55 protein-coding genes and 3 pseudogenes (2 of these 58 running past the window's edge) are annotated in these 56342 nt (G+C 59.1%); 38 read left to right on the plus strand and 20 right to left on the minus strand.

What is annotated here, in order from left to right:
- A protein-coding gene (locus tag DKB71_RS13660) for a TetR/AcrR family transcriptional regulator (protein WP_408600724.1) crosses the window boundary here: on the minus strand, positions 1-650 show its 5' portion. Its footprint begins 16 nt before the window's first position; only the first 650 of its 666 coding nucleotides appear in the window; the start codon lies at positions 648-650; its stop codon lies off the left edge, out of view.
- Positions 651-823: 173 nt separating this feature from the next.
- On the opposite strand from DKB71_RS13660, the gene DKB71_RS13665 reads away from it, so the two are divergent.
- From DKB71_RS13665 to DKB71_RS13685, 5 genes are all read left to right on the plus strand, one after another.
- Positions 824-2101 carry a cytochrome P450 gene (locus tag DKB71_RS13665; protein ID WP_408600725.1) on the plus strand — a complete coding sequence of 426 codons (1278 nt, stop codon included), beginning with the start codon at positions 824-826 and terminating at the stop codon, positions 2099-2101.
- A gap of 51 nt (positions 2102-2152) precedes the next feature.
- Positions 2153-3184 (plus strand): hypothetical protein, encoded by a 1032-nt coding sequence (locus DKB71_RS13670; RefSeq protein WP_406590950.1) that lies wholly within the window; start codon positions 2153-2155, stop codon positions 3182-3184.
- 135 nt (positions 3185-3319) lie between these two features.
- Positions 3320-4108 carry an SDR family NAD(P)-dependent oxidoreductase gene (locus DKB71_RS13675; RefSeq protein ID WP_406590951.1) on the plus strand — a complete coding sequence of 263 codons (789 nt, stop codon included), beginning with the start codon at positions 3320-3322 and terminating at the stop codon, positions 4106-4108.
- A 45-nt stretch (positions 4109-4153) separates the two neighbouring features.
- On the plus strand, positions 4154-5449 hold the full coding sequence (locus DKB71_RS13680) for an MFS transporter (RefSeq protein ID WP_408600726.1): 1296 nt from the start codon (positions 4154-4156) through the stop codon (positions 5447-5449).
- 24 nt (positions 5450-5473) lie between these two features.
- Complete coding sequence (locus DKB71_RS13685; RefSeq protein ID WP_406590953.1) at positions 5474-5824, plus strand: nuclear transport factor 2 family protein; 351 nt, start codon at positions 5474-5476, stop codon at positions 5822-5824.
- Between the two features lie 45 nt (positions 5825-5869).
- Here the strand turns inward: DKB71_RS13685 and DKB71_RS13690 are convergent, their stop codons facing one another.
- The 4 genes from DKB71_RS13690 to DKB71_RS13705 all read right to left on the minus strand — a co-directional run bounded on the left by DKB71_RS13690 (position 5870) and on the right by DKB71_RS13705 (position 9654).
- A complete protein-coding gene (locus DKB71_RS13690; RefSeq protein ID WP_408600728.1) occupies positions 5870-6703 on the minus strand; it encodes an oxidoreductase in 834 nt (277 codons plus the stop codon).
- Positions 6704-6786: 83 nt separating this feature from the next.
- Positions 6787-8022 carry an NAD(P)/FAD-dependent oxidoreductase gene (locus tag DKB71_RS13695; protein WP_408600729.1) on the minus strand — a complete coding sequence of 412 codons (1236 nt, stop codon included), beginning with the start codon at positions 8020-8022 and terminating at the stop codon, positions 6787-6789.
- A 20-nt stretch (positions 8023-8042) separates the two neighbouring features.
- Entirely contained in the window at positions 8043-8363 is a 321-nt protein-coding gene (locus DKB71_RS13700) for a 2Fe-2S iron-sulfur cluster-binding protein (protein WP_406590956.1), read from the minus strand.
- Between the two features lie 28 nt (positions 8364-8391).
- Positions 8392-9654 (minus strand): MFS transporter, encoded by a 1263-nt coding sequence (locus tag DKB71_RS13705; RefSeq protein ID WP_406590957.1) that lies wholly within the window; start codon positions 9652-9654, stop codon positions 8392-8394.
- A 362-nt stretch (positions 9655-10016) separates the two neighbouring features.
- Here DKB71_RS13705 and DKB71_RS13710 point away from each other — a divergent pair, with 362 nt between their 5' ends.
- The 6 genes from DKB71_RS13710 to DKB71_RS13735 all read left to right on the plus strand — a co-directional run bounded on the left by DKB71_RS13710 (position 10017) and on the right by DKB71_RS13735 (position 15465).
- Positions 10017-10253 (plus strand): ferredoxin, encoded by a 237-nt coding sequence (locus DKB71_RS13710; protein ID WP_057715100.1) that lies wholly within the window; start codon positions 10017-10019, stop codon positions 10251-10253.
- A 51-nt stretch (positions 10254-10304) separates the two neighbouring features.
- On the plus strand, positions 10305-11063 hold the full coding sequence (locus DKB71_RS13715) for an SDR family NAD(P)-dependent oxidoreductase (protein ID WP_406590958.1): 759 nt from the start codon (positions 10305-10307) through the stop codon (positions 11061-11063).
- Positions 11064-11129: 66 nt separating this feature from the next.
- Positions 11130-12080: a VOC family protein gene (locus tag DKB71_RS13720; RefSeq protein ID WP_408600730.1), complete on the plus strand. Its 951-nt coding sequence runs from the start codon at positions 11130-11132 to the stop codon at positions 12078-12080.
- 1 nt (position 12081) lies between these two features.
- Positions 12082-12966 (plus strand): fumarylacetoacetate hydrolase family protein, encoded by an 885-nt coding sequence (locus tag DKB71_RS13725; RefSeq protein ID WP_406590960.1) that lies wholly within the window; start codon positions 12082-12084, stop codon positions 12964-12966.
- 39 nt (positions 12967-13005) lie between these two features.
- Positions 13006-14592, plus strand: coding sequence for an MFS transporter (locus DKB71_RS13730; RefSeq protein ID WP_408600731.1), 1587 nt, complete (start codon positions 13006-13008; stop codon positions 14590-14592).
- 87 nt (positions 14593-14679) lie between these two features.
- On the plus strand, positions 14680-15465 hold the full coding sequence (locus tag DKB71_RS13735; RefSeq protein WP_406590962.1) for an IclR family transcriptional regulator: 786 nt from the start codon (positions 14680-14682) through the stop codon (positions 15463-15465).
- Between the two features lie 9 nt (positions 15466-15474).
- Here the strand turns inward: DKB71_RS13735 and DKB71_RS13740 are convergent, their stop codons facing one another.
- A complete protein-coding gene (locus DKB71_RS13740) occupies positions 15475-16665 on the minus strand; it encodes a thiolase family protein (protein WP_408600732.1) in 1191 nt (396 codons plus the stop codon).
- Positions 16665-17063, minus strand: coding sequence for a Zn-ribbon domain-containing OB-fold protein (locus DKB71_RS13745; RefSeq protein ID WP_406591012.1), 399 nt, complete (start codon positions 17061-17063; stop codon positions 16665-16667). The genes DKB71_RS13740 and DKB71_RS13745 overlap by 1 nt, the downstream gene beginning before the upstream one ends.
- 139 nt (positions 17064-17202) lie before the next feature.
- Between DKB71_RS13745 and DKB71_RS13750 the strand changes: the two genes are divergently transcribed.
- The 4 genes from DKB71_RS13750 (at position 17203) to DKB71_RS13765 (ending at position 21092) form a co-directional block, all read left to right on the plus strand.
- Positions 17203-17904 (plus strand): SDR family NAD(P)-dependent oxidoreductase, encoded by a 702-nt coding sequence (locus DKB71_RS13750; RefSeq protein WP_408600733.1) that lies wholly within the window; start codon positions 17203-17205, stop codon positions 17902-17904.
- The gene (locus DKB71_RS13755) at positions 17901-18899 is read left to right on the plus strand and encodes a fumarylacetoacetate hydrolase family protein (RefSeq protein ID WP_408600734.1); all 999 of its coding nucleotides are present in this window, start codon (positions 17901-17903) and stop codon (positions 18897-18899) included. Before DKB71_RS13750 ends, DKB71_RS13755 begins: the two co-directional genes overlap by 4 nt.
- Positions 18900-19021: 122 nt before the next feature.
- Positions 19022-20422: an aromatic ring-hydroxylating dioxygenase subunit alpha gene (locus DKB71_RS13760; protein ID WP_406590966.1), complete on the plus strand. Its 1401-nt coding sequence runs from the start codon at positions 19022-19024 to the stop codon at positions 20420-20422.
- A 94-nt stretch (positions 20423-20516) separates the two neighbouring features.
- On the plus strand, positions 20517-21092 hold the full coding sequence (locus DKB71_RS13765) for an aromatic-ring-hydroxylating dioxygenase subunit beta (protein ID WP_057715090.1): 576 nt from the start codon (positions 20517-20519) through the stop codon (positions 21090-21092).
- Positions 21093-21177: 85 nt separating this feature from the next.
- Here the strand turns inward: DKB71_RS13765 and DKB71_RS13770 are convergent, their stop codons facing one another.
- Positions 21178-21918, minus strand: coding sequence for a DUF2889 domain-containing protein (locus DKB71_RS13770; RefSeq protein WP_406590967.1), 741 nt, complete (start codon positions 21916-21918; stop codon positions 21178-21180).
- Positions 21919-22019: 101 nt separating this feature from the next.
- Between DKB71_RS13770 and DKB71_RS13775 the strand changes: the two genes are divergently transcribed.
- Entirely contained in the window at positions 22020-22820 is an 801-nt protein-coding gene (locus tag DKB71_RS13775) for an SDR family NAD(P)-dependent oxidoreductase (RefSeq protein ID WP_406590968.1), read from the plus strand.
- An 831-nt stretch (positions 22821-23651) separates the two neighbouring features.
- Here the strand turns inward: DKB71_RS13775 and DKB71_RS13780 are convergent.
- On the minus strand, positions 23652-25283 hold the full coding sequence (locus tag DKB71_RS13780) for an ATP-dependent acyl-CoA ligase (protein ID WP_406590969.1): 1632 nt from the start codon (positions 25281-25283) through the stop codon (positions 23652-23654).
- 183 nt (positions 25284-25466) lie between these two features.
- Here DKB71_RS13780 and DKB71_RS13785 point away from each other — a divergent pair, with 183 nt between their 5' ends.
- From DKB71_RS13785 to DKB71_RS13865, 17 genes are all read left to right on the plus strand, one after another.
- Positions 25467-26198, plus strand: coding sequence for a TetR/AcrR family transcriptional regulator (locus DKB71_RS13785; RefSeq protein ID WP_408600736.1), 732 nt, complete (start codon positions 25467-25469; stop codon positions 26196-26198).
- A 346-nt stretch (positions 26199-26544) separates the two neighbouring features.
- Complete coding sequence (locus DKB71_RS13790; protein ID WP_406590971.1) at positions 26545-27609, plus strand: amidohydrolase family protein; 1065 nt, start codon at positions 26545-26547, stop codon at positions 27607-27609.
- The gene (locus tag DKB71_RS13795; protein ID WP_282485402.1) at positions 27609-28460 is read left to right on the plus strand and encodes a fumarylacetoacetate hydrolase family protein; all 852 of its coding nucleotides are present in this window, start codon (positions 27609-27611) and stop codon (positions 28458-28460) included. Before DKB71_RS13790 ends, DKB71_RS13795 begins: the two co-directional genes overlap by 1 nt.
- 13 nt (positions 28461-28473) lie before the next feature.
- On the plus strand, positions 28474-29376 hold the full coding sequence (locus DKB71_RS13800; RefSeq protein ID WP_408600738.1) for a 3-hydroxyacyl-CoA dehydrogenase: 903 nt from the start codon (positions 28474-28476) through the stop codon (positions 29374-29376).
- Positions 29373-30548, plus strand: a complete 1176-nt coding sequence (locus tag DKB71_RS13805) for a thiolase family protein (protein ID WP_408600739.1) — start codon at positions 29373-29375, stop codon at positions 30546-30548. The genes DKB71_RS13800 and DKB71_RS13805 overlap by 4 nt, the downstream gene beginning before the upstream one ends.
- Position 30549: 1 nt before the next feature.
- The gene (locus DKB71_RS13810; protein ID WP_406590974.1) at positions 30550-31053 is read left to right on the plus strand and encodes a carboxymuconolactone decarboxylase family protein; all 504 of its coding nucleotides are present in this window, start codon (positions 30550-30552) and stop codon (positions 31051-31053) included.
- 139 nt (positions 31054-31192) lie between these two features.
- Positions 31193-32479, plus strand: a complete 1287-nt coding sequence (locus tag DKB71_RS13815; protein WP_408600740.1) for a cytochrome P450 — start codon at positions 31193-31195, stop codon at positions 32477-32479.
- A 201-nt stretch (positions 32480-32680) separates the two neighbouring features.
- On the plus strand, positions 32681-33988 hold the full coding sequence (locus DKB71_RS13820; protein WP_406590976.1) for an amidohydrolase family protein: 1308 nt from the start codon (positions 32681-32683) through the stop codon (positions 33986-33988).
- A 111-nt stretch (positions 33989-34099) separates the two neighbouring features.
- Positions 34100-35248, plus strand: a complete 1149-nt coding sequence (locus DKB71_RS13825; RefSeq protein WP_408600742.1) for an acyl-CoA dehydrogenase family protein — start codon at positions 34100-34102, stop codon at positions 35246-35248.
- Positions 35248-36321: an acyl-CoA dehydrogenase family protein gene (locus tag DKB71_RS13830; RefSeq protein ID WP_408600743.1), complete on the plus strand. Its 1074-nt coding sequence runs from the start codon at positions 35248-35250 to the stop codon at positions 36319-36321. The genes DKB71_RS13825 and DKB71_RS13830 overlap by 1 nt, the downstream gene beginning before the upstream one ends.
- Entirely contained in the window at positions 36318-37118 is an 801-nt protein-coding gene (locus DKB71_RS13835; RefSeq protein WP_408600744.1) for a crotonase/enoyl-CoA hydratase family protein, read from the plus strand. Before DKB71_RS13830 ends, DKB71_RS13835 begins: the two co-directional genes overlap by 4 nt.
- 42 nt (positions 37119-37160) lie before the next feature.
- Positions 37161-38285, plus strand: coding sequence for an acyl-CoA dehydrogenase family protein (locus tag DKB71_RS13840; RefSeq protein WP_408600745.1), 1125 nt, complete (start codon positions 37161-37163; stop codon positions 38283-38285).
- 24 nt (positions 38286-38309) lie between these two features.
- Entirely contained in the window at positions 38310-38861 is a 552-nt protein-coding gene (locus DKB71_RS13845; RefSeq protein WP_408600746.1) for a glutathione peroxidase, read from the plus strand.
- A gap of 4 nt (positions 38862-38865) precedes the next feature.
- Positions 38866-39747, plus strand: a complete 882-nt coding sequence (gene panC, locus DKB71_RS13850) for a pantoate--beta-alanine ligase (protein ID WP_408600747.1) — start codon at positions 38866-38868, stop codon at positions 39745-39747.
- Positions 39744-40601: a cache domain-containing protein gene (locus tag DKB71_RS13855; protein ID WP_408600748.1), complete on the plus strand. Its 858-nt coding sequence runs from the start codon at positions 39744-39746 to the stop codon at positions 40599-40601. The genes panC and DKB71_RS13855 overlap by 4 nt, the downstream gene beginning before the upstream one ends.
- A gap of 42 nt (positions 40602-40643) precedes the next feature.
- A complete protein-coding gene (locus DKB71_RS13860; RefSeq protein ID WP_408600749.1) occupies positions 40644-41384 on the plus strand; it encodes an alpha/beta fold hydrolase in 741 nt (246 codons plus the stop codon).
- Positions 41384-42577 (plus strand): MFS transporter, encoded by a 1194-nt coding sequence (locus DKB71_RS13865; RefSeq protein ID WP_408600750.1) that lies wholly within the window; start codon positions 41384-41386, stop codon positions 42575-42577. The genes DKB71_RS13860 and DKB71_RS13865 overlap by 1 nt, the downstream gene beginning before the upstream one ends.
- A gap of 429 nt (positions 42578-43006) precedes the next feature.
- On the opposite strand, the gene DKB71_RS13870 is transcribed toward DKB71_RS13865, so the two are convergent.
- The gene (locus DKB71_RS13870; RefSeq protein WP_408600751.1) at positions 43007-43456 is read right to left on the minus strand and encodes an antitoxin Xre/MbcA/ParS toxin-binding domain-containing protein; all 450 of its coding nucleotides are present in this window, start codon (positions 43454-43456) and stop codon (positions 43007-43009) included.
- A 212-nt stretch (positions 43457-43668) separates the two neighbouring features.
- Positions 43669-43911, minus strand: coding sequence for a helix-turn-helix domain-containing protein (locus tag DKB71_RS13875; protein ID WP_408601097.1), 243 nt, complete (start codon positions 43909-43911; stop codon positions 43669-43671).
- A gap of 112 nt (positions 43912-44023) precedes the next feature.
- On the opposite strand from DKB71_RS13875, the gene DKB71_RS13880 reads away from it, so the two are divergent.
- The 3 genes and pseudogenes from DKB71_RS13880 (at position 44024) to DKB71_RS13890 (ending at position 47193) form a co-directional block, all read left to right on the plus strand.
- Positions 44024-44605: a hypothetical protein gene (locus DKB71_RS13880; RefSeq protein WP_408600752.1), complete on the plus strand. Its 582-nt coding sequence runs from the start codon at positions 44024-44026 to the stop codon at positions 44603-44605.
- Entirely contained in the window at positions 44602-45987 is a 1386-nt protein-coding gene (locus DKB71_RS13885; protein WP_408600753.1) for a DEAD/DEAH box helicase, read from the plus strand. Before DKB71_RS13880 ends, DKB71_RS13885 begins: the two co-directional genes overlap by 4 nt.
- Before the next feature lie 202 nt (positions 45988-46189).
- Positions 46190-47193: pseudogene (locus DKB71_RS13890) on the plus strand (inositol monophosphatase family protein).
- 290 nt (positions 47194-47483) lie between these two features.
- On the opposite strand, the gene DKB71_RS13895 reads toward DKB71_RS13890, so the two are convergent.
- Entirely contained in the window at positions 47484-47891 is a 408-nt protein-coding gene (locus tag DKB71_RS13895) for a hypothetical protein (protein WP_408600754.1), read from the minus strand.
- A 249-nt stretch (positions 47892-48140) separates the two neighbouring features.
- Here DKB71_RS13895 and DKB71_RS13900 point away from each other — a divergent pair.
- Positions 48141-48366, plus strand: a pseudogene (locus tag DKB71_RS13900) (diguanylate cyclase); the annotation flags it as partial.
- A gap of 421 nt (positions 48367-48787) precedes the next feature.
- Positions 48788-49555 (plus strand): annotated as a pseudogene (locus DKB71_RS13905) (extracellular solute-binding protein); the annotation flags it as partial.
- A 141-nt stretch (positions 49556-49696) separates the two neighbouring features.
- Here the strand turns inward: DKB71_RS13905 and DKB71_RS13910 are convergent.
- From DKB71_RS13910 to DKB71_RS13945, 8 genes are all read right to left on the minus strand, one after another.
- Positions 49697-52156 (minus strand): TonB-dependent siderophore receptor, encoded by a 2460-nt coding sequence (locus DKB71_RS13910; protein ID WP_408600755.1) that lies wholly within the window; start codon positions 52154-52156, stop codon positions 49697-49699.
- An 87-nt stretch (positions 52157-52243) separates the two neighbouring features.
- On the minus strand, positions 52244-53224 hold the full coding sequence (locus tag DKB71_RS13915) for a FecR domain-containing protein (protein WP_408600756.1): 981 nt from the start codon (positions 53222-53224) through the stop codon (positions 52244-52246).
- Complete coding sequence (locus tag DKB71_RS13920) at positions 53221-53727, minus strand: sigma-70 family RNA polymerase sigma factor (protein ID WP_274078057.1); 507 nt, start codon at positions 53725-53727, stop codon at positions 53221-53223. Before DKB71_RS13920 ends, DKB71_RS13915 begins: the two co-directional genes overlap by 4 nt.
- A 120-nt stretch (positions 53728-53847) precedes the next feature.
- Complete coding sequence (locus tag DKB71_RS13925; protein ID WP_323628456.1) at positions 53848-54306, minus strand: MarR family transcriptional regulator; 459 nt, start codon at positions 54304-54306, stop codon at positions 53848-53850.
- Between the two features lie 119 nt (positions 54307-54425).
- Positions 54426-54878: an Ohr family peroxiredoxin gene (locus DKB71_RS13930; protein WP_408600757.1), complete on the minus strand. Its 453-nt coding sequence runs from the start codon at positions 54876-54878 to the stop codon at positions 54426-54428.
- A 63-nt stretch (positions 54879-54941) separates the two neighbouring features.
- A complete protein-coding gene (locus DKB71_RS13935) occupies positions 54942-55394 on the minus strand; it encodes an Ohr family peroxiredoxin (protein WP_408600758.1) in 453 nt (150 codons plus the stop codon).
- A 217-nt stretch (positions 55395-55611) separates the two neighbouring features.
- Positions 55612-56067: a glycine zipper 2TM domain-containing protein gene (locus DKB71_RS13940; RefSeq protein ID WP_323608898.1), complete on the minus strand. Its 456-nt coding sequence runs from the start codon at positions 56065-56067 to the stop codon at positions 55612-55614.
- Between the two features lie 84 nt (positions 56068-56151).
- Positions 56152-56342, minus strand: partial view of a LysR family transcriptional regulator gene (locus DKB71_RS13945; protein ID WP_408600759.1) — the 3' end only. It continues 706 nt past the right edge of the window; only the last 191 of its 897 coding nucleotides appear in the window; its start codon lies beyond the right edge, outside the window; it ends in the stop codon at positions 56152-56154.

Here is a 56342-nt window from a genome sequence, read left to right on the forward strand (position 1 = left end):
TTTTTTTCTGCACCCAGGGAAATACTCGCCAGGACAAAGTCCGCCGAGTACTGGCGCCAGGTGGCCATGCCTTCTGCCGAGTCGGTATCCAGGCCGGCGAGGGCAGACATGGAGTAGCGGTTGGTGAACCAGCCTGTGGTCACCAGTGATGCGCTGGCCAGTAACAGGCGCGGGTTGATGTCCGCACGGAAATCACCACTGGCGGCTCCACGGACTAGGATCGCGTCGAGCTTGGCGATCAGCTTCGGTGCCATTTCAAGAAAATGGTTACGCGGTGTTTCGTGGGTGTCGTGGTAGCGAATGCCTTCCAGCGCCAGGCTGCCGAGGAAGGGGTCAAACCGGTACTGGTCGAAGAAGTGATTGAGCACAGTGCGCATCGCCTGGGGCGGTGGCAACTCTTCAACATTGAGGTTGACCAGCTCGGACATGATGTTGTCCGAAGATTCATCCAGTACCGCTACAAACAGCCCTTCCTTGGAATTGTAGTAGTGGTAGACCAGTTGCTTGGTGACCCCGGCATCCCGGGCAATTTCTTCCACACGCGCACCGGCCAGGCCTTTTTTCGCGAACTCCACACGCGCAGCAGCGAGCAGTCGATTCATCGTATTGCGTTTGCCCTGTTCGCCACCTTCACCTGCCTTTACCGCCACCTCGTTCTCCTCCTGCTGAATGGGGTCACACCTTGAAGCATATACCCGCTCGCCATCGTTTGACCCTGAGTCAAACGAAGCGCAGGACCGGTGCAGACACAACCGCATACCATGGACTGGCAGCCGGGCAATCTTGGTGTGCAAGCAGAATAAAAACAAGACAGGAGATCCTGATGAGCAACGAAAGCGCAGCACTGGACCTGGCCACTGCCTATTCCGCCGTATCGGAAATGTATCGCGGCACTGACCTGGATATTCATGCGGTGTGCCGGGAGCAACGGCTGAAGTCGCCCATCTATGAAGGTGATTTCATTACCCAGTTCGGTGTGCCGACCAATGCTGGCACCCAGCAGGGCACTCGCCCGACCTTCGCCTTGTTCAGATATCAGGACGTGATGACTGTTCTGCGCGATGGTTCGACCTACACCAGCGGCTTTATTGCCGAAGGCCTGGGCGCGTTTTTCGATGGCTTGATCATTCTTGCCATGGACGGTGACGAACACCGCAAGGTGCGCGCCTTGCTGCAGCCGGCCTTTATGCCTGAGACCGTGAACAAGTGGCGTCCACAGATCGACCAGGTGATCCGCGAGGAGTACATCCAGGCCATGTTGCCGGCAAAGAATGCCGACCTGATGAAGTTCGGCCTCGAACTGCCGATTCGCATCATGTATGCCTTGATGGGCTTCCCCTCGGATGAACCGTCCAAATACAAGCAATATGCGGCCTGGGCCTTGGCCATTGTCGGTGGCAACCAGATTGACCCGAGCAAGATGGTCGAAGCGCGGCGTCAGGCCGGCATCGCGGTCAAAGGTCTTTATGACGCACTGGCCGAGGTCGTGGTGCAACGGCGCGCCGAGGGCAGCCAGGGCGATGACGTGGTCGGTCGTTTGCTGCGCGCGGAGTACGAAGGGCGCACGCTGGACGACCATGAGGTGATCACCTTCACGCGTTCGTTGTTGCCGGCGGCCGGGGAAACCACCACGCGCATGTTCGGCTCGGTGATGACCTTGTTGCTCACCACGCCCGGATTGCTCGAACGCGTCAAGGCCGACCGCTCGCTTATCGGCAAGCTCATGGACGAAACCACCCGCTTTGAACCGGTGGCCACCTTCAAGGTGCGCGAAACCGCCAGGGAAGTGGAATTTCACGGTGTGAAGATCCCCAAGGGCTCATTCGTCCAGTGCATGGTGGTGTCCGCCAACCGCGACGAAGACGCCTTTGAAAACCCCGATGTGTTCGACATCGACCGCAAGCCAAAACCCTCCTTTGGTTTTGGCTTCGGCCCGCACATGTGCATCGGTCAGTTCGTTGCCAAGGTCGAGATCAGCTGCGCGGTCAACGCGATCCTCGATCTGTTCCCCAACTTGCGTCTCGACCCGTCCCAGCCCGTCCCGCAGATCGGCGGTGCGCAGCTGCGCGGCGTGTCGACACTCCCGGTGATCTGGGACTGAGCCACGCTTCAAATCCGTTTCCAGGCCTTTATAACAACAACAGAGGGCAGTATGAGAACGTTCAAAACCATTCCAGAACGCGGTGATTTCGGCTTCCAGCAACTGGTCGGGCCGCACAAGGTCACCGGCGCTTCGATGTCCGCCGAGCGCGGCTTCTTCGGCCTGCATTTGAGCAAGAGCTCGCCGTTCGGCTCGGTGCGCGATGAACAGGGCAACATCTATTCATTCGTGCGCTCGCTGATGGCGCCCAATGGCACGCCGAACCCGACCAAGTTCTACTACCTGAACAACCACGTCGACAACGTCCACCTGCGCATGGACCACGAAAAAATGGCCCGGCAGGCACTGACGCCACTGCCTGTGCATAGCCTGGAAGGTGATACCGCACGCTGGGCCAGCCAACCGGGTGAAGCCGGTAATGCGTGGGAAATCACCGCCAGCAGCGAACGCCTGACCTGGAAAGAAGAGGGCTTGTTTCACCTCGAAGGCCGTCTGCTCGGCCCGGGGCTGCAGTGGTACTTGCCCGGCGTGGAGTGGGGCACCTTCTACGTATCGCAGCTGTGGGACATCGCGGGTGTCTGCGAGGGACGCCCGGTAAAAGGTGCCATGGCGCTGGACCAGTTCTACATGGCCGAAGGCGGTGCCATCCACTTCAAGAAAGACCTGGTGGTGAACAACAACAAGCATGTGATCTGGTGGTCCTTTGTCACCGTTTATAAAGACGGCACCTGGGACACCGGTTCCTTCATGGTGGGGCACGATCATTTGGGCTACGCCATTTTCAACAATGAAAAAGGCGAGGTGCGGGTCACTACCGATATCGAAGGACAGACTGAGCACAAGGACGGTAGCTACTTTTTGAAGTCCGCCAAAATCGTGCTGGAAGGCAAGGAAGAGTGGGAATTCCTGCCGGACGAGAAGGGCGAAATGATCGACTTCGTTGGCGGTTTCCCGGTCACGGCGCAGCAGGAAGGGCGCTGGCGCCGGGTTGGCGACACCCGCGAGCCTTCGCACTGGCTGGGCTGGGGCGAGTCGGACCGGCGTAACGGCTCGGCCCGTAACGTGCCAGGCAAGGACCTCTAAACACTGACCCGTCCCACTGTAGGAGCTTCCGCAGGCTGCGATCTTTTGATCTTGTTCTAAAAAATCAAAGTCAAAAGATCGCAGCCTGCGGAAGCTCCTACAGGGGGGCGTAAATAACAACAATGAGGAACCGCGATGAAATTCCGTGACAAAGTAGTACTGGTCACCGGTGCCGGTCGAGGCATGGGCCGCGCCATTGCCCTGGCTTATGCCCGCGAGGGCGCCAAAGTGGTGGTGTCGGCACGCACCGCTCGATACGGCGAAGAAACAATCGAACAAATCAGGAAACTGGGCGGTGACGCCTGCCTGGTCGGGGGCGACATTGCCGACCGTGCTGCAATCAAGTCGATGGTGCAGGGCTGCGTAGAACATTTTGGCGCCCTGGATATCGTGGTGCACTGCGCCGCCGACACCAGTCACGGGTTGATCGCCGAGATGGCCGATGACACCTTCGATCACATCGTGCGCAGCAATATCCAGTCGTTGTTCTGGTTGGCCAAGGACAGCGCGCCCTACCTGTCCAAGGCAGTCGACAAAGGCCGGCTGATATTCATCTCCTCCGGCGAAGCCAACCGAAAGTACACACCGCGCCTGATTGCCTATGGCTCCAGCAAAGCTTTCATGAACTCATTCGCCCGCGGCCTGGCGGTGGAGTTCGGCGCCATGAATATTCTGGTCAACGTTGTAGAGCCGGGGCTGATCGGCACTGACCACATGCTGGAAACCCTGGGTAAAGAACTGCCGCATAAACTCGCCGCACATTTCCCGGTTGGGCGCCTTGGCGAGTCCGCTGACATCGCCAATGCCGTGATGTTTCTCACCTCTAATGAAGCCTCCTACATCACCGGCACGTCGCTGTTGGTGGACGGCGGCGCCACCATGATCGCGCTGCCCAAAGTCGAAGAAATCCTCAAGGGCCATTAATCAGGTCGCGCACCCGCAATAGCGGCCTGCGCCGGGAGTGAGTTGATGACAACCGAGACACGCAACAATACAGCCCACGGTGGCAATGATTTTTCCGAGTTCAAGCGTGGCTGGCGCGTGGTCCTGCTGGGACTGTTTGGCATTTGCACCAGCATCACCGCCGCGCTGCTGTATGCCTTCGGCACCCTGGTGATTCCGCTGGAACAGGCCTTCGGCTGGAGCCGAGGCGACTTGCAGGCTTCGATCACCTTCCTGTTCGCCGGCGTGGCGATCTCCACGCAGTTGGTCGGCCCTCTCTACCGCCGCTATGGCTTGCGCCAGGTCGCGATTGTTTCGATCGTGTTGCAGATAGTCGGTTACTTCGCCATTACCCGCATCCAGGGTTCCATTGGCTGGTTGTACCTGGCGTTCTTCAGCATGCCGATCGTCTGTGCTGGCACGATTGCGATTACCTGGACGCAGTTGGTCAACCTCTGGTTCGAACGCAACCGTGGCCTGGCGCTGGCGGTGATCCTCTGTGGTACGGGGTTGATGGCGATGATCCTGCCGCCACTGTTGTCGCGGCTGATTGCCGCCTACGGCTGGCAAGCCGGGTTCATTGCCCTGGGGGCGATGCCCTTGCTTTTTACGCTGCCGTTGTCATTGATGTGGCTGCGCATGCCGGCTCAACCCCTCGGCACTGATGCAACCGCCCGCAAAGAGCTCCCGGAGCTGAGCGGCATGTCTTTCAAGCAGGCATTGCGTTCAGGGATGTACTGGGGTTTCAACGTCGCCTTGATACTGTCGGTGTCGTTGACCGTGGGTATGGTCACCAACATGGTACCGATGCTGCAAAGCAAGGGCTTGAGCGCCCAGCAAGCGGCGCAGATTTTCAGTACGTTCGGCATTTCCATCATCGGCGGGCGGTTGTTGGTGGGGTACCTGCTGGACCGCTTTTCACCTTCTCTGGTGGCCGCGGTGAGTCTGGCGCTGCCTGCAGTGGGCTGTGCGATCTTTCTCTTTGGCGGCGCGCAGAGCACACCGCTGCTGGTGCTTGCCACCCTGTGCATCGGCGCCAGTGCCGGTGCTGAATTCGATTTGGCAGCCTTCCTGATGGCACGCTATTTCGGCCTGAAGGACTACGCGCGGATATTTGGCCTGCACCTGTGTCTGATCACCATCGTTTCCGGGTTGGTGCCCATGCTGTTCGGTCATCTTTACGACGTATACGGCAGCTATTCAGCCGTGCTGGTGTGCTGTTTCTGCTGCGCGATCATTGGCCCGGGCATTCTGCTGTGGCTGAAGATGGAGCCGGCATTTCTGGCTCGTCAGCAACACCTGCAGCAACGGCAGCACGCCTGACCCCTTCCTGAGGATGAACAAGAGATGAGCATGGACAAACACGCAATCGAGCACTTCCTGCACGGTCAGGTCGACTGCTGGAACAGAGGCGACAAAGAGGGATTTTTCGCTCATTACCGTAGCGTCTCGGCCAATGGCTTGAGTATCGAATACGTTGGCAAACCACAGCACGATGCCTGGCAGGTTCTGGAAGGCATGTGGGCGCAACAGCAACCAAAGATTCGCGTCGAGGTGCGCCAGTGCATCGTCAATGGCGCTGAAGCCGCGTGTCATCACCTCAATGCCTTTCGCGAGCAGGAAGGCGGCATCGAGACGATCGAGTTGTACCGGTTCGAAGGAGGGAAGTTATCTGTGCGTTACTTCATCAATCAGTAATGGGGGGACGCACAGCCTTGTCAAAAGGCTGTGCGCACTGGCGGCCTACAGGCCGTCGGTGGAACAGGACAGCTGTCGCCACAGTTCGAATTTCGCGAGCATGGTGTTGAGCTTGTTGCTGACTTGCTGATAGGCGTCGGAGCCAGCCAGGTAACGCAGCGGCGGATGCTCACTGTTGGCCAGGTGCACCAGGGCGTCGCCCAGTTTTGCCGGGTTGCCGGTTTGCTGGTGGTTGTAGGCGGCCGAGGCACCTTTGACCTTGGCGGTGAATGCGGCGTAGTCCTCCAGCGCGCGTGTACCGAAGACCGCGGAACTGGGGTCGAGAAAGTCGGTTCGGAAAACACCCGGTTCTACCAGCGTGACCTTGATACCGAACTGAGCCACTTCCAGGGCCAGGGATTCGGAAAAACCTTCCACGGCAAATTTCGAAGAGCAGTACAACGCCGCGCCGCCCATCCCGACCACACCGCCCATCGATGACACGTTGAAGACGTGACCGCTGCGTTGCCGGCGCATGACCGGCAGCACGGCGCGGCAGACGTTGAATACGCCAAACACGTTGGTTGCGAACTGCTTGTCGGCTTCGCTGGCGAAGTTGTCTTCAAAGGGCGCCAGTTGGCCATAGCCGGCATTGTTGACCAGCACATCGATTTGGCCAAAACGCGCGACAGCAGCCTCTGTGGCAGCCAGCGCCTGGGCTTCGTCGGTCACATCCAGGGCCACTAGCAGTACGCGCTCGGCGTACTCGGCAAAGGCCTTTTCCAGCGGTTCGACACGCCGGCCAGTGACCACCACGCGGTCGCCGTCGGCCAATGCGGCTTTGGCAATGGCGGCACCCAGGCCTCGGGCCGCACCGGTAACAAACCAGACTTTGTTCATTGCATCGCTCCAGTCGTTGTGCAAAAAAATGCCGCGTCAGCTTGCAGGCGGGCGCGGCATCGGGTTTACGGGGCCGTGCGCGCTCAGTCGCGGTTGGCCGCTTCCCAGGCTTTGAGGTCGAAACCATCGGCGGCGGCTTCGGCTGCCGTGAGTCTGGGCGCCCGGGCCAGAATCTTGCGCGCAGCCATGTGATCGCCCATGCGATTGCAGGACTCCACGGCCACCAGTCGATCATTGCGGAAGCACAGCACGGAAAGCTGCTTGTCCTCGGCACAACCCAGCACCACCGTACTGTCGTAGCCGTGGGAGAGTCCGGCAATCTGCAGCTTCAGGTCGCCCTGATCGGTCCAGAACCAGGGCAGGGCGCTGTAGGGTGCAGGCTTGCCCATCAACCTTGCGGCGACGGCGCGGGCCTGGTCGATGGCGTTCTGTACCGACTCGAGGCGGGTATGCTGTTCATCGTTTTGCAGGCAAGGGAAACTGGCGACATCACCCAGGGCGGAAATACGCGGGTCGGAGGTGAGCAGGTTGGCGTCGACCTTGATGCCGTTCTCGATGGCCAGGTCCGCTTCGGTCGCCAGTTGAGCATTGGGGATTACACCGATACCAAAAACCACCAGGTCGGCGGGCAAGACGCGTCCGTCAGCGGTTTGCACGGCGCAGACCTTGCCGTTGTCGCCATCGATGCGGCTCAACCCCTGGCGGAAGTCAAAATGCACACCCCATTGTTCATGGGCCTGGCGGAACAAATCGGACATCTCCCTCGACACCGCACGCGCCATCGGTCGCTCAGCCAGCTCCAGCACATGTACGTTGGCGCCCAGCGCGGCTGCCACGGCGGCGAACTCCAGGCCAATGAAACCCGCGCCAATTACCACCACGTTGCGCGCGGCTTTCGCCAGCGGTGCCAAGGCATCGGCATCGGCTTTGGTCTTGATGCCGAATACCTGCGGCAGGTCAGCGCCTGGCACCGGCAGCGGGCGGTTGTGCGCTCCGGTGGCCAGAACCAGATGGTCATAACTGATCGCATCACCGCTGGCGAGCACGACGCGACGGTTCACACGGTCAATGGCTGTCGCCTGGTCATGCAACAGCTCGATGCGTTGGGTCGCATAAAACTCGGCTGGCCGGAACAGCAGATTGGTCTCCTGGATCTTGCCCAGGAGGTAGGCCTTGGACAAGGGCGGGCGCTGGTACGGCAGGCCTGGCTCATCGCCAATCAGGGTAATGCGCCCGTCATAGCCTTCCTGACGCAAGGAGGCAGCGACCTGAAAACCGGCCTGGCCAGCACCGACGATAACGACTGAGGCGAGGGTCATGGGAACTCCTTCAAGCGCATTCAGAATTGCGACGACGGCAGGTGCAGAACCATGCCGTCCATCTCTTGGCTGATGATCAACTGACAGCTCAAGCGGCTGTTGTCACGACGTTCGAAGGCGTACTCGAGCATGTCGTTCTCCATGCCTTCGGGCGCTTGCACTTTGCCCAGCCAGGCCTCGTCGACATAGGCATGGCAGGTGGCGCAGCTGCAGGCACCCCCGCAATCGGCAGGAATGCCCGGCACCGAGGCGAAAGTAGCGGCTTGCATCACCGATTGCCCGATGTCGCCTTTGACCTGATGGGCGGTGCCGTTGTGTTCGATAAACGTCAATGTGGGCATGTTCTGCTCCGATTCTTGTTGGGGGAACTCAGGATTGACTGGAAAGGGTTTGTGCGTTGAAGCGCGGCACTCGCCCCAGGGTCAGTAACAACAAGGGGCCGATCAGGCAGCAGGCAGCGCTGTAGACCAGCATCGCGGTATAGGAACCGGTGCGTGCCAGCAGGTAGGCGAAGAGCAGCGGCGCCAGCGCCGAGGCTACGGTATTCAAGCCCTGATGGACGCCAAACAGACGGCCGTACTCGCGCAAACCGAAGTAGCGGGCGATCAGGAAGGCGGCAATGTCGAACTCCGCCCCGGCGCCGAAACCGACCAGTACGGCCGCCAGCAGCAGGGGGGCAAATTCGTTGGTGGGGCTCAGGTAGATGAAACACCCGACGGCGGGCAGCACCAGGCTGAGCGCGGACACCGCTGGCGGCCAAAGCCGATCGAGCAGATAGCCGATCAACATGCGGCCGAAGATCAGCGAGATACCAAAACCACTGAAGATGGTGGCGGCTTGCGCAGCGGACAAACCCCTGGCTTGCAGCATGGGCACGGTGCTGGTGACCATGCCGACAATCGAAGAAATCACCAGGCCGAGTGCCAGGTTGCAGGTCCAGAATTTAAGCGAGCCCATGCCTTCACGAAAACCCATGCCGGGCAATTGCTCCAGCGCACCGGCGCCATCACGGTTGCCCTGGGCAACGGGGAGCTTGAACCACAGCAGAATCAACGGCAGCAGCACCAACAGGTTGAGCAGCGCGAGAATAACGAAGGCCGCGCGCCAGTCCCATTGCTCGATGCCCCAGGCCATCAGGCGGGGAATGGTCGCGGCGGTGACGCCAGTACCGGACAGCCCGATGGCCAGCGCCAGGCCACGATTCCTGTCGAACCACAGGCTGATCAATTGCGTCCAGGTGACTGCCAGCGCGCCCATGCCGACGATGGGCAGCAGCGCGAAGGCGATGTACATCGACCAGATCGATTGGGTCAGTTGGGTGGTCGCCAGGTAGCCGAGCGACAACAACAGCAGGGAAACAACCGTGACGCGCTTCATCCCGTAGCGCAGGTTGAACCAGCCCACCAGCTGCAAGGACACCACGGCGCCACCAAACAGGAAGGTGATGCAGGCCTGCAGTTCGCTTTTACTCCAGCCAAAGGCATCGCCCAGCGGTACGACCAGGGTGCCAAAGCCGTAGAGCAGGGCGGCGTTGATGCTGATGGCGACACCGGCGACGGCCAAAATCAGGATTTTCCAGCTCTGGCGGAATTCGTGAAGATCAATTGCCGCTTCGTTTTTTGACGGGTGCATGGGGTTGGCTTCCTTATTGGTTTTGTTGAGCCAAGCACTGCTTTGGATGGTGATGTGGACCACCGCCAGCAGATTCTTTGAACAGAATCTGGTTTTTTATTCAGAATAAAATCAGAAAATCCGCTTTGTCCAGCACTGCTATCTGACTCATGGACAAACGAATTTCCTGCGTTGAATCCACCTTTCAATCAATCTGGAACCGGTCGTGTTCAACATCTTGCTGTTTTTTATCCATTTGGATGCCAGGCCAGTGTTTTGCGACAGCGGATGGGTGCCAGCATATCCGCGTTAAAAACTAATTGCACATAAAATAAAATAGTGTTCATAATTTGCCGAGACTGGACCTGATAAAGGAGACAAAAATGAGTTCAGAAAAAGCGCAATTCAAAGCCGTGGCAGACCGTAGCCGCTGCTGCGGTTATGGTCTGTGTGCCGCGATCTGCCCAAGCCTGTACAAACTTGATGCCGATGGCCTGGTGTACATGGACGATGCCCGTGTACCGCCGGAACTGGAGGAGGAAGCCCGTGAAGGGGCTGCCGCCTGCCCTGCGGAGGCCATCTGGCTTGAGCCCATCACCCAGGAAGACGAAGCCGTTTAATGGCGTGCGCGTCAGTCGTCACGTGATAACCATTGAGTTGAGGATGTGCGGATGGGACGGTTACACAACAAAGTTGCGTTGATTACCGGAACCGGCGGTGGCCAGGGCCGCGCTGCGGCACTGCGTTTTGCCCGCGAAGGGGCGATCGTGGTCGGCTGCGACTTCAACGCCGAAGGCCACGAAGAGACGGCAGCCTTGATGCAAGCCGAGGGGTTCACCCTGTATGGCTCGGCGCCCGTGGACCTGGGCGATCACGAGCAGGCCAGGGCCTGGATCGATGCCGCCGTGGCTGAGCACGGACGCATCGACGTCCTCTACAACAACGCTTCCGCCGCACGTTTCGGGCTGGTCAGCGAGATGTCGATCGAAGATTGGCAGTTCACCATGCGCAACGAAATCGACCTGCTGTTCTACACCACCAAGTACGCCTGGCAGCACTTGGCCGAGCAGCGTGGAGTGATCATCAACGTGTCGTCCACCGCGGCATGGGGCGGCTCGAAAGTCGCCGGTATCGCCGCGCATTCGGCCGCCAAGGGTGCCGTGGTCTCCTTCACTCGCCAGTTGGCCGTGGAAGGCGCGCCGTTCGGTATCCGTGCGGTCAGCCTGAGCCCGGGGTTTGTCGCCACGCCGGGTACCCGGCCGTTCCTGGAAGACCCGAAAATGCGCGCGATGCTGCTGGACGGTGTATTAATGGACCGTCCGGGCGAGCCGGAAGAAGTGGTGGCGATGGCGGTATTCGTCGCCTCGGATGAAGCGTCGTTCATTACAGGTTCCGACTTCGTCATCGATGGCGGGTTACTCGCGGTTTGACACACGCGGCGTCAGTGCAGGGGCCATTGGCACCCTTTCATCTCGAACAATAACAAGGTGAATAACGTGGACATCATCGGTATCGGTTACATGGGCTTCGAAACCCCCAATCTCGAGGCGTGGCGTGAGTACGGCCCGCAGGTGATGGGCTTCGGTATCGGCAAGAACCCCGAGAGTGACCCTGAGTCGCTGTACTTCAGAATCGACGATCGCCGACATCGCTTCGCGTTTCATCCAGGCAAGGTTGACCGAATTGCCTATATCGGCTGGGAAGCGGTGGGGCGCATGGCGTTCGAGGACGGCATCAGGAAGCTGGCGGCGGCCAATGTCGAATACACCCGTGGCGATGCTCAATTGTGCGAAAAGCGGGGGGTGCGCGAGCTGGTGCGCTTCCGCGATCCCGTGGGTTATCAGCACGAACTTTTTTACGGGCAAAAATGGCTGCCGCGCTCGTTCCAGCCTGGGCGTCCGCACAGTGGCTTCCTGGCCGACGAACGTGGGGCAGGCCATGTGGTGCTGATCACCCCGGACTACACCTCGGAACTGGAAGACTTCCTGCTCAACGTCATGGGCTTCAGCTGGTATGGCGCCGGCGCGGGCAAAGGGCGCACCGGCTTCTTCCGCTCCAAACTCAATCATCACACCAGTCATGACATTGCCTACGGCCACGGCCCGGGACGCATGGGCGTGCAGCATGTCGGGCTGTTTGTGCGCAACGTGCGCGATGTGGGTGAAACCTACGACATCGTGCGCCAGCGCGAACTGCCGATGATGATGACCCTCGGCCAGCATGCCCAGGACCCGCACCTGTCGTTCTACCACTTCAACCCGTCTGGATTCGCCTTCGAGACCATTGCGGAGATCGAGCCATGGCAAGGCGATCCGTATGAGTTGAACCCGGAAAAACTCAGCCTGTGGGGCCACGAAATGGTCGGTCCGATTCTCGGGGCCAGCGTCAAGACACCGGAAGAAGTGCTCGACGCCGAGTATCTGCCCATCTACCTGGCCAAACACTGAGATGCGTCTGGCGCGAGTCGAGGTAGCCGGGCAGGCGTTCTGGGCGTTGCTGGATGCGCAAACGGAGCGCCTGCAGCGGATTAACGCGCCGTTCGCCCAGTGGGCCGGGCTGGGGGCGCAACTCGCGCCGCAAGCCCTTGACCTTTCTGGCGAATGGTTACCGTTGTCGGCGGCGCGCCTGCTGGCGCCGCTGGAGCCTGGCAGTCGGGTTTTCGGTGTGGGCCTCAATTACCTGAGCCACCTCAAGCGCCTGGGCAGTGATGCGCCGGCGCACCCGCTGGCGTACATGAAGCCTGAGTCCGCGTTGATCGGCGCCTATGACGAGATCGATTATTCGCCGTTGACCACCCAGCTCGATTACGAGGTGGAACTGGTGGCCGTCGTGGGCCGGCCGTTGCTCGATGAACCCCATGCCAGCGACTGCCTGCTGGGATACACGGTGGGCAATGACATCAGTGCGCGCGATGCCGGCAAGCAGATTGGTCGCCTGGACCTGTTGACCCAGAAAGCCATGGACCGCGCAACCCCGGTGGGGCCCTGGATTGTCACGGCGGATGAACTGGGTGTAGCGGGGCAACCGGCATTGGAGATGCGCCTTTGCGTCAACGATGAATTGCGCCAGCAGGACAATACCCGGCAGATGATTTTCAGCCTGGATGAGTTGCTCAATTATCTGGATGCACGCATCAACCTGCGGCCGGGTGACCTGGTGTTTACCGGTTCCAGCCACGGCGTGGGCCTGGAAAGCGGGCGCTTTTTGCAGCCGGGTGACCGGGTCGAGGCGCAAATCGAAGGCATCGGCCAACTGCGCAATACCATTGCTGCACCACGCCAGCTCAGCCCTGCGCGCGCGGTTGGGCGACTGGGCCAGCCGCTGGATAAGTAAATCCCTGATTCTGATCGGTATAGACGCTGAGGAGTGATGATGAGCGAGGGTTCGGCGTGGGCGCCGTTTCGCAATAGAGCGTTCCGCGGCCTATGGCTGGCGGGCGCTGTGGTCAATATGGCGATCTGGATGCAGACGGTGGCTGCGGCGTGGATCATGACCACCTTGACCACGTCTGCAGCGATGGTCTCCCTGGTGCAAACCGCCGTGACCCTGCCGGTGTTCCTGTTTGCCTTCCCCGGTGGCGTGATTGCCGATCGGGTGGATCGCCGCAACTGGCTGATCATTACCCAGTGCATGATGCTGTTCGCCGCGCTGGTGCTGTGCGGGCTGGCGTACAGCGCACATCTGGAAACCTGGGGATTGCTGGCGTTCACCTTTGTCCTGGGTACCGGCAGTGCCTTGGGCATGTCGGCATGGATGGTCACCATGGTCGGTGTACTTTCCCGCGACCAGGTGCCGGCGGCCGTGTCGTTGAACGGCATTGCCATCAACGCCACCCGCGCCCTGGGGCCGGCGCTGGCGGGTGCCTTGATTGCCTACTGGAACACGACCTCGGTATTTCTGGTGATCGCGCTGTGCATGTTCGCGGTGCTGCTCTTTCTCTCTCGCCTGGTGCCAAACCCGCCCGCCGTGGGCTTGCCACCGGAAACCCTGACGGGAGGCATGCGCAGTGGCCTGCGCTATATCCGCCATTCGGCGGTCTTGTTCAGTGCCATGAAGCAGGTGTTGGTATTCACCAGTTGCGCCAGCGCCTTGTGGGCATTGATGCCCTTGGTGGCCAAACAGGAATTGGGCATGGACGCTGGCGGTTATGGTTTGCTCATGGCGTTTCTTGGCGCGGGAGCCGTGCTGGCGGCGCTCAACTTGCCACGTCTGTATCGCGTCTTGAGCATGCGTCATCTGCTGGTTTGCGGCGTCATTGCCTTTGCCCTCGCGACCTTGACCGCCGCGCTATCCCACAACCGCTATGGCGTCTGCGCAATGATGCTGCTCGCCGGGTTTGGCTGGATGGCGGTCAATGCGACCATTTCAACGGTTGTGCAGACATATGCCGCCAACTGGGTGCGGGCACGGGTTGCATCGGTCTATGTGTTGATCCTGATGGGCTCGATGGCCGCCGGCGGCGCGATCTGGGGTGCGCTGGCCGAGTATCTGGGACTGAGCCAGAGCTTGCTGCTCTCGACGCTGTTGTTGCTGGTCGGCATTGCGCTGACGCGTAACGGTCGCGTGGAACTGGGGCAGGAGGCAGATTTTGCCGAGGTACAGTTGACCGACAAACTCCAGCTGGCCAGCCCGGTGTCCCATGCCGATGGACCGGTATCGGTCGAGATCGTGTACCAGGTGACGGTGCCGGACTGCGATGACTTCCTGGCTGCGGTGTACGCTGTAGGCAAGGCGCGACGGCGCAACGGCGCGCAGAACTGGCGCCTGTACCGCGACATGGCCAACCCGGAGCTCTACAGCGAGCGATTCATTGTCGAGTCCTGGCTGGAATATTTGCGCCAGCAGACACGGGTAACCCAGGCAGACCATACCCAGGAACGGGTCATCGAGCGTTTTCGTCGCGAGGACCTGCAAACCCGTCGGCTGATCCATCAACCCCTGGTCAGACAACTCGACTGAAGTGTCCGAATTATTCCCAGACAAAACTTTACGGCGCCATTCATTCTCAGGCTAGAATGGCGACACTTTAAAGTGACTGGATTGGGCATGGACTTCACTGACGTCAACGACAACAACAAATCAGCCGGCGTAACACTGGTCAAGCCCGTTTCCAACGCGATACGCATCCTGCGTTACCTCAGCCAGGTGGGCACACCGGAACGCTCGGTGGACATCGCCCGGCAACTGAAGATCAACCCCAGCACCTGTTTCAACATCCTGCGCACGCTGGTGCAAGAGGAGGTGGTCGACTTCAGTGCCATGTCCAAGCGCTACTCCGTGGGCCTGGGCCTGGCGCGCCTGGTCGAACAATTGGTCACCCAGGGCCACCGCGTGCAGATGGCCAAGCCCCTGCTGCAGAACCTGGCCGCGCGCCAGCGAGTCACCATCACCCTCTGGCGCAAGATGAGCCCTGACCGCATCGTCATTGTCAGCTCCGCTGCCAGCCCGACTGATGTGCGCATCGATATGGCCGAAGGTCAGCGCCTGCCGATATTGATGGGTGCCAGTGGGCGCTTGTTCGCCACTCAGATCGACCTCGACGACCCCGAGGTACAGAGCAGTTTCGAAACCATTCGCTGGGCCCAGCCGCTGTCGCTGGAGGTTTTCCGTGAGGAAGTCCGGGTGGCTGCCGAGCGTGGCTGGGCCATAGACGATGGGCATTTCTCGGGCGGGATTCTTGCCGTCGCAGCGCCTGTGTATTCACCAACCAACAGCATCGACTTCACCGTTTCCGCGGTGATGTTCCGCGGGCAACGCGATGAAGAGGGCCTTGCCGAGCTGGGCAAGGCACTGATCGAGTTCTGCGGCGAAGTGGCCGGCGTACTGTACTGATCCAGGCCGTTACTCTCGGACCAGCAGCAGGCTCCCCCCCAGCGGGCCACCGCCTGCTGCCACCGCGCTGACGTTGTGCTCGCGGGTTTGCCGCCCTTGGGCACGGCCCCACAGTTGCAGGCAGGCTTCATGCACGTAACCCAGGCCATGGGTGCGCCCGCCGGACAGCTGTCCGCCGTTGGTATTGATTGGCAGGCTGCCATCGAGCGCGATGCGCGTCCCACCCTCGACGAATGCACCGCTTGCTCCGACGGGGCACAGGCCCAAGGCCTCGAGCCAGATCATGGTCAAGATCGAAAAACCGTCGTACAACTGCGCGGATCCGACGTCTTGCGGGGTGTAGTCAGTGCGCGCCCACATCATCTGGCCGACATCGAAAGCGGCCATTTTGGTCAGGGAAATCTGATCCCATGACCAGGGCTGGTTCAATGCAGCTCCCATGGCTTCAATGCGGATCGGTTGGTTCGGCTGATCCTGAGCGATATCCCGGCGCGACAAGATGATGGCGGTCGATGCATCGCAATGCACGTCGCAGTCGAACATGCGCAGCGGTGTGGAAATCATCCGCGACGCCATGTAATCGTCCATGCTCATCGGAGTGCGAAACACCGCCTTGGGGTTGCGCATGGCGTTCTGGCGACAGGTCAGGGCGATCTGCGCCAACTGCTCCGGCCGGGTGCCGTATTCATGGAAATGGCGTTGGGCATACAGCGCCATCAGATTGGTCGCCGAGAGCACATTGAACGGCGTGAACCACTGCCAGGCGTAGCTACTGTCGCGCCCCTGGGTTTTGTTGGTGAGGGCACTCGCTTGCTTGTTGACCAGGCGGGCCGACGCTTCGGTGATCGTGCGAAACACCAGTACGTGTTTGCACAAGCCCGCTGCAATCGCCATGGCACCGTTGATTACGCCAGTGAGGGGGCCGGGGCCCTCGTAACCGCCGCCGAACCAGTTGACGTTGAGTCCAAGCGCGCTTTTCAGCGCGCTGGGGCCGACCGGCGAAAACGGGTCGCCATTATTGTTGTCGCCCGGCCAGCAGGCCACGCCATCAATGTCGCTGCGTTGCAGCCCGGCATCGGCTATCGCTTCCAGGCAGGCGTCGAGGGTCAGGCGCATGGCCGACTTGTTCGAGGGTCGCCCGACATCCGATTGGCCGATGCCGGTGATGGCTACATCTTTTTCATAACGATGATCGAACATCACAGATCCTTCTCGAACAGAGGCAACCAAACGTCCTCGACATTGAGGAAGCTGACCCGTACCGGCATGTCGATATGCACATCCGTGACCGGCAGGCCCACCACGTTGCTCACGAATTGCAAGCCGGGCTGTTCCACCAGCTCGATGATAGCCACCACATAAGGCTGCGCGAGGTCGGGGGTCCAGGGCTGGTGGTTGATGGTATAGCTGAGCACCTTGCCTTTGCCGGATACCGCTTCTGGCGCCACCTCGAAGCTTGCGCAGTGCGGGCAGAGCGGTGTGGGCGGATGGAAGTACCGGCTGCAGGCCGCGCAGCGATGAATGAGCAGTTCGCCCTGTCTACCGCCTTGCCAGAAGGCGCGGTTGTCGGCGTTGAGTGCAGGAAGTTTTCTAGGCATCAGCGGTCCGCAGGTGAATGTTTGACTTGAAGTCATACGGTATCATTTGTACATATTTTCTAAAAGTGTCATATATTCGTACCGACGAAGGCGCGAATCGAACCTTCGCGCCGTAAAACAACAACAAGAGGATTTCGCGATGACCCAGTCGTTACTGGACAAGAGGGTAGTCGTCACCGGCGGGTTTGGAGCCCTCGGCAGCGCACTCGGCACATTCCTGCTGGCGCGAGGCGCCCGGGTTGCCTTGCTGGATCGCAGCGAGGCGCCTGCCGCCTTGCTGGACACGGAAAACCTGCTGTGCCTGGGCGGTGTCGACCTGACGTCGACCGAGTCGGCCAGTGCTGCGTTCGAGCAGATCGCCGCGCAGTGGGGCGGCATTGATGGTCTGGTCAACGTGGCCGGCGGTTTTGCCTGGGAGACCGTCGAGGGCGGCAACCTGCTGACCTGGGATCGCCTCTACCAGATGAATGTGCGTACCGCCGTGGTCAGTTCCCAATCGGCCCTGGCGCATCTGTTGGATTCGACGGCAGGACGCATCGTCAATATTGGCGCGCTGGCCTCGGTCAAAGCCGCGGCCGGTATGGGGGCTTATGCCGCCTCCAAGGCCGGTGTTGCCCGGTTGACCGAAGCCCTGGCCGAAGAGTTGAAAGATCGTGGTGTAACGGTCAACGCCGTGCTGCCAAGCATCATCGACACGCCCACCAATCGTGCCGACATGCCGGATGCCGACAGCAGCCGCTGGGTAACGCCGCAAGCGCTGGCAGCGGTAGTGGCATTCCTGTTGTCCGACGAAGCTGCTGCGGTAACCGGTGCGCTGCTTCCTGTGAGTGGCCGCGTATGAGACTGGTGACCTATACCTATGCCGAGGGCTTTGATCGCGCGGGTGCGTTGCTTAACCAGGACCAACAGGTACTCGACCTGCAACTCGCCTACCGTTTGCTGGAAAGCCACGAAACCCCGGCACTGAGCAGCATTCTGTCCCTGGTGGAAGCCGGTGAGCCGGCGCTGGAGTTGGCCCGTTCCCTAGTTGCCAAGGCCCCTTCGGCGGCAGTGCTGGAGCGCGCCAGTGTCAAACTTCGCGCACCGATCCAGCCGCCACCGCAGATGCGCGATTGCTCCTGCTTCGAATTACACCTGCGCCAGAGTTTCGCCGCGGCCCGTCGCGCCCGGGCGTTACGTACCGATGATCCGGAAGCGACGTTGAAGGCGATGAACACGCGCGCCGACGACCGGGTGATCGAGACCTTCAACAAGCAGCCCATCTACTACAAGGGCAACCGTTTTGCGGTGATTGGCATCGATGATGAGTTCCAGTGGCCGAGTTTCAGCCGGGCAATGGATTTCGAACTGGAGTTCGGTTGCTACATCGGCAAGCGCGGCAAGGACATCAGTCGTGAAGCCGCCCGTTCGCATATCGTCGGATACACCATCTTCAACGACATGAGCGCGCGCGACGCACAGGCCCTGGAAATGCCCGGCATGCTCGGCCCGGCCAAGAGCAAGGATTTCGACACGGCCAACATCATGGGACCATGCCTGGTGACCGCAGACGAACTGGGTGATCCCTACGACCTGAACATGGTTGCCCGGGTCAACGGGGAGGAGTGGGGTCGCGGCAATACCCGTGACATGCGCTGGAGCTTCGAGGACGTGATCGCCCACGTGTCCCGCTCGGAAACCTTGTACCCCGGCGAGTTTCTTGGCTCCGGCACCGTCGGCAACGGCTGTGGACTGGAGCAATTGCGTTATTTGAAGCCCGGTGACGTGGTTGAGCTGGAGATCGACGGTATTGGCGTGCTGCGCACCCAGGTGGGCACGGCGCCTGACAGGTACTGACGTTAAACGAAACGTTGAAGAATTCACTTACAAGTCGGAAGTGAATTCTATGTACAAAAATGAAGAAAGTGTCTTATATTTCGTTGCGACCACTGTCGTGACGCTCTGATTAGGAGGCAATCATGCTAACAAGAACAAGCCCCGTATTGTCTGATGGAACCAAGGTCTCGGACCTGATCTATCCATCCAGCCGTGAAGTGCAAATGCGCGTGTTGTCCGACCGCGAAATCTACGAGCTGGAAATGGAAAAAATCTTCGGCAAGATCTGGGTGCTCCTGGGTCATGAGTCGGAAATCCCCAATTCCGGCGACTTCATGGTCCGTGACATGGGGTCTGATTCGGTCATCGTCGCCCGTGGCAAGCAGGGCGAGGTGTTCGTCACCCTCAACGTGTGCCCGCACCGCGGCATGCGCATCAGCACCGCCGATTGCGGCAACACGCAAATTCACAAGTGCATCTATCACGGCTGGGCCTTCCGTACCAATGGCGACTTCATCGGCTCGCCGGTGGAGCGTGAATGCATGCACGGCAAGATGCTGCCCAAGGAAGAACTGGGCCTGAAAAAGGCTCGGGTCACCTTGTATGGCGGCCTGGTGTTTGCCACCTGGAACATTGAAGGACCTTCGTTTGACGAGTTCCTGGGTGATGCCAAGTGGTACTACGACATGTTGTTCTGTCGTTCCGACAAGGGTATGGAAGTGCTCGGCCCACCCCAGCGCTTTATCGTCAACGCCAACTGGAAAACCGCGGGCGAGCAATCGGCCGCCGATGGCTTCCACACGCTGACCTTGCACCGTTGGCTGGGCGAAGTGGGCAACTATGCCAAGAAGGGCGAGGGCGAAACCGCCGACCTCAGCCCGGAAATGATCGGCGTCGAAATCAGCTCGCCCCACGGCCATGCGCTGCGCTGCATCGACCTGGCGCGCAAGATCAAGCGCCTGACCGGACTCGACCCGGCCGAGCTGACCGTGCAGCAAAAACTGGAAGCATTGCCGCCTGCCGGCATGACCGCCGACATGGTCGAGCAACTGGCGCGCAATTTGTCCGAAGACCAGTTGAAAGTGCTCACCAGCATGCCGCCGCAAGTCGGCGGGATGTTCCCGAACATTCTTTTCGGCTTCGTCTACATTCCGCAGCCCGATGGCAGCGTCGTCGGCTCGATGACCCTGCACGCCTACGTGCCGCGCGGGCCGGACAAGCTGGAGTTCGTCAACTGGGTGTTTGCCGAGAAAGACGCTTCCCCTGAGTTGCGCGACAAGATGCTCAAGCAAACCATCCAGTTGTTCGGCACCTCGGGCATGGTCGAGCAGGATGACTCCGATACCTGGCCGCACATGACCCTGGCCGCCAAAGGCGCGATGGGCCGCAAGAGCACGCTGAAATACCAGGCATGCTTTGAAACCGGAGCACCTGAGGGCTGGCCTGGCCCCGGAATCGTCAATGAAGGATTTACCAAGGACGATACCCAGTGGCACTGGTGGTTGTACTGGCACGAACTGATGACTGCCTCCGAGGAGGAATAAGCGTCCACGAAGCCTGGTTCGATAGCGGTCCTTAAGGGCCGCACTCGCCGGTAACGGCATTGACAAGCACAAGAATAACAGTGAGGAGTGACTCATGGCTCAGGTTCAACAACGCGGCGTGGAGGATATCCAGCCGGGTTCCCCAGTCGGCACCAAGCGGGTGCCAGTGGGCTCGCCGATCTACAACGATGTGGTGACCTTTCTCTACGAGGAAGCCACGCTGCTCGACCAGATTCGCCTGCAGGAGTGGGCCGAACGCCTGGACACCGACCTGGTGTATACCGTACCGCTTCGCCAGACTCGCGTGGCGTCCGAGTTGAGAACCACCATTGTGCGCAGTGTCCAGCACTACCACGATGACTACCGTTCGATCATGGGTCGCATTTTGCGCCTGTCCGGTAAAAGCGCCTGGGCGGAAGATCCTCCCTCGCGTACCCGACGCCTGGTGACCAACGTGTTTGTCGAGGAAACCGACAAGAGCGATGAGTTCGTGGTGACCAGTTATCTGCTACTGACCCGCAGCCGTTTCAACGATCACCATGTCGATATCATCAGTGGTGAACGACGTGACGTGCTGCGTCTGCATGAGGCGGGGTTCAAGCTTTCCCGGCGTGAAGTCATCCTCGACCAGGCGGTGCTCGGAACGCCCAATCTGGCCGTCTTCCTCTAAGTCGTATCGGCGGCCCGGGGGCGAACCCGGATCGTCGGGCCTTGCGGGCGTTAGCCGCGCTGCTCTTGCGCCACGAGCAGCGCGGTTAAGGCCTTTGCCTCAGCCAATCCTGGTCCTCGGCGCACAACTTGAGTTGTTCATGGGTGAAATCCAGGGTCGATCCCTTCATTCGCAGTGCCTGCTCGGCGCGTTCGGGTTGTTGGCTGTAACAGAGCGCGGTGCTCGCGGCATGAATCTCCTCGTCAAGGTTGAAGGCGCGCCCCATCGAGATCAGCGTGCAGCGACGAAGTAAAAGAGCCGCTTCGGCGGCTTCTTCGTCGAGGGTATTGAGTGCCCAGCGAGCCATGCCTTCGCGAAGATTGATGCCGCAATAGGGCATTGGCCCTTCGATCATTGTGCCGTTGACGTCCCAGACCAGTTCTTCAATTCCATCGCGTATCAAGGTGGCGCTGGTGCGGTTGGCGATGCGTCGGCCGATGTCGATGTCATAACGTCGTTGGTGGTCGCCGCGTGCGGCGGCTGCAATGGCAAGACCCGCCAGGTCGAACAGGTGGGTGCATTGATGGCTGGCGTCGGCCTGCCGGGTGACTGAGTGGGCTATCCGGTCCAGTTTCATGCCCAGCAACAGCTGTAATGGACCGCAAGCCTGCGGGCACATGGAAAAGGGGTAGCGCAGCGCTTCACCGCCAATGGCAGTCACTTCGCCTGCGTGGTGGCGAACCCATACTCGGAAGTGGTGAAAGTCGTCTTCCAGAGCCGCGCGGACCTCACCAGAGCCATCGCCAGGCTGAGCAACGATGTCTACGCGCCGACGAAATACAGTCATCCTCGATATCCTTGTTCCAGTACTGTTTAGCCTGAAGAAATGCGCTATATTTAGACACTATAACCAATTATGTTCACAAAAAAACAAAAAACGGAGTGGCTATGGCACTGCTAAATGAACAGGTTGCGCTGATTACCGGTGCAGGCGGCGGAATTGGGCGTGGTATTGCGCTTAACTTTGCCAAAGAGGGGGCTGCCGTGGTGGTTGCCGAACTGGATGTCGCCAGTGGCGAGGCCGTAGTCGCCGAACTGAAAGCCTTAGGTGGCAAGGCTGTATTCATCAAGACTGACGTGTGCAGCAAAACGGACATCGAGGCCGCCGTGCAATTGGCCGTCGATCAATTCGGGGGGCTGGACATCCTGGTCAACAACGCCTTTGCGCCCACCCCCAATGTGCTCCTGGAAGAAAAAACCGATGCGATGCTGGAGCAAACCCTCGGCTCTACCGTGTGGGCTGCCTGGTGGGCGATGAAAGCCGCGCTGCCTCACATGAAGGCGCGGGGCGGTGGCAAGATCATCAACTTCTACTCGATCGATATCGAAATCGGTGCCTGGTTGCACGGCGACTACAACACGGCAAAGTCGGCGATTGTCGGGCTGACCCGCAGCGCTGCCTCCGAGTGGGGGCGTTTCAACATCCGCACCAACGCCATCGCCCCCACGGCAATGGGCGCCACCTTCCACAAGCTCGCCGCAGAGAACCCCGGCTTTGCCGAGATGTCGGCTTCCATGCGCCCACTGGGCCGTTGTGGCGAGCCTGAAGCCGACATCGGCCCGGTGGTGGTCTTCCTCGCGTCCGAGATGTCGCGTTTCATCACGGGCGAAACCATTCACGTCGACGGCGGCCTGCATCTACCGGGTTACAACTCCCGCCCCAAAGGCATTCCCGTGCGCGAATATTGATTTCAGCGGTTGAATGGTCAGCTTGCCGGTAGAGCGATGGCGAATGTGACGACGCCATCGCCAGCAAGCCGGCTCCTGCAAGGTATGGAGTTTCGGAATTTTGTGTACGACCCCAATCTGTAGGAGCCGGCTTGCTGGCGATGCGGTGGTGAGCGTGATGAGGCCATCGCTGGCAAGCCAGCTCCTACAAGGTGTCGAGGTATTCCAGGATTTTGTGGACGCCTCAAATTTGTAGGAGCCGGCTTGCTGGCGATGCGGTGGTGGGCGTGATGACGCCATCGCTGGCAAGCCAGCTCCTACAGGGTATCGAGGTATTCCAGGATTTTGTGGGCGCCTTAAATTTGTAGGAGCCGGCTTGAACTGGCGATGCGGTGGTGGGCGTGATGACGCCATCGCTGGCAAGCCAGCTCCTACAGGGTATCGAGGTATTCCAGGATTTTGTGGGCGCCTCAAATTTGTAGGAGCCGGCTTGCTCGCGATGCGGTGGTGAGCGTGATGACGCCATCGCTGGCAAGCCAGCTCCTACAGAGTGTCGAGGTATTCCAGGATTTTGTGGGCGCCTCAAATTTGTAGGAGCCGGCTTGCTGGCGATGCGATGGTGAATGTGATGACGCCATAGCTGGCAAGCCAGCTCCTACAGGGTGTCGAGGTATTCCAGGATTTTGTGGGTGCCTCAAATCCGTAGGAGCCGGCTTGCTGGCGATGCGGTAGTGGCCGTGATGACGCCATCGCTGGCAAATCAAATCAAATCTACGCAGCCCAGGTCCGGAAACGAGAAAGCCCGCTTTGAAGCGGGCTTTCTGCGCTAAATGGCCGAGGCCATTGAAACGATTATTTTTTGGACACCACGATCGACGTGGTTTCCAGGTCCCAAGTGGTCGCGGTTTTTCCTTCATCGCGCAGCAAATACTTCAACACCCGACCCTGCGGGTTTTTCGGCAAGCTGCTGCGAAACTCGATATAGCGGGGCAGGGCATAGTAAGGCACCGATTCGGTGGCCCAATGGAACAGCTGCTCGGGGTCCAGGGTCACGCCTTCATGCAGTACCGCTGTGACCTTCACATCGTCCTCGCCCTTATCCGAGGGCACCGCATGGACGGCAACCTCGGCCAACGCCGGGTGAACGGCAAAGGCGGCTTCCATTTCGAAGCTGGAAATGTTTTCGCCCCGGCGGCGCAGGTAATCCTTCTTGCGATCGACGAAGTAGAAAAAGCCATCGTCATCGAACTTGCCAATGTCGCCGGTGTGGAACCACATGTTGCGCATCAGCTTCTGGGTGTCTTCCGGACGGCGCCAGTAGCCCTGGAACATGATGTCCGGGCGCAGCGGACGGACCACGATTTCGCCGGCGCTGTTCGGCGCCACTTCCTTATCGAGGTCATCGACGATGCGTACATCGAAATCCGCAATGCGTTTTCCCGAGGAGCCCGGTGCGGCGTACTCGCCGGCGGCCAGAGAGGTGATGACGCAGGCTTCGGTGAGGCCGTAGCCATTGCCGCCCACCAGCCTGGTACCGAAACGCTCGCGCCAGATTTTTTTGGTTTCTTCGGTGTAAGGGTTGCCTCGCGCGGTATGGATCTGCCCGACGCAACGCAGCATCGCTTCGTTATCTGGCGCCTGGGCGAGGAGACCCCCCATGCCACCCAAGATCGAGGCGATGGTAGCGCCGGAGCGTTCCACTTCCTGCCAGAAATTCGAAACGGAGAAGCGCGGGAGAATGGCGGCGCGTGCGCCCACCAGAATACTGGCGATGATCGATACGCACAGCGCATTCATGTGGAACAGCGGCAATGGTGTGATGGTCACATCATCGGCACTGGCGGGACCGGCACGCAATTGCAGGCGTGCCAGGTTGCACATGAAGTTGTAGCTGATCATGCAACCCTTGGAAGGGCCTGTGGTGCCTGACGTGTAGATCAGGCAGGCAAGATCCGAAGGTTGCGGTTTATTGGCCAGTGGCGTGGCGTCATGGCCACGCCATTCATCCAGTGGCGCAATGCGAATTCGGCAATCGGGGATCGCGTCGACCGTGCCTCGGTGAAGGATGTGCTGGACGTCCTGCAGTTGTTCGGCGAGCGGCGTGATGCGTGGCAGGTAGGCCGCTTCGCAGATCACCACCGACGTTCCGGTATCGGCGATCTGGTGCCGGAGGAATTCGCCCTTGAGCGCGGTGTTGATCGGCACACTCACGGCGCAGAGTTTATTGATGGCCAGCCAGGTGGTGACGGCGTCGATGTTGTTATCGAGCATCGTCAACACGGTTTCACCGGCTTTCACACCCAAGGTAGCGAGGGCGTTGGCCATCTTGGTCGAGAGTGAGTCAACCTGAGAATAAGTGTATAACTCACCGCTGAAATCCAAGAGTATTTTGTCTGGATGCCTCGCTACCGCACGACTTAGCGCTTCGATGACAGTGTCTCGTTCTCCCACTGCCCAGGTTTCTGGATTACCACTGCTGCCCATGAACATTCTCCTTTTAGGCGCCTATAGCTGCCGGTCTGCCTGTTTTTATTTTGATGAGAGAATTCTATTCTAAATACAAAACCTGAAAATGTCTTTAGCAATAAGTTGAACATGAAATCTTATTTATGCACAGATCCTGTGCTAGTGTTGACAAATCTTTACTCTTCATGAGCCCTTCAATCCATGCCAAAAGCCGCATCCCAGAAAGCAGAAGCGCCGACGCAGGCCTCCACAACGAAAAAAAAATCGCTGCCTGATGCTGGGGCGGCTCCGGTAAAGCCGGTGGAGCGACGTACCGCCGCCAATGCCGTGGCAGGCACCAAGGTCAAGCCGAACCGCCGTTCGGAAGAGACCATTGCCAACATTCTCAAGGCCACGGAAGAAGTCGTGCTGATGTCGGGTGCCGATCGCATTTCGATCCTGGACGTGTGCCAGGTGGCGGGTGTTTCGCGCGGTACCTTTTATCGCTACTTCGCCTCCCAGGAAGACTTGCTCGACACCTTTTCCAGACATAAACGTGAAAGTTTCCACAGCTCGCTGTCCCAGGAGCTGGGCCATATCAGCGACCCGGAAGTACGCCTCAACGCGTTGTTTGCCTATCTCGACAATTACCTTGAGCAAAGCCGTGCCCGTCGCTTGTTGGTGGTGGCGCCAGACTACGCGCTGGGGTTCTTTCGGCGGATTTTCCACGATTCGATCGTGCGCTTTCAGGATGGCCTGGGCATCGTGTTTGACGACTGGGACGAACGCCTCGGGGTTCGCCTTGACCGTGAGCTGATCTGCGAAATGATCATTCGTTACGTGTTGAGTGAAATCCTGGTTCCGGAAGCGGCGGGGCGGCGATTGTTTCCGGTGCGGGTGAAAAAACTGCTGGGCGCATTGATCATGGGCTCCACCTCCCGAACCCGCCGCTGATCTCCAGCCCCTACGCTTCTCTATCGCCAAAGCCCCCGTATATCGGGGGCTTCGTGTTTGTGCGCGGTATTTTTCTCTCGCCTGTGCATCGCACTTTTTCCTGCCTGGCTGCGTTTATTTAACCGTCAAAGGTGTTTTTTGACTTTGCTCGAGGGCTCTGGGGCAGGCTTCTTCGCGCGCCATAAAAATAATCTGAACAGTATTTTGATTTCTGCTCAATTTGAATTTAAGCTCTGGTCTTAGCGGTGAGTCTTTCGGCTTGCCCTTTGCGCAGCAAATGGATGCTGGTCACGCGAAGGCGCCGCGCCAATAACCAATAAAAGTGCCAACTTCGAGGTACCTAGACATGCTTATCGATCTACACGCACACGCTCCCCACCCTGGCTATTACAACCAGCACCCTCATTGGGGGCCGTTCTTCGAGCAACACGCCGACGGCGATATCAAGCTGCGTGTAGGTGATTGGATTCTGGGTCTCGGATCGCCAGAGCGTAAGGCGGCCGTGCGCTCCGGCAAGGGTCCCAAGCTTGAAGAATATTTTGCGCGCTGGGCTGATCCGAAAGTGCGCCTGGCCGGTATGGATGCCGCAGGACAGAACCTGCAGGTGGTTTCCGTCCCGTCCCATTGCTACATGTACTGGACTGAAGCCGAATTTGCCGTCCCGTTCGCCCGCACCGTCAACAACACGCTGGCCGAGTACTGCTCCGCAGCCCCTGATCGCCTGATGTTCTGGGCGCATGCGCCGCTCAATGTGCCCGAAGCGGCGGCGGCTGAAATACGTCACGCTTGCACAGAGCTGGGCGCCAAGGGCCTGGTCGCTGGCGGCGCCAACTTCGGCGGTCTGGAGTTCGATTCACCGGAACTCGACGTGGTGTGGAAAACCCTCTGCGACCTGGACCTGCCGATTTTTGTCCACGGCTATAACCAGTCGGTGACCTGGGGCAAGAACGCTAACGACGACCGCTACGAAACCACCGCTATCGTCGGCATGCAGTACGACGAAACCCGTTGTTTCTGGAACCTGATTTGCGGCGGTGTGCTGGATCGCTTCCCTGACCTCAAGGTGTATATCACCCACGGCGGCGGTTATGTCCCGTACCAGCTCGGTCGCCTGGCCAAGACCAATGAAAACCTCGACGTCAAATACAACAAGAAGCCACTGCTCGAGTACATGAAAAACTTCTACTTCGACGTAGAACTGCATGAAGTGCCGATGCGCCAGGCCCTGGTCGATATCATCGGTGCGGACCATGTGCTGTACGGCAGCAACTTCGGCGGCAGCGATGCCGTACGTCACGATCTGACCCACGGCCTGCAATTGTCCGATGCCGACCTGCGCAAGATCCGTTATGAAAACGCATGCCGCTTACTGCACCTCGATCCTGCCAAGTTGGGCAAGGTAGGTGGCTGATGAAACTGGCGCGATGTGAGTATTTTTCTACTGGCGTCTTTTGGGCTGTGGTGGATGTCGCTCAAGATCAAGTGACACCCATTTCCGGCGATTTCAAGGACTGGGCACCGGCGGTCGCCGCCGGGCGCGGTATCAGTTCGGTGCGTTTTGCCGGGCCATCGCTGCCGCTGTCGAAGGTGCGCCTGCTGCCTCCGATTGAGCCGATCAATCGGGTGGTAGTGGCGGGAGCCAATTACGCCAAGCACCTGGTGGAATTCGGATTGCAGGCGCCGGCACAGCCGGTGGCTTTTCTCAAGGCCTATGGCGCGTTGATTGGCGCCAATGATCCGATCCGTTTTCCGCCGTTGACCGAAGAACTCGATCACGAAGTTGAACTGGTGGCCGTCATCGGCACCGAAGAAATCGACCTGGAAAACCCGCTGGCTTGCGTGCTCGGCTACACCGTTGGCAATGACGTCAGCGCGCGTGATCTGCAGCGTAGTGGGCCGGCAGGTATCGGCATGGACCTGTTCGCCGCCAAAAGCCAGGACCAGACCACGGGTCTTGGACCCTGGATCGTGACCAAGGATGAGTTTCCCGAAGGCTCACCACGCTTGCGCCTGACCCTGAAAGTGAATGGTGAGGTTCGCCAGGATGGCTCCACCGGCGAAATGACCTGGGATGTTGGCCAACTGATTCGCTTCGTGCAGCAGCGTTCGAGTTTTGCCAGTGGCGACGTGCTGTTCACCGGATCGCCGGCGGGAGTGGGGATGGGCACCGGCCTGTTCCTCAAGGAGGGCGATGTGGTCGAAGCCAGCGTCGAAGGCATCGGCACGTTGCGCAATGTGGTCAGTAAAAAGAACCGCGCCTAATCGAGAGCCAAACATGAACGCCAATAAAGAAAAAGTAGTCGTGGTCGGTGCGGGTCTGATGGGCACCGGCATTGCACATGCGTTCGCAAGCGCGGGTTTCAATACGCTGTTGGTCGACACCAATGCCGCGTCGTTGACGAACGCCCGGGCAAGCATCGAAAAGATCCTTGCCGATGGCGTGCGCCTGGGCAAGGTCAGCGAAGAACAGGCCCGACAATCGTTGGCCAATCTGTTGACCTGCGGCGACTTGAGCGAAGCCGCGACGGGCGCCAACTGGCTGGTGGAGACAGTATCCGAGCAGTTGGCGGTGAAGAAGGCGGTGATTGGCCAGGCAGCGCCGTTGTTGGCGCCGGACGCCATTATTGCCACCAATACGTCGGCCCTCAGCGTGACCGAGATTGCGGCGTCGGTGGACTGTGCCGATCGCGTGATCGGCATGCACTTCTTCAACCCCGTGCACAAAATGAAACTGGTGGAACTGGTGCGTGGCTTGGCCACCAGCCATGAAGTAGTGGCGCGCACTCGCACCCTGTGCGAGCAGATCAACAAAACCTCGATCGTGGTCAACGAGTCGCCGGGGCTGACCACCAGTCGCATGTCTGCGCTGCTGGGCAACGAGGCGATGTGGATGCTGCAGGAAGGCACCGCAACCGCTGAGGACATAGACACCGCGCTGCGCCTGGGCTTCAACCACCCGATGGGTCCATTGGAACTGGGCGACTTGACCGGCTGGGACACACGGTTGTCGGTACTGCGATATCTGCACCAGACCCTGGGCGAGAAATTTCGACCTTGCCCGCTGATCATCAAGATGGTCGCCGCCGGACGACTGGGGCGCAAGTCAGGGCAGGGGGTTTACCGCTATGAAGAGGGTAAACAAGTGCCGGGCTCAGGGCTCAAGGCGAGTGCGCTATGAAAGACATCGTCATTGTTGATGCGGTACGCACGCCAATTGGCAAGTTCCGCGGCAGCCTTGCCGGCGTGCGCGCCGACCACCTTGGGTCGTTGGTGCTAAACCGTTTGCTGGAGCGGGTCGATCTGTCGCCGGCGCTGGTCGATGACGTGATCTTCGGCAATGTCACGCAAATCGGCGAACAGTCCGCCAATATTGCCCGCACGGCGATACTCGGCGCTGGCTGGCCGGTCAGCGTTGCGGGGCTGACCATCGATCGTAAATGCGGTTCGGGTGAAGTGGCCGTGCATTTGGCCGCTGGCGCCATTGCAGCGGGTGCCGCCGATATTGTGGTGGCCGGTGGCGCGGAAAACATGAGTCGCGTACCCATGGGCAGTAACCGGGAGATCCACGGCGCGGCATTTGGCTGGATGGCGGCGCAGCGTTATGAGTTGACCAGTCAGGGTGAGGCGGCCGAGCGCATCGCCGACAAGTGGGCGCTCAGTCGCGATGCCCTGGATGATTTCGCCTACGCCAGTCACCAGCGTGCAGCGGCGGCGTCAGATGCCGGTTGTTTTGATAATGAAACCGTACCGGTCGTGGTCGAAGAGCTGCGTGAGCAAGCGTTGACGGAGACGGTTGCAGTGCTGCGTCACGACGAAACCATTCGCCGTGACACCTCTCGGGAAAAACTGTCGACGCTTAAAACCAGTTTTCGCCCGGACACCGGGCGGATCACTGCGGGCAATTCGTCGCAAATCTCCGACGGTGCTGCGGCGTTGTTGCTGATGAGTGGCGACACGGCGAAAAAACTCGGGCTCAGGGCGCGCGCGCGTGTCGTGGCCTTCACCACGGTCGGCTCTGATCCGACCTTGATGCTGACGGGGCCGATTGAAGCCACCCGCAAGGTCTTGGGCAAGGCTGGGCTGGATATCAATGATATCGACCTGTTTGAAGTCAACGAAGCGTTTGCCTCTGTTCCGCTGGCCTGGATGCAGGAAACCGGTGTGCCACACGACAAATTGAACGTCAACGGTGGCGCCATTGCCCTCGGACACCCATTGGGGGCCAGCGGTGCTCGCTTGATGACCACGATGTTGAATGAACTCGAGCGCCGTGGCGGGCGTTATGGGCTGCAGGCCATCTGTTGTGCCGGTGGCATGGGCACGGCAACCATAATCGAACGGCTTGATTGATATGGCGCGCTTGCCGTTGATTCCCCTGGATGCCATGCCGACCGCGTTGCAAGACGCGGTCGAGCGAGGTCAGGGCAGCCGCATGCTCAGCTCGACGACCCCGGTGCAGGTCTGGGCCCATCGACCCAAGGTGGCGCTGGCCTGGCTGGGTTTGATGGAAAGCCTGCACAGCGACAGTCTGCTGGATGAGCGCTTGCGCGAACTGGTGCGGCTGAAGATTGCCAGCATCACCACCTGCAAGGCCTGCCAGCTGGCGCGCAAATCCGACACTGTTACAGAGCAGGACATTGCCTGCATGGCGACGGACAGCGAGTACTTCACGCCAGCCGAACGTGCAGCGCTGCGCTACGCCGAGTTGTTTGCCAGCGATTACCTGAGCATCGATGACGAGCAATTTACTCAACTGGGCGCGTTTTTCTCCATCGCCCAAGTGGTAGAGCTTGGAATGTACTGCGCGCTGATGTTGGCGGGTGGCCGCATGACATTGGTGCAACAGGCCTACTGAACAAGTCGTTTATCGAAAAAAATGATCGAATTGTTGATAAGTGTCCAATACTGCTCTGGCAAGGCCTATTATCAGGCGCAAGGCACCGCCTTTCTGCGGCCTGGATCAAAAAATAATGACAAAAATAGCGGAGACGATCATGTCCACACCGGCACAGAGCGACCTGGCCAAGGTTTTTACCGACGTAGCCAGTAATTATCGCGGCACCAGCGATATCGACCTGCACGCGACCTACCGCGAGATGCGCGCCAATTCGCCCGTGCTCCAGGACAATTTCATGGCGCGCCTGGGAGTGCCGACCATTGCGGGGCTGGATGCCAATCGACCGACCTTTACGCTGTTCAAGTACGACGATGTCATGGCTGTCATGCGTGACGCCGGTACTTTTACCAGTGGTTTTATCGCCGAAGGGCTGGGGGCGTTTTTCGATGGTTTGATCCTTACCGCGATGGACGGTGATGCGCACAAGAGCATGCGCAGCCTGCTGCAGCCGGTGTTCATGCCGGAGACAGTCAATCGCTGGAAAGAAACCAGGATCGACCGCGTGATCCGCGAGGAATACATCAAGCCGATGGTGGCTAAAAAGGGCGCCGACCTGATGGACTTCGCCCTGTATTTCCCGATCCGGGTGATTTACTCCTTGATCGGCTTTCCCGAGGATCGCCCCGAGCAAATCGAGCAATACGCGGCCTGGGCATTGGCGATCCTGGCCGGCCCGCAAGTCGACCCGGAGAAGGCCGCCGCCGCCCGTGGCGCCGCGATGCACGCCGCACAAGCACTGTACGATGTGGTTAAAGACGTCGTTGCCGAGCGTCGGGCAGCGGGTGCGTCGGGTGCATCGGGGGATGACTTGATCAGCCGGCTGATCGCTGTCGAGTATCAGGGACGCTCCCTTGACGATCATGAGATCGCCACGTTCGTGCGTTCGCTGCTACCCGCCGCCAGCGAAACCACGACCCGTACCTTCGGCACCTTGATGTCATTGCTGCTGCAGAATCCGGAAGTGCTGGAGCGGGTGCGCAATGATCGCAGCCTCGTGAACAAGGCCATCGATGAAGCGGTGCGTTTTGAGCCGGTGGCCACTTTCAAGGTGCGTCAGGCAGCCAAGGATCTGGAAATTCGTGGCGTGCCTATTCCCAAAGGCGCGATGGTGCAGTGCATCGTCACCTCAGCCAACCGCGATGAAGACGCGTTCGAAAATGCCGACAAATTCGACATCGATCGAAAACCCAAACCTTCCTTCGGCTTCGGCTTTGGTCCGCACATGTGTATCGGTCAGTTCGTTGCCAAGACCGAAATCAACTGCGCACTCAATGCGATCCTCGACCTGATGCCCAATATTCGCCTCGACCCGGACAAGCCCGGGCCGCAGATCGTTGGCGCACAACTGCGCGGTCCGCATTACCTGCATGTGTTGTGGGACTGAGCAACCTCTGTATCCCTCCTGTAAAGCCTCTGCTTGCCCGCGACTGCCTTCCGGCCTTCGCGGGCAAGTGCGCTCCAGATTCAAGATCTGAACCCGCGCATCGGAATTAATATGAACACAATCAAAAAAAGTGTTTAATTAGATCTGGATGTGCACTATGATTCAGGCACAACAACAAGCCCGAATGCGAAGGGGAAAACAATGAAAGTTGAAGATCTGATTCTCGTCAGTGTCGATGACCACGCGATCGAGCCGCCGAATGCTTTTGCTCGCCACATGCCTGCACGCTTCAAGGGGCGTGAACCTCATGTGGTCAAGAAAGGCGATCGTGACGTGTGGGTCTTCGAGGAGCAGGCCACTGGCTACATGGGCCTCAACTCCGTGGTCGGTCGACCGAAAGAGGAATACGGCATGGAGCCGTTGGGCTACGAGCAAATGCGCCGTGGCACCTGGAACATCAAGGACCGTGTCGACGACATGAACGCCAACGGCGTGCTCGGTTCATTGTGCTTTCCAACCTTCCCGGGTTTTGCCGGTCAACGCTTCCAGGTTCACGCTGACCGCGATGTGTCGATGGCAGCCATCCAGGCCTACAACGACTGGCATTTGCACGACTGGTGCAACGCAGCGCCTGGTCGCTTCATTCCGCTGATGATTGTGCCGTGGTGGGACATGAAAGCCGCCGCTGCCGAAGTCGAACGTCTGGCCAAACAGGGCGTGCACGCGCTGTCGCTATCGGATAACCCGGCCATTCACGGTTACCCGTCGATCCACAGCGATTACTGGGATCCACTGTGGAAGGCCTGCAGCGACAATAAAGTGGTGATCTGCTGCCATATCGGTACCGGTGTAAAAGCCCAACACGCATCGGATATGTCGCCAATCGACGCCTGGATTACCTCCATGCCGATTTCCATCGCCAACTCCGCGGCGGACTGGATCTGGGCACCGATGTGGAAGAAGTTCCCGGACCTGCGCATGGCGCTTTCCGAAGGCGGTATTGGCTGGATTCCTTACCTGCTGGAGCGCGCGGACTTCACCCACCGCCACCACAACGCGTGGACCAACTCCAACTTCGGCGGGAAGATGCCGAGCGACATCTTCAACAAGCACTTCATCACCTGCTTTATCGAAGACAACTTCGGCCTGAAGAACCTCGACTACTTGAACGCCGACATGGTCACCTGGGAAAGCGACTACCCGCATTCCGACTGCACCTGGCCCAACTCGCCGGAAACAGCGTGGGAAGGGTTGCAGCACCTGCCAAAAGAGATGATCGACAAGGTCACTCACTTGAACGCGATGCGTGAATTCTCCTTCGATCCGTTCTCCATTCACGGTCGGGAAAACTGCACAGTCGGCGCGCTGCGGGCCCAGGCTACCCACGTCAGCATCGAGCCGGCCCTGGGCCTGGGTGGTGCCGATCATGGTCGCCACGACAACAAGCCGGTTACCTCCGGCGACATCAATGCGATGTTCGCCCAGGCTGACGCGCAAACCGCGTTGTAAGTTGCCGCTGTTCCTGCAGTCGCCGGCCATCGGCGACTGCGGGGGCGGTTGCCGTCCTGTGGTCGCTTCGTTCGAGGCGATTGCGCCTGTGTTCAGCGTTAGAGAGCGCATATGGCCATCAGTCAATTTACCTACAGCAACATTCCCCCCGAGGCTGAAGCGCTTCGCGCACAAGTGCGGGCGTTCATCCACGACACGCTGGCCGATTACCCGCCGACCTTGAGTGCCCAGTCCTGGATGGGTTTCAACGCCGAATTCAGCAAGAAGCTTGGCGCCCGGGGCTGGGTCGGCATGGCCTTGCCCAAGGCCTATGGCGGTGCCGAGGCGGGGCCCTTTGCCCGATATGTGATTATCGAAGAGTTGCTGGCTGCCGGTGCACCGGTATCGGCCCACTGGATTGCCGACCGCCAAAGCGGTCCGCTGATCAATCGTTTCGGTACCGAGCAACAAAAGCAGCATTACCTGCCGGCCATTTGCCGGGGTGAAAGCTACTTCTGCATTGGCATGAGCGAGCCCAACTCCGGCTCGGACCTGGCTTCGATCAAGAGCACTGCCGTCCGTGAGGGCGATAGCTGGCTGCTCAATGGCCAGAAGGTCTGGACCACCAATGCCCACCATTCGCAGTACATGATTGCCTTGGTACGTACCGGTGAAAAACAGGCGGCCCGTCACGAGGGCATGTCGCAATTCATTGTCGACCTGAGCCTGCCCGGCATCACCATCCGGCCTATTCGAGACCTGGCCGGTGGCGAGCATTTCAACGAAGTGTTCTTCGACAATGTGCGCTTGCCAACTGATGCCTTGATCGGCACTGAAGGCAAAGGTTGGGATCAGGTGACCGCCGAACTGGCCTTCGAGCGTAGCGGCCCTGAACGATTCCTCAGCTGCATGGCGCTGCTGAAAACCCTGATTGATGCGCTGGGCAAGACCCCCAACGCGTTACAGGCACGAGAAATCGGGCGTCTTTCGGCAAAGCTGCTGACGCTGCGCAACATGTCGTTGTCGGTCACGGCACAGCTGGCAGCGGGTGAGCACCCAGCCTGGGCGGCTTCCTGCGTGAAAGACCTCGGCAATGCCTTTGAACAGGAAATCCCCGAAGTTGCCCAGCTGCTGCTGGAAACCGAGCCACGGCAAGACGGCGGCAGCGAGCACGCCCGCGTGCTCGCCTACCTGACTCAGATGGCGCCCTCGTTCTCACTGCGTGGGGGCACTCGTGAAATTCTGCGCGGCATCATTGCCCGCGGCCTGGGGTTGCGATAATGCGCGAGATATTTGAAACGACGATTGAACGCCTGTTTGCCGATTTGGCGACGCCCGCTTACGTGATGGGTTGTGAAGGTGGGGAATGGCCGGCGGATTTATGGGCCGCGCTGGATGAGTCGGGCTTCACGTTGGCGGGTGTCAGCGAAGCGCTGGGAGGCGCTGACGCCAGTTGGGCTGATATGTACGTGCTGGTGCGTGCCGCCGGGCGTTTTTCCGTCCCTGCACCATTGGGTGAGGCCTTGCTGGCCAACTGGCTGCTGAGCAAGGCGGGCCTGGAAGGGCGGGCCGGCGCGCTGAGCATGGCTGCCCATGCCAATCTGGTGCTCGAGGGCGAGCGCGTCCATGGCACCGCCCATGCGGTACCTTGGGGACGCAACGTCGAAGAGGTCGTCGCGATCGCCAACAGTTCAACCGGTATTCCGCATGTGGTGTTGCTGTCGCGTAGCGCTGCCAACGAACTCGCGTTCAGTCTCAATGTGGCTGGCGAACCGCGCGACGACCTGGGTTTCACCGGCGCCCTGGTACTGGCGCAAGCGCCGCTGCCCGACGGGCTCGAGGCGAATGTCCTGGAGCTCGGCGGCGCGATGCTGCGCGCGGCTCAGACCGCCGGGGCACTGCATGCGCTACTGGACATGACCGCCAACTATGCCGGGGAACGCAAACAGTTCGGCAAGGCCATCGGCTCGTTCCAGGCTATCCAACAGCAACTGGCGGTATTTGCGGAACAAGCCGCCGCTGTCGGTATTGCCGCCGAGGCGGCCTTCGTGGAATCCCGTTCAGGACTCGCTGCGCTGACCATTGCCGCGGCAAAGATCAGCAGCGCAGAAGCGGCCAGCGTCGGCGCCGGCATTGCCCATTCAGTGCACGGCGCCATCGGCTTCACCGAGGAATACCCCCTGCATTTGCTCACCCGGCGGTTGTGGGCATGGCGCAGCGAATTCGGCTCGGCCAGCCTTTGGAGCCAACGCCTGGGCGTCCGGGTTTGCCAGGGTGGCAGCGAGGGGTACTGGCCGTTGCTGACAGATCATGGCCAACAATCATTAACCCGACTTGTGAGTGATCCGCGATGAGCCCGTTTCTTCAGATAGAGCGCGATGGCGGTATCGTCACTGTACGCATGAACCATCCCGAAACCCGCAACGCCCTGACGACGCCCGAGCAGATCCAGGAGTTTGTCGACCTCTGTGCCCAGCTACGCCGCGACCCGACGGTGCGGGTCATGGTGCTCACCGGTAATGGGAGCGCCTTCTGTGCCGGTGGCAATGTCAAGGATATGCATGAGCGTGGCGGCATCTTCGCTGGCTCGCCTTATGAGCTGCGCAATACCTACCGTGATGGCATTCAACGTATTCCCCTGGCGATCTACGAGCTGGATATCCCGGTGATCGCCGCGGTCAACGGCCCGGCGATTGGTGCGGGCCTGGATCTGGCGTGCATGTGCGACATCCGGCTGGCGGCGCCCAAGGCGATCTTCGCCGAGAGTTTCGTGCGCCTGGGCATTGTTCCGGGGGACGGCGGCGCCTGGCTATTGCCGCGCATCATCGGCATCCCGAAAGCCAGTCTGATGGCGTTTACCGGGGACGCTATCGATGCAGCAAAAGCGCTGGAATGGGGCCTTGTGGAACAAGTCTGTACCCATGAAACCCTGCAGTCGGAAGCGCAGGCATTGGCGCGGCGGATCGCCAGCAATCCGGGCCATGCGTTACGGCTGTGCAAGCGCCTGCTGCGCGAAGGCCAACATATGCGTCTCGACTCGCTACTGGAGTTGTCTGCTGCGTACCAGGCACTGGCCCATCACACCGAAGACCATCAGGAAGCGGTGGCCGCTTTTGTCGACAAACGCGAGCCGCAATACCAGGACCGCTGATTACTCATTGCCAACAACAAGAATCGATCTGGAGTAAGCAAGATGCGTGGCGTATTTCGAGAAGACCACAACATGTTCCGTGATCAGGCCCGCCGTTTCGTCGACCGCGAAATCGTGCCCTACCTGCATGAGTGGGAAAAGAACGGTATCGTGCCCAAGGACGTATGGCTCAAGGCCGGCGAGAACGGCTTGCTGTGTTCCACTGTGCCCGAAGAATACGGCGGCCCGGGAGGCGACTTCGGGCATTCGGCGGTGATGATCGAAGAACTGGCGCGAGCCAACGCCACCGCGGTTGGTTTTACCACTCACTCGGAAATCGTCACCCCTTACATCGTTGCCTATGGCAGCGAAGAGCAGAAGCAGCAATGGCTGCCGCGCATGGTCAGCGGTGAATTGATTGGCGTGATCGCCATGAGTGAGCCGGGTATTGGCAGCGACCTGCGATCCATGCGCACTTCAGCGCGCCGTGACGGTGATGACTACATCGTCAACGGCCAGAAGACCTTCATCACCAACGGCGGCAATGCTGGCCTGGTGGTGACCGCCACCAAGATTGATCCTGCGGCCAAAGAGCTGACCTTGATCTGCGTCGAAGAAAGCCGTGCGGGTTTTGCCAAGGGTCGTCTGCTGGAAAAGATCGGCCTGAAAGGGCAGGACACCGCCGAGCTGTTTTTCGATGAGGTACGGGTGCCGGTTGGCAATCGATTGGGCGAGGAGGGGATGGGCTTCAAGTACCTGACTCACCAACTGGCCTGGGAACGCTTGATCATTGCTATCCGCGCCGCCCAGTCGATCGACACGCTGCTGGAAGAAACCATCGGCTACACCCGTGAGCGCAAAGTCTTTGGCAAACCGGTTCTCGACTTCCAGAACACCCGCTTCAAGCTGGCGGAAGCCAAGGCCCAGGCCACCATGTTGCGGGTGTTCGTCGACGACTGCCTGGCTAAGGTGATGCGCGGCGAGTTGACGCCCGAAATCGCTGCGATGGCCAAACTGCTGGGGTCGGAAATGCAGGGCAAGCTGCTCGACGAGTTCCTGCAACTGCATGGCGGCTACGGCTTCATGAGCGAATACAAGATCAGCCGCGCCTGGGTCGACGCGCGAGTGGCCCGTATCTATGGCGGCACCTCGGAGATCATGAAAGAAATCATCGGCCGTACCCTTTGAAGCCAACCTGCATGAGACAGATAAATGAGTAACTCCCTGTACGATATTTCGCTCAAGCAGATCGATGGCAGCGCCAGCCGCCTTGGCGACTATCGGGGCAAAGTCCTGTTGGTGGTCAACGTGGCTTCCAAATGTGGCCTGACCCCGCAATACGAAGGTCTGGAAAAGCTCTACCAAAGCAAGCGTTCCCAAGGGCTGGAAGTGCTGGGTTTCCCTGCCAACGATTTCAGGGAACAGGAGCCGTATAGCGACGCGGAAATCGCTGAGTTCTGCTCAGTGAACTATGACGTTCACTTTCCCCTGTTCTCGAAAATCTCGGTTGTTGGCAGCGGGCAGCATCCTCTCTACGCCGAACTGACTGCCGCTCAACCCGAATCCACAGGCGAGGGCCCAATGCGCGAGCGTCTGAAGGGTTATGGCATCGAGTCCAGCAACACGACGGACGTGCTCTGGAACTTCGAGAAGTTTCTGATCGATCGCCGGGGTGCGGTCGTCGCTCGATTCGCTCCGGACGTTGCAGCGGATGATCCGCGGTTGCTTGCGGCAATCGAGGCGCAACTGGCCAAAGAGGCGTAACGCGGTGCAGACAGTCGATACGGTTGGCGCGCTGCGTGCGCTCGTGGCCCGCGCCCGGGGTGAAAACAAGAAAGTCGCGCTGGTGCCGACCATGGGCAATTTGCATGCCGGTCATATCGCCTTGATTCACTGTGCAAAGCAGCGAGCGGACTTCGTCGTTGCGAGCATCTTCGTCAATCCACTGCAGTTCGGGGCCAATGAGGACCTGGCCAACTATCCCCGCACGCCCGACGCTGATCGCGAAAAACTGGTCAATGCCGGCTGTGATGTGCTGTTTGCCCCTGCTGTCGAGCAGATCTATCCGGATGGCATGCTCAATCAGGCCATCGTCAGTGTGCCGAACGTTTCTGAAGGCCTTTGTGGTGCGGCACGCCCTGGTCACTTTGACGGCATGGCCACGGTCGTCGCCAAGCTGCTGAACATTGCCCAGCCAGACGTGGCGGTTTTCGGGGAAAAGGACTATCAGCAGCTGGCAGTCGTGCGCTCGATGGTCAGGGATCTCAACATGGTGACTGACGTTGTCGGTGCACCGACGATCCGGGCCGCGGACGGCTTGGCATTATCCTCGCGCAACGGCTATCTGACCGAGCATGAGCGCTCGGTAGCCCCCGTCCTCTACGCTTGTTTGAAGCAAATGGCGGCGAGTATCCAGCTCGAGAGGCGGGTGGCTGAGCGCCAGTTGATTGAATGTCATCAACGTATCAGCGACGCCGGTTTCCAGCTGGAATACTTTGAAGTCAGGAATGCCCAGGATCTGACACCACTGAAAAGCACCGAGACTCACTTTGTGATTCTGGTGGCGGCGCGTATTGGCAAAACACGGCTCATTGACAATCTGACGGTGGACCTTCGGGCATTGGAAACTTCACCTGAGGAACAACCATGAGTCTTTATCGAGCGTGCGCTGCGCTGTGCCTGTGCTTTTTCTCCCTGGTCGGCTTTGCTCAGCAAGCACCGGTGGACGCTTACAGTGCTGACACCCAACGCGCCAATGCCTTGTTGGTAAAAGCTGTTGCCGAGTACAAGGCCAAGGGCGACTCCGCCCTGGCCGAGTTCAGCCGGCAGGGGGCCTTTATCGATGGTGAACTGTACATCTACGTGGTCGATACCTCCGGTGTGATGCTCGCCAGCGGTGGACCTTCCGCTTCGCTGGTCGGCAAGCCGGTGTTCAGCGTCCTGGACGATGACCTCAAGGTGGCATTCCAGCATGCCATTGCACAGCCAGACGACGGCATTGTGCGTAGCGCCGAATATCGCTGGTGGAACTGGCAACACGCCAAGGTCGAGCGTAAACGCGTGTTCTATCAGCGCGTCAAGGATCGGTTGATCGTAGTGGGTTACTACATGCCACGGTCCTCACCCGAACAGGCCCAACAACTACTTGGGCAAATTTCGCGACAAGTTGCCAACGACGCGAAAACCACCTTCGGGCTCATTAACCAGCACGATAAACAGTTCACCGAGGATGATCTGTATGCCTTTGTGGTGGATCTCAAGACCAAGCGGTTTGTCGCGCACGGTTTTTCGCCCCGGTTGATCGGTACCGACTTCAAGTCATTGCGTTCAGTCGATGGCAAGCCGATTGGTGAGGACATCCTCAAACAGATGAGTGGTCATGAAACAGGTGAGATCGCTTATCTGTGGCGTAACCCGATTACCGGGCAAAACGAATACAAAAGAACTTTTCTGCAGCGGGTAAACGGGTTCGTCGTCGCCGTGGGTTGCTATGCAGTCAAGTGATCAAGACAGGTACGACCGGTACCCACTCTCAGGAGCGTGCGCATGACTGATTTGGTATTGCTGCATGGCGGCAACCACGGCTCCTGGTGTTGGGGGCCCTTTATTGAAGTATTAAACCAGCAGCCTGGATGCTTCGAGCGAGTGATTACCCTGGATATGCCAGGGTGCGGCACCAAGCGCGGGCGGGATATTGTGTCCCTGCGGCTCGATGATGTAGTCGAGGAGCTTAATGAGGACCTGCGTGCACTCGGCGTGAACCAGGCCGTTCTGCTTGGGCATTCGATCGCGGGAGCCCTGCTGCCGATAATGGTGCTGGCCGCTCCACAACTGTATTCGCGGTTGGTGTACCTGGCTTGCGCATTGCCCAGTGAAGGCCAATCAATTCTGCAGCTTCTTGGCACCAGGCTGCATGGCGAAAGTCCGGACCATGTCGGCTGGCCGCTGGATCCTGCGCAAACCACCCCTCAGGCGCTGGCCGTGGCGATGTTCGGCCAGGATTTGAGTGAGCAAACCCTGGGTTGGTTGTTAAGTGAAGCGAGCCAGGACACGACGCCACTCTGTGTGGCGACAGACGCCATCAGCCGCGTGGGATATCCGGGGATCATTGCGGCGAGTTACATCATCACCCTGCGCGACAACATCCTGCCCGTCGACTGGCAGCGGCGGTTTGCGCAACGTGCCGACGCAGATGTGGTTATCGAGATCGATACCGCGCATGAGCCGTTCGTATCACACCCGCAGTTGCTTGCGGATGTCGTACGGGGCCTGGAGCGGCATGGGTGATGGGCGACATCGGCGTTTTATGCCGTAGTAATGGCAAGGCTATCGGCAGCCACTGGTTGATCCTATCCATTATCTGCTTCAACTTTATCTCCTACGCCTGCAGTGGCTTGCCGCTTGCAGTGTTGCCGGGCTATGTCCTCAATGACCTGGGCCTGACCTCGGTTTTTGCCGGCATGGTGATTAGCTCGCAGTACCTGGCAACGCTCCTGGCTCGTCCGTTGGCCGGTGGCGTGGCTGACCGCCTGGGTGCCAAATACGCGGTGGTGTGTGGGCTCAGTGGCTTGATGTTGAGCGGTACCCTGACCGCGCTTGCGATCATCTTACCCACCCAACCGTGGTTGGCCCTGACGCTCATACTGCTGGGCAGGCTGGTGTTGGGGGCGTCCACGGCCATGATCTCCACGCCGTGTTGCACCTGGGCCATCGGATTATGTGGTGCGCCTCGGGCAGCACAGGTCATGTCGTGGAACGGAATAGCGGCTTACGGTGGAACGGCAGTTGGTGCGCCGCTGGGCGTGCTGCTTCGTAATTCGTTGGGTATCGCCAGTGTCGGGCTGTGCACGGTGTTGCTAGGCCTGATATTCCTGATTTTGGCGCTGGGCAAGCGCCCGGCGCCTTTGATCACAGGCGCCCGATTGGCATTCTATCGAGTTCTCTTCGCGGTCATGCCCAATGGCCTGGTCCTGGTGTGCAGTTCGGTGGGGTTTGGCGGGCTGACGGCATTCGTTGCACTGTATTTCGACAGCCAGGGCTGGGACTACGCCGCTTATTGTTTGAGTGGGTTTGGGGCTGGTTTTATCGTTGCCCGCTTGTCGTCGCCGGGAATACTGCAGCGATACAGGGGCTACACGGTGGTGGGCGGCTGCCTGCTTGTACAGACATTGGGCATGCTGTTGATATGGATTGCACCCTCTCCTGCACTGGCAATTGCTGGCGGTGCGCTGACCGGGATAGGGGTGTCATGGGTCTATCCGGGGTTAGGGATGGAAACACTGGCCAGCACTCCGGCGGCCAACCGTAATTCGGCGCTCAGTGCACTTTCTTTATTCTTTGATATCGCAGTGGGGCTGGCCGGCCCGGTGATGGGCCTGGTTGCTTCTGGCCTAGGCTATGCGGCGATATTTTTCTGTGCCGCGTTGATGTCGATGGGTGGGTTTGTTGCGGTGCTCTATTTGTGTAGGAATAAAAGGTAGGAGCGATAAGAGGTGCTGTTGGTACGGATATCCGGCCCATGGCACAGCGGCGGTACCCGACAGCTGTAAAAAACGTCTACCAAAGCGCCCAGTTGCAAGACCCACTAAATAATGGCTTGCCGCTGGAGGGTAGTTACGGTGACTTTTCCGTTACCGATTCCGAAAATCGGCATGAGATCATCTGGGGTCGTCCAGCTTTCGCGATGGGCGTTGACTGGGCGGCGAGGCGTCTCCCGAGGGGGGAGCGGATTGGCGCAGTGATCCGCATCGACCCCGTCCACCTCAACGCTGAGCCCATGGACATGAGCACTGATACTGCGGTGGCGCGGATCGTGGCGGTCTTCGGTGCGGCGATGCCGCCGTTTATTACCGGTCGGTTTAGCAGGAGGAAAATCTCTCAATTCTGCGTTGCACCGACGTGCCCAACAATCAAAATGCGTACCCTTCAGCAACCTGTATTAGTAACTGCTCAACCTGGTGAGTGCCTTGTTTGGTTGAGAGCATTGCTATTGGGCTTTTCCCGGAAAAATGATCCTTAGGCTTCGAGAGCCACGAATTGGCTTTCTCTCTGCTGCCAAAAAGTACTTCTGCCATAGCGGCGATGTAGGCATGTCGAAATAATTGGTCGCTCTCATCCACCGTAAGTCTCTGACCGAGCGTCAATCTGGAGTTGAGTGTCTTGTAAGGGATGATCTGGTCGCGTTGTTGCGGGGGGATTTTGCCCAGCTCGCAAAAAATGTTGATCCGAACGGCTGAAAAGCCTGTATTAATCATCTCATGGATGTCTGCGTCTGAGGCGTCGATGGGGACATTGAGAAATTCTGACAATCGGTTCCGGAAGGCACGATAAAAATCCTCGTTCAGCACTTCGGCAAGCATGGCGCACCTTAATGGTTGGATCTTTGCCACTTAGTATCTGGCACATCCGTATTGCATGAAAGCCGAAAATTTTTACAGCCGTTGCCTAATGGGGGGCATTTCGAACCGGAGGGGGCAGGGAAGAGCCCAATCACTAGGGCGTTCGGTCGGAAACTATCCGATAGGGATAGCTAAATTCATGTCGACGCATGCTTATTGGTTCAGTCGCTTTCCTACCGATCAGAAGCCAATTCGTGGAGAGACAGCGCTTCAGGCAAGAGAAATTGAGGCTCGCATTCCAATACGCTGGCTATGCGATATAGCTTTTCTACGGTGATGCTGACTTCACCGCGCTCAATACGCCCCATATAGCTACGGTCGAGGCCACAAGACAGCGCTAAAGCATCTTGAGAAAACCCTTTGGCCTTCCTTTGTATCCGTATTTTTTGACCCAACGCCTTTGCAAGCTGCTGCATAACCGCCTCGGTTCCCACTGAGGCGGCACTATCGTGCGTTTGCGGATGAATCAGCCACGGATTATAATCCGCATTTTTGCCCGTTCCGCGAATTTCCCTCCCAGGTGCCTGCATGAAACCCGATTCATTCATCCTCGATAGGCGGCTCTACGACCTATTTCAGCAGGGGCATCTACGCCAGTTTACGACTCAGGATCTACGTGACGCTTACGCTACTTACCTGACGGGCAATGCTTTCAATAGCAGCGATCTGCGCAGGTATGTCTATGAGCAAATCCGGCGCTTGCTGCGTACCGGATGGGTCATTCAGGATGAAAAGCGACAAAAGCGGGGTCAGATCTATCACTGGCAGAGTATTCCGGCGAACTTGCAGGTGGAGCTCATCGATAATGGGTACGAAAGCAGTGTTAAGCCGCTGAATAAACCGTCTCATCAACCCTTACAAAGCATTGATCCAGAGAAGCCAGGCCCAGATGTGATTGAGCACCTTGAATCCATTCTCAAAGAGATTCGGCTCGATTTCCTTTCTTCGATGGGAGAGGCGGAGCGCTATAAGCAGTTGCTCGACGAAATGCCGCATCTGAAAGACCAAGTCGAAGGCGAGTATCTGGAGGCACGAGACCGAAGCTCTCGCCTTCTAGGGCATCTCCGAGCGGTCGAAAAGACGCTCAAGACAGTCATGTCCGCACTATGAAATCATCCCCGAGAAAATGGCAGAGCCAATGCATTGAAATTGCGTTGGAACACTACACCTCGACGCCGCACTTCTTCTGTCAAGCCACTCCAGGGGCCGGGAAGACACGAATGGCCGCAGAGCTGGCTCGACATCTGTTGGAGCAGGGTAAGATTGATCTCGTACTCTGTTTTGCTCCCTCATGCCAAGTCGTCGACGGTTTTCGCTCGACGTTCTCTGCTGTATTGGGGAGGCGCCTGGATGGACTTATCGGTGCCATTGGAGCCGCAAGTACCTATCAAGCCATGGAGCATCAGGATGAAGCCTTCTGGAGACTTTTCGATGACTACCGCGTGTTTGCAGTATTCGATGAGATCCATCACTGCTCCGGACACGATCCGCTTTTGAGCAACGCTTGGGGCCAACAGATTTTATTGAAAATGCAGGATCGTGCTGCTTTTACCTTGGCTCTATCGGGTACACCCTGGCGCTCTGATGACAGAGGCATTGCTCTGGCTCGTTACTCCAACCCGGAAGGCCGATTGATTTGCGACTATCGCTACGGCCTCAAAGAAGCCATTTTTGATGGGGTTTGTCGGTCACCTCGTATTGTCCTGCTAGATAACCAGATGCTGAGGCTCAAAGAAGATTCTGCGAATGATAGTACCGTCAAGATTTTCCCCAGCATCGCTAAGCTACTGCGTGAGTCTCCGGTCTCATATGAAGACCTGATTTGTCATGAGGAACCGCTCAGCCAGTTGCTTGACCTGGGGAGCAAGAAACTCGATGAAGTGCGAACGCTTAAACCGAATGCCGCGGGCTTGGTTGTTGCCACCAATATCGAACATGCACACCAAGTCGCTATGGCGATGAAGGACAAGGGTGAAAGCTTCCAGGTCGTGACCACCAAAACCCCGGACGCGCAACAGGTAATCAACAGGTTCAAAAATAGCGACTGCCGTTGGATTGTTGCGGTGGGGATGATCAGCGAGGGAACGGATATCCCTCGGCTCCAGGTATGCTGCTATCTCAGTCGAATTCGTACTGAGCTGCATTACCGTCAGGTCCTGGGAAGAGTCCTTCGTCGTATGGGCGAGATTGACGATCAAGCATGGTTCTTCGTCTTGGCGGAGCCCACACTGAAGCGATTCTCTCAGCGTATCGCCGATGATCTGCCGGAAGATTTGGCTGTTGTGTGCTCAGTAGGTACGCCTGCACCTCAGGCTTGTTCAATCGAAGGTGAGTTGGATTCTTCCGTGAACGCTCGCCCAGAGGACCAGGGAGGCACAACACCTACCGTTATAGCGCAGAAATTTCTATCGCAGGTCGATTTGCCCTCTGCATCGAATTATCAAATAAGCTTTTCGAAGAATTATCGCCAGCAACTGCTGGCCGTTTTCTGATGTGCATTTTGTCCATCACAAGGCCATATCAGTGCTGGTTCAGCGGGACCAAAGGTCCGCCTGTGTTGGAGCCCTGTGATCCATCTCTCCGCTGAACCCAGCCAACTGCCGCCCTTCTTTAGCACTGATGGAGGAGGGAGGTAGCTTGTTGTGATCGGCGCGACAGCAAACCATTTTGCTCATCGAGAGCGTGGGGGCGGTAATGAAAGGTAAGCGCAAAGCGAAAACATCGAAATGGGCCATGAAATGTCAATTTGAAACTGAGGCTCAGCGGTCAATGTTCGCTAGGTCCGAAAAAGCGTCAAATCGTTTTTTTGATGCCGCGCTGCATTTGGGTTCAGCCCACGAGCCGCTGGGCAGGCTAGCCGGGGCGCCATCCAACCCCCACTCAAAAAGTCCAGACCTGCCAGCGCTGCTTTCCTCCGTCATCAACATAGTTTGCAAGGCGGGCCAGCTTCTCGAAACAGAATGGCAGCGAGCAGACGGGCCAAGGGGGCAGGGGGACAAGGCAGTAGTCTATGTCGAAATTGAACAGCTTCTACGCAAACAGTTGCTTAACCTATTTTTCTCCGACTTCTGGGGGGAGGAGACTGGCCATACCCTGACAGGAGATTCATGGTGCTGGGTTGTTGATCCCAACGATGGCACAAACGATTTTCTGAGAGGGCTGAAAGGTTCAGCTATATCAGTCGGACTTCTACACAGGCACACCCCAGTGTTAGGTGTCGTCTATGCACCGTAACGATAGAAGGGATTGCAGATTGCATCGCTTGGGCTGAAGGATTGTCCAATTTGCTACGCAATGGGAAATCCGTAGCTTCCAAGCTTCCGGACGAGATTTGGTCGAGCGGTAGCCGCGTGATGCTCAGTTCAGCTGCCGTAAATAAGGCAGAAATAAATCATGAACTCTGCGCTCCAAGCAGTTTTGTCGCCATGCCCTCGATTGCCTACAGGCTTGCAAAAGTAGCCGCTGGTGATGGCGTGTGCGGTGTATCTGTCTGCCCAGTGTCTGCACATGACGTCGTTGCGGGGCATGCCCTACTTAGGGGAGCGGGCGGCGTTCTACTCAATGAAAATGGCGATACAATACAGTACGTAACGCAGGACAGCATGCAAGCAGTATCACTCCGCTGCTTTGGCGGATTGGAAGCTGTATGCCGGACATTGGCTGCCCGTGATTGGGGTCGCATTTTCACCGATGTTTAATGTTCCTGGAAAATTAGACTGCCATGTGAACCATTCCAAGTAGCCAATAAACACCGCATTTAATGGCTTCGAACATTCAAGAGGTGCGCTGGCAATGTATCAAACCTTCAGCAAGAGTAAGGCTCGTCGTCGCTTGCGCCGACTCCTTGCGCTGGTCAGTCAAGGCCACAATTTTGTGATCACCAAGCATGGCAAAGCGGCTTGCTTGTAGCGGAAACAAGGGAAGGGAGTGCTGTGCCCCCCCCCCGGGGGGCTGACGGCTATCGGGAATGGGATCATGCCCCTCTGATCTATCCGTGTCTAATGCCTGACACCTCATCCGTTGCTGGAAGCAGTAGCTTGCCGGGCTCGAACAAAAGAATGTCCTGCGGTCGACAGCCTCCAATGTACCCATTGCTGGAAGCGAACCAAAATGCAATTCCCCAACCATCTTTTTTCGTTCTTAACAGGTCGAGTATCGCTTTCAGGCCAGGTACCGGTCCGTGCTCAATGCCGTCCTGGAAGGCATACATTGGAAACAATGAACAGCCTGCGTGCTCAATTGAAAAAATGTGTCCTCTGGCTCTCCACTCCTTTAAGGTCGTAATTAGCGTCATAGGGGGTAGCCCGAGTTTCTGAGCAATTTGGTCCGGAGGGAGAAAGTCACCACTGTCGAGGATGGATTTTTTCGCCTGTTCTAGCATTTGCTGCTCACGCAAGGCGGGTATCCCGATGCGCGACCATAGTAGGATCCATTGAGTAAAAAACGCGATGCATCATCTTACAATGGATGGTCGATACCAGCTCTAGCCGGATAGTAAATGAACGTCAATGATAGGCTTCTACGGACCGGTTGGCCTGTGGAGCCTCCAACCGCCGTTCCTCACCTAAGTCTTTGCTTCTGTTCACTAATTCTCCAGAATCGCGTCCCTGTTACGGCAAGGGCGCTGCCTGTCGGGTATTCCGACGTGTCCGGTATCAGCGAGGGAACTGATATCCCTCGGCTCCAGGTATGCTGCTTTCTCAGTCGAATTCGCACTGAGCTACATTGCCGTCAGGTCCTGGGACGAGTCCTTCGTCGTATGGGCGAGATTGACGATCAAGCCTGGTTGTTCGTTTTGGCGAAGCCAATACTAAAGCGATTCTCACAGCATATCGCCGATGACTTGCCGGAACACTTGGCTGTCGTGTGCGCTGTAGGTGCACCTGCACCTGAGGTTTGTTCGACAGACGGTGAGTTGGATAACTCGATCCACTGTGAGCTGAAAGAGGCATTCAGCTCAGTCCCGCAGCATGTATTACCAGTGGGCGATCTGGCCTCTGCATCGACTTATCAACTAAGGTTTTCGAAAGTTATCGCCAGCAGCTGCTACCCGTTTTCTGATGTGTTGTTTACTACTACCAAGCCTTAAAGTCTTGGCCCAGTGACCGAGAAGATCGGCTATCCAGCAGATACGCTTCCGATCAACGTTTACGTCCAAATCGTTTATGCGAGAAAACCACCCGGGCCGATTGGTTCGGGTGGTTTTTTCCATTTTTCGCAATGATTAATTCGCTAAGGCATTCCCATGTCAAGTCATTGTGACAACGTGTCAATGCATCGTGACAAATGGGGGCCCTGCTCAAGTTGCTGGACAAGAACGACCCCGGCAACCAGTACGGCGTGCCATACATGTACGGCACCGTATTGATCGGCTTCAACCCGGCCAAGGTCAAGGCCGCGCTGGGCGAGAATGCGCCGGTGGACAGCTGGGACCTGGTGTTCAAGCCCGAGAACATGGAGAAGCTCAAGGCCTGTGGTGTCGCCATGCTCGACTCGCCTTCCGAGATACTGCCGTTGGCCCTGCATTACCTGGGGCTGGACCCGAACAGCCAGAACCCCGATGACTACGAAAAAGCCAAGGCGCTGATGCTGAAGATTCGCCCTTATGTCACCTACTTCAACTCGGCCAAATACATGACCGATATCGCCAACGGTGATATCTGCGTGGCCATCGGCTACTCCGGCAGCTTCTACCAGTTCGGCAATCGCGCCAAGGAAGCGGGCAATGGGGTGGTGGTCGATTGGCGTTTGCCGAAGGAGGGCGCGCCGATCTGGTTCGACACCTTTGCCATTCCGAAAAGCGCGAAGAATGTCGAGGAAGCCCACGAATTCCTCAACACCTTGCTCGACCCGACAGTCATCGCACCGATCAGCGACTTCCTCGGTTACCCGAATGCCAACACGGACTCGTTGCCTCTGATCAACAAGGAAATCACCGGCAACCCGAATCTCACGCCGACACCCGAGGCCCTGAAAACCCTGTACGTGGTGCAGCCGTTGCCGCAGAAGCTGGAACGGGTGCGGACCCGGGTCTGGACCTCCATCAAGTCGGATAAATAACCCTCGAACCCATCGGATCCCCCTGTGGGAGCGGGCTTACTCGCGAAAGCGGTGGATCAGTCGATATCATCGTTGGCTGACACTCCGCCTTCGCGAGCAAGCCCGCTCCCACAGGGGCTGTGTTGAACCTGGTGTTCAGTGTCAGAACGCCGGCGTGTACTTCACGCTGAACATCAGGTTACGCGGTTCGCCGAAATTGTTGTTGCCACTGAGCTGGTTGTACGCCGCCGTGTAGTAGTGCTTGTCGAACAGATTGTTGGCGTTCACCGCCAGGCCGATCTCCGGCGTCAGCTGGTAGCCGGCGCGTGCGCTCCAGACGGTGTAACCCGGCACGTCATAGGTGTGTTCATAGCCAAGGGTATGGCTTTGGGTGGTGAAGCCCAGGCCCGTGCTGACACGATTCCAGTCGCCGCTGAACTGGTAATCGCTCCACACCCGCAGCATGTGCTTGGGCGTCCAGGTGCTGAAGACCTTGCCTTCGTTTTCCGGGTCGTCGAGGAACTTGGTGGTGTTGTAGGTATAACCGGCAAACAGTTGCAGGCCGGTGAGCACTTCGCCGCTGATTTCCGCGTCGAGCCCCTGGCTGCGCACTTTGCCCGCGGCAATCGAGCAGTACCAGCCGTCGCAGGCGAAGCCCGAGGCCAGGTCGTTAAGCGCTCGGTTCTCCTGGTCGTAACGGAACAGCGCCAGGGAGGTGTTGACCCGGCCGTCCATCAGCTCGCCCTTGAGGCCGACTTCGTAGTTGCTGCCGATCACCGGCTTGAGCATCTTGCCGCTGGCGTCGCGCAGTGCCTGGGGTTCGAACACGTCGGTGTAGCTGGCGTACACCGCCCATTCGCGGTTCAGGTCATAGATGATGCCGGCGTAGGGCGTGACTTCCCCGGTTTCGTTGGCGGTGCTTTCCGGGTCGGCGTTGACCACGTCGCTGAATGCGAGCTGGCTCCATGACTTGTAGCTGTAGTCGTACCAGCTGACCCGCGAGCCGAGCACCAGGGTCAATGGTTCGATCGGCTTGACCCGCCAGCTGCCGTACAGGCCTTTTTGCCGAATGTCGTATTTGCTCGGCGTTGCCCGGCCGCCGGGGGTATTGAGTATCCCGTCGTAGCTGATTTCCGGGCGGTCGTGGTCGATGCCGAAGATGGTGTCGGTGCTGTTATTGAAGGTTCGGGCGAACTTGTCGTCGGACGTGTACTTGGAGTAGTTACCGCCGATCATGACTTCGTGCTGCATGGACAAGGCGTCGAAGTGGCCGATGAGGTTCATGTCCAGGCCGAGCTTGGTGGCGTCGAAATCGGTCACGAAGTCGGCGTACTGCACGCCGCTGCCATCGGCGTTGAGGCCATCGCCGCTGCTTTGCAGCCGCTGGTTTTTCGACTTGTTGTTTTCCGTCATGCGCACGGCGCCGACCTTGAAGGCCCAGTCATCGTTGAAACGGTGTTCAAGATCGGTGTAGACGGTGGTGACGTCGATGTCCGAATGGTTCCAGCGCGCGCCAGTGTACGTGGAACGCGATACATCGATAGGGTCGCCGTTGGCATATCGCGGCAGGCCGCGGATCATCGGTCGCGACTCGCCATCGGAATAGCTGACCGCCATGCCCAGGGTGGTGTCCTCGCGCAGGTCGATGTCCAGTGCACCGTACAGCGAGTGGGTCTTGCTCCATTCGTAGTCGATGAACGAATCGCTCTGGTCCTCGTCGGCCACGAAGCGGCCGCGCACCGTGCCGGTCTGGTTCAGGGGGCCGCCGGCATCCAGTTGCAGGCCGTAGTGATCCCAGGAACCGGCCTTGCCGGTGACCGTCACGGTCGGGGCGTACTGGCCGCGCTTGCGCACCAGGTTGATCGCGCCGCCGGGGCTGCCGGTGCCCTGCAGCAGGCCGGAGGCGCCGCGCAGCACTTCCATGCGATCGAAGAAGATCAGGTCCTGGGTGGCCCAGTTACCCAAGGCGTAGGTGTTGCGCGGGATCGGTACACCGTCGTATTGCCAGTCATCGATCTGGAAACCGCGTGAAGTCACGATCATGCCTTTGCCTACGCCCTGAAGGCCGACCAGGCCGGTCGTCTGGTTTACCGCGTCCTTGAGGTCGACCAGGTTCTGATCGTCCATTTGCTTGCGGGTCATGACGGTGACCGACTGCGGGATTTCCTTGAGGGTGTGGGTGCCCTTGCCGATGGTCACCGCCCGGGCGGCGTAGGAGCCCGAGCCTTCGGTGGTGGCGTCGTTGCTGTTTTCGATGATATTGGTCGCGCCCAATTGCAGCGTAGCGCTGTCGGTGGTGGCTGGCTCGACGCTGAAGTTGCCCTGGGCGGTCACCCGCAGTTGCAGGCCGCTGCCTGTCAACGCCCGCTGCATGGCTTCTTCAGCTGACATCTGGCCCTTCACCGCCGGTGCTTGCTTGCCCTGCACGAGCGCCGGCTCCAGCGAGATGATCTGTCCGCTCTGGCTGGCAATGGCATTGAGGGTACTGGCGAGCGGGCCGGAGGGCAGATCGAAGGGCAGGGTTTGCGCCTGCGTCTGCGCCTGCACCTGTGACAGGCCAGGGCCTGCCAGGGTGGCCAGGGCAACGGCGACGGAAAGCGAGTGGGACCACGGGTTGAACACAGCATTCTCCTGAAGGTGTGAGTGTCAGGAGATAGGTGGGACGAGAAATGAAAACCGGACACGAATAAGAGTGATTTGCAAAAAAAATTATTCCTTGGCCGGTTTTGCGCGAATCAACGTCAGCCACGGACTGTAGTGATCGACCCGGATCGGCAGGGTTTCCGCCAGCGCCGCGAAGGTGCGCGCAGGGTCGTTGAGCGGGAACACGCCCTGGACCCGCAAGTCACGCACTTCAGGGGCCAGGCGAACAAAACCGCGACTGTAGGGGCGCAGCGCATCCACGACGTTTTCCAGGGGCTCGTCCAGCACATTCAGGCGCCCGCCGAGCCAGTCGGCGCGATGTCGCTGATCGCCAGAAACCGGTTCGATGTGCCGCGCGTAGAGCAGGGCGGATTCTCCCTCCTGCAGGTCACGTCGGGTGCCATTGAAGAGCGTGGCTTGGACGGAGTGCTCCAGCACCACCACACGACTGGCGTCCTGCTCCTGGGCGACGAGGAAACGCGTACCCAACGCGCGCACCTCACCCTGGGCGGTGCGCACGCGCAACGGACGGTGCGGATCGGGCGCGACCTGAATCACCAATTCGCCGTGGCGCAGGATGACCAGCCTTTGCTGGCCGTCGAATTGCAGGTCCACCGCGCTGTCGGCGTTGAGGCTCAGGCGGCTGCCGTCGGTCAGGTTGAAATCCTCGCGCTGCCCCCGTCCAGTGGACAGGTCGGCGAACAGGCTGTCGCCCAGCGGGCTGCGCGCACCCAGCCACAAACCGCCACCGAGCAGGCCTAAACCTGCGATTACCCGCAGCGCATCACGCCGCGATGCCTGCGGTTGCAAGAGCACCTGGCGGGCATGCTCGGTGTGCCCCGGCAAGCGTCGATCGAGGGCGCGCAGCGTGTTGAAGGAACCGTCCAGGCGCTCCTGCAATCTGGCCCAGGCCTGGGCGTGCGCCGGGTCCTTGGCCAGCCAGGCATCGAAACGTGCCTGCAAGGCGGGCGTGGGGGTACCGGCGCGCAGGCGCACCATCCAGTCGATGGCCTGCTCGCTGACAGGGTCCAGGCGCTCTGTTTTCATGTCGCCATCTCGCTCAGGTAGCACTGGCGCAATGCCTGCTTCATGTAGCGGCTGACCGTGCGCTCCGACAGGCCCAGCTTTTGGGCGATTGCCACATAGCTCATGCCGTCCAGCTGGCTGTAGAGGAAGGTGGCCTTGACCACCGTCGGCAGGCCATCCAGCGCCCGGTCGATGGCGACCAGCGCTTCGATCAGCTGCAGCTGTTCTTCGGGGGATGGCGCGAGCATCTCGGGCAGGGTGGACAGGCGTTCGAGATACGCCAACTCCAGCTTGCGCCGGCGATGCCGATCGAAAATGAGCCGTCGGGCGATGGTCGAGAGGTAGGCGCGGGGTTGTTCGATGCTGTCGGGATCGACCCGGGCCATCAGCATCTGGCAAAACGTATCGGCGGCAGTGTCCTCGGCGTCCGCATGATTGCGCAGCCGTCGCTGGATATGCTGCAGCAGCCAACGGTGATGATCGCTGAAAAAGTAGCTCAGCTTGCTGGTCGAAGGAGGTTGCACCGGTGGATTTTCCAGATGTTAGTGTGAATCGTTCTCAATACTACCTTTGAGCGACGAGCCACCGCAATCGGGACTTTCCGGGCAACCGCTGTGGGGGGACCGGTTTTACAGCTTCAGAGATTATTTATCGGCATTGGTCGTGCGGATCAGATTGTTGCGCAATGCCACGATCGCCTGCTGCATCTGTGCGAAATCGTCGGGATCGAGGCCCGTTTGTGGAAAGCCGTCTTCGGTCAGTTCGGTGCGTAGTTGGCGACCGGCGTCGGTCAGGCTGATGCGCACCTGGCGTTCGTCTTCCGGGTCGCGCTGGCGCAGCAGGTAACCCATCGCTTCGAGCTTTTTCAGGATCGGGGTAAGGGTGTTGGATTCCAGGAACAGCTTTTCCCCGAGGCTGCCGACGGTCTGGTTGTCCTGTTCCCACAGCACCACCAGGGTGATGTATTGCGTGTAGGTCAGGCCGAGCCGTTCGAGCATCGGCTTGTAGGCCTTGCCGAACGCGAGGTTGGTGGAATAGACCGCAAAACACAGGAAGTCGGAGAGCTTGAGATCCAGGGCGGACGTCTTGTCGGTGCTTTTCATGGGGGGTTCTCTTTGGGCAGGCTGCAGACTGAGACTGTACATCGTATGCGATGGTATCGGAAGAGCACTAACCCTGCGGCCGCCTGGCCGGTCCCCCCGGGAACCGGCCGTGCCATGGGTTACGCGGTCTGGACGTTGATGGCGACGTCAATGTTGCCACGGGTGGCCTTGGAGTAGGGGCAGATCGCATCGGCATTGTGGGCCAGCTCGGTCGCGACTTCCTGTGACAGGCCCGGCACCCGCAGGGTCAGGCGGGCCTGGAGGAAGTAGGCGGCGCCGGTCTGGCCCAGGTCGACTTCGATGTCCACAGCCGTATCGGCCGGCAGGGTCACCTTCGCCTGTTGGGCGGCCAGGCCCACCGCTGCGATGTAGCAGGCCGACCACGCCCCGGCGAACAGCTGCTCGGCTTTCGGGTGCGGTTGCACACCGGTCAGCACATGCGCCGGTGTGGCGCTGCCGGGGGACGACAGTTCGATGTCGAGGTTGCCGTTATGGCCGCGCGAGGTGGTGCCGGCGCTGCTCAGGGTGGTGTGGCTCTTGCCGCTGGCCAGGACTTTTTCGATCTTGCTCATGATGATTTCCTCAGGTTTACCAATATGTTGTGCGCATACGCTTTGATCGCATACGATATAAAATTAGACCGTAATAACGCTCAGGGCAACGTCGATATTGCCGCGTGTTGCCTTGGAGTAGGGGCAGATGGAATCGGCGATGTGCGCCAGTTCCGTCGCGACGTCCTGTGCCAGCCCCGGCACGCGCAGGGTCAGTCGGGCCTGAAGGAAATAGGCCGGACCCGTCTGGCCCAGGTCCACTTCGATGTCGACGGACAGGTCCGCCGGCAGCGCAATGTTGCGCTCGGCGGCCACCAGGCCGACGGCGGCGGTGTAGCAGGCCGACCAGGCCCCGGCGAACAGTTGCTCGGCTTTCGGGTGCGGCTGGGTGGCGGCGAAAACATGGGCGGGCTGGGCAGCGCCTGGGGTCGACAGTTCGATGTCGAGGTTGCCGTTATGACCGCGCAAGGTGTTGCCGGCGTTGCTCAGGGTGGTGTGGGTCTTGCCGGTGGCCAGGACTTTTTCGATCTTGCTCATGGGGTGAATCCTCAATGGGGCGGTCAGGTTCGATTAGTGTCGCATACGTTTAGATCGCATCCGATGCATTTGATAGTCCTCCAGAAGCTGATTGGCGTCAAGGGGTATTTTCATCTCTGGACGACGAACGGTCTGATTCAATTCGCGTTCAATAAAAAGCCCCGGGCTGTTGAGGCCCGGGGCTTTTAACTATCGGTGCTCGACGGCGGGGTGATGATCAGCCCTGCGGCACTACCCGGGCTTCATTGCCGGTGCCTTCGATATAGACACTCTGGCCTTTGCTCAGAGCGGCATTGATCGGCTGGGTCACCGACACCAGCACGCCGCTTTTGGTGCGCACGATAATCTGCTGGGCTTGCTGCGGTTGATCGTACTTTTTCTTCTCGGCGTAGTTGCCGCCCGCCGCACCGGCGAGGGCGCCGGCGACCATGGCCACATCGCGCCCGGTGCCCGAACCGATCAGGCTGCCGATACCCACGCCCGCCAGTCCGCCAAGAATGGCGCCGACGCCGCTGTCGTGGTTGGTCTGCATCTGCGTCATGGTGATCTGCTCGATTTTCCCCGAGCGGATTTCCATCTCGCCGGCGCCACCACTTCCAGCATCGACGGCGGCGCAGGCGCAAAGCACAAGACTTACGAGGGTAATCGTCAGCCAGGAAGCGGTGTTTTTCATGTCGAACTCCATCACCAGGGGAAGCGGTTCATGCAAACGCATCAGCGCAGGTTAGACGAAGGAGACTAGCACAGGGCCCCGGTTTTACTGGCCGCCCAACCGCTGCAGTTCCTGCTGCACAAAATCGGCGAACAGTCTGATCCGGATCGGGGTCAGCGTACCAAAGGCGTGCAGCGAATGAATCGCCAGCGATGGCAGGGGGTGGTCGGCCAGCACTTGTACCAAGGCGCCTGAATCCAGGTCTTGTTGCACCGTGCATTTCATCAGGTAGGCCA

It is taken from the genome of Pseudomonas sp. PLMAX (genome assembly GCF_046042685.1).
Lineage (GTDB): Bacteria > Pseudomonadota > Gammaproteobacteria > Pseudomonadales > Pseudomonadaceae > Aquipseudomonas > Aquipseudomonas putida_AE.

Coding starts and splice junctions, on each gene's coding strand:
- DKB71_RS13665 (WP_408600725.1), top strand. CDS start 824: ATGAGCAACGAAAGCGCAGCACTGGACCTGGCCACTGCCTATTCCGCC.
- DKB71_RS13670 (WP_406590950.1), top strand. CDS start 2,153: ATGAGAACGTTCAAAACCATTCCAGAACGCGGTGATTTCGGCTTCCAG.
- DKB71_RS13675 (WP_406590951.1), top strand. CDS start 3,320: ATGAAATTCCGTGACAAAGTAGTACTGGTCACCGGTGCCGGTCGAGGC.
- DKB71_RS13680 (WP_408600726.1), top strand. CDS start 4,154: ATGACAACCGAGACACGCAACAATACAGCCCACGGTGGCAATGATTTT.
- DKB71_RS13685 (WP_406590953.1), top strand. CDS start 5,474: ATGAGCATGGACAAACACGCAATCGAGCACTTCCTGCACGGTCAGGTC.
- DKB71_RS13690 (WP_408600728.1), bottom strand. CDS start 6,703: ATGAACAAAGTCTGGTTTGTTACCGGTGCGGCCCGAGGCCTGGGTGCC.
- DKB71_RS13695 (WP_408600729.1), bottom strand. CDS start 8,022: ATGACCCTCGCCTCAGTCGTTATCGTCGGTGCTGGCCAGGCCGGTTTT.
- DKB71_RS13700 (WP_406590956.1), bottom strand. CDS start 8,363: ATGCCCACATTGACGTTTATCGAACACAACGGCACCGCCCATCAGGTC.
- DKB71_RS13705 (WP_406590957.1), bottom strand. CDS start 9,654: ATGCACCCGTCAAAAAACGAAGCGGCAATTGATCTTCACGAATTCCGC.
- DKB71_RS13710 (WP_057715100.1), top strand. CDS start 10,017: ATGAGTTCAGAAAAAGCGCAATTCAAAGCCGTGGCAGACCGTAGCCGC.
- DKB71_RS13715 (WP_406590958.1), top strand. CDS start 10,305: ATGGGACGGTTACACAACAAAGTTGCGTTGATTACCGGAACCGGCGGT.
- DKB71_RS13725 (WP_406590960.1), top strand. CDS start 12,082: ATGCGTCTGGCGCGAGTCGAGGTAGCCGGGCAGGCGTTCTGGGCGTTG.
- DKB71_RS13730 (WP_408600731.1), top strand. CDS start 13,006: ATGAGCGAGGGTTCGGCGTGGGCGCCGTTTCGCAATAGAGCGTTCCGC.
- DKB71_RS13735 (WP_406590962.1), top strand. CDS start 14,680: ATGGACTTCACTGACGTCAACGACAACAACAAATCAGCCGGCGTAACA.
- DKB71_RS13740 (WP_408600732.1), bottom strand. CDS start 16,665: ATGTTCGATCATCGTTATGAAAAAGATGTAGCCATCACCGGCATCGGC.
- DKB71_RS13745 (WP_406591012.1), bottom strand. CDS start 17,063: ATGCCTAGAAAACTTCCTGCACTCAACGCCGACAACCGCGCCTTCTGG.
- DKB71_RS13750 (WP_408600733.1), top strand. CDS start 17,203: ATGACCCAGTCGTTACTGGACAAGAGGGTAGTCGTCACCGGCGGGTTT.
- DKB71_RS13755 (WP_408600734.1), top strand. CDS start 17,901: ATGAGACTGGTGACCTATACCTATGCCGAGGGCTTTGATCGCGCGGGT.
- DKB71_RS13760 (WP_406590966.1), top strand. CDS start 19,022: ATGCTAACAAGAACAAGCCCCGTATTGTCTGATGGAACCAAGGTCTCG.
- DKB71_RS13765 (WP_057715090.1), top strand. CDS start 20,517: ATGGCTCAGGTTCAACAACGCGGCGTGGAGGATATCCAGCCGGGTTCC.
- DKB71_RS13770 (WP_406590967.1), bottom strand. CDS start 21,918: ATGACTGTATTTCGTCGGCGCGTAGACATCGTTGCTCAGCCTGGCGAT.
- DKB71_RS13775 (WP_406590968.1), top strand. CDS start 22,020: ATGGCACTGCTAAATGAACAGGTTGCGCTGATTACCGGTGCAGGCGGC.
- DKB71_RS13780 (WP_406590969.1), bottom strand. CDS start 25,283: ATGGGCAGCAGTGGTAATCCAGAAACCTGGGCAGTGGGAGAACGAGAC.
- DKB71_RS13785 (WP_408600736.1), top strand. CDS start 25,467: ATGCCAAAAGCCGCATCCCAGAAAGCAGAAGCGCCGACGCAGGCCTCC.
- DKB71_RS13790 (WP_406590971.1), top strand. CDS start 26,545: ATGCTTATCGATCTACACGCACACGCTCCCCACCCTGGCTATTACAAC.
- DKB71_RS13795 (WP_282485402.1), top strand. CDS start 27,609: ATGAAACTGGCGCGATGTGAGTATTTTTCTACTGGCGTCTTTTGGGCT.
- DKB71_RS13800 (WP_408600738.1), top strand. CDS start 28,474: ATGAACGCCAATAAAGAAAAAGTAGTCGTGGTCGGTGCGGGTCTGATG.
- DKB71_RS13805 (WP_408600739.1), top strand. CDS start 29,373: ATGAAAGACATCGTCATTGTTGATGCGGTACGCACGCCAATTGGCAAG.
- DKB71_RS13810 (WP_406590974.1), top strand. CDS start 30,550: ATGGCGCGCTTGCCGTTGATTCCCCTGGATGCCATGCCGACCGCGTTG.
- DKB71_RS13815 (WP_408600740.1), top strand. CDS start 31,193: ATGTCCACACCGGCACAGAGCGACCTGGCCAAGGTTTTTACCGACGTA.
- DKB71_RS13820 (WP_406590976.1), top strand. CDS start 32,681: ATGAAAGTTGAAGATCTGATTCTCGTCAGTGTCGATGACCACGCGATC.
- DKB71_RS13825 (WP_408600742.1), top strand. CDS start 34,100: ATGGCCATCAGTCAATTTACCTACAGCAACATTCCCCCCGAGGCTGAA.
- DKB71_RS13830 (WP_408600743.1), top strand. CDS start 35,248: ATGCGCGAGATATTTGAAACGACGATTGAACGCCTGTTTGCCGATTTG.
- DKB71_RS13835 (WP_408600744.1), top strand. CDS start 36,318: ATGAGCCCGTTTCTTCAGATAGAGCGCGATGGCGGTATCGTCACTGTA.
- DKB71_RS13840 (WP_408600745.1), top strand. CDS start 37,161: ATGCGTGGCGTATTTCGAGAAGACCACAACATGTTCCGTGATCAGGCC.
- DKB71_RS13845 (WP_408600746.1), top strand. CDS start 38,310: ATGAGTAACTCCCTGTACGATATTTCGCTCAAGCAGATCGATGGCAGC.
- DKB71_RS13855 (WP_408600748.1), top strand. CDS start 39,744: ATGAGTCTTTATCGAGCGTGCGCTGCGCTGTGCCTGTGCTTTTTCTCC.
- DKB71_RS13860 (WP_408600749.1), top strand. CDS start 40,644: ATGACTGATTTGGTATTGCTGCATGGCGGCAACCACGGCTCCTGGTGT.
- DKB71_RS13865 (WP_408600750.1), top strand. CDS start 41,384: ATGGGCGACATCGGCGTTTTATGCCGTAGTAATGGCAAGGCTATCGGC.
- DKB71_RS13870 (WP_408600751.1), bottom strand. CDS start 43,456: ATGCTTGCCGAAGTGCTGAACGAGGATTTTTATCGTGCCTTCCGGAAC.
- DKB71_RS13875 (WP_408601097.1), bottom strand. CDS start 43,911: ATGCAGCAGCTTGCAAAGGCGTTGGGTCAAAAAATACGGATACAAAGG.
- DKB71_RS13880 (WP_408600752.1), top strand. CDS start 44,024: ATGAAACCCGATTCATTCATCCTCGATAGGCGGCTCTACGACCTATTT.
- DKB71_RS13885 (WP_408600753.1), top strand. CDS start 44,602: ATGAAATCATCCCCGAGAAAATGGCAGAGCCAATGCATTGAAATTGCG.
- DKB71_RS13915 (WP_408600756.1), bottom strand. CDS start 53,224: ATGAAAACAGAGCGCCTGGACCCTGTCAGCGAGCAGGCCATCGACTGG.
- DKB71_RS13925 (WP_323628456.1), bottom strand. CDS start 54,306: ATGAAAAGCACCGACAAGACGTCCGCCCTGGATCTCAAGCTCTCCGAC.
- DKB71_RS13930 (WP_408600757.1), bottom strand. CDS start 54,878: ATGAGCAAGATCGAAAAAGTCCTGGCCAGCGGCAAGAGCCACACCACC.
- DKB71_RS13935 (WP_408600758.1), bottom strand. CDS start 55,394: ATGAGCAAGATCGAAAAAGTCCTGGCCACCGGCAAGACCCACACCACC.
- DKB71_RS13940 (WP_323608898.1), bottom strand. CDS start 56,067: ATGAAAAACACCGCTTCCTGGCTGACGATTACCCTCGTAAGTCTTGTG.